The organism is Streptomyces sp. NBC_01288 (genome assembly GCF_035982055.1).
Lineage (GTDB): Bacteria > Actinomycetota > Actinomycetes > Streptomycetales > Streptomycetaceae > Streptomyces.
Genome location: NZ_CP108427.1, coordinates 8,346,576 through 8,402,698, shown reverse-complemented (window position 1 = coordinate 8,402,698; position 56,123 = coordinate 8,346,576). Strand labels below are relative to the sequence as shown.

The 56,123-nt window shown below is 70.7% G+C and carries 52 protein-coding genes (2 of these 52 cut by a window edge); 26 read left to right on the top strand and 26 right to left on the bottom strand.

The window, feature by feature from the left end; all coding sequences use genetic code 11:
• The 4 genes from OG194_RS37800 to OG194_RS37785 all read left to right on the top strand — a co-directional run.
• Positions 1-3,297, top strand: partial view of a Pls/PosA family non-ribosomal peptide synthetase gene (locus OG194_RS37800; RefSeq protein ID WP_327405240.1) — the 3' portion only. 570 nt of this gene lie to the left of the window's left edge; the window shows 3,297 of its 3,867 coding nt (coding positions 571-3,867); its start codon lies beyond the left edge, outside the window; it ends in the stop codon at positions 3,295-3,297.
• An 80-nt stretch (positions 3,298-3,377) separates the two neighbouring features.
• Positions 3,378-4,721: a M1 family metallopeptidase gene (locus tag OG194_RS37795; protein WP_327405239.1), complete on the top strand. Its 1,344-nt coding sequence runs from the start codon at positions 3,378-3,380 to the stop codon at positions 4,719-4,721.
• 64 nt (positions 4,722-4,785) lie between these two features.
• Positions 4,786-5,520: a hypothetical protein gene (locus OG194_RS37790; protein WP_327405238.1), complete on the top strand. Its 735-nt coding sequence runs from the start codon at positions 4,786-4,788 to the stop codon at positions 5,518-5,520.
• An 18-nt stretch (positions 5,521-5,538) separates the two neighbouring features.
• Positions 5,539-5,919 (top strand): YchJ family protein, encoded by a 381-nt coding sequence (locus tag OG194_RS37785; protein WP_327405237.1) that lies wholly within the window; start codon positions 5,539-5,541, stop codon positions 5,917-5,919.
• 14 nt (positions 5,920-5,933) lie between these two features.
• Here OG194_RS37785 and OG194_RS37780 read toward each other — a convergent pair whose 3' ends face one another.
• Positions 5,934-6,635, bottom strand: a complete 702-nt coding sequence (locus OG194_RS37780; RefSeq protein WP_327405236.1) for a FadR/GntR family transcriptional regulator — start codon at positions 6,633-6,635, stop codon at positions 5,934-5,936.
• 130 nt (positions 6,636-6,765) lie between these two features.
• On the opposite strand from OG194_RS37780, the gene OG194_RS37775 reads away from it, so the two are divergent.
• The 4 genes from OG194_RS37775 to OG194_RS37760 all read left to right on the top strand — a co-directional run bounded on the left by OG194_RS37775 (position 6,766) and on the right by OG194_RS37760 (position 10,565).
• Complete coding sequence (locus OG194_RS37775) at positions 6,766-7,284, top strand: gluconokinase (RefSeq protein WP_327405235.1); 519 nt, start codon at positions 6,766-6,768, stop codon at positions 7,282-7,284.
• 65 nt (positions 7,285-7,349) lie between these two features.
• On the top strand, positions 7,350-8,747 hold the full coding sequence (locus OG194_RS37770; protein ID WP_327405234.1) for a GntT/GntP/DsdX family permease: 1,398 nt from the start codon (positions 7,350-7,352) through the stop codon (positions 8,745-8,747).
• Between the two features lie 10 nt (positions 8,748-8,757).
• Positions 8,758-9,516, top strand: a complete 759-nt coding sequence (locus OG194_RS37765; RefSeq protein WP_327405233.1) for an SDR family oxidoreductase — start codon at positions 8,758-8,760, stop codon at positions 9,514-9,516.
• Between the two features lie 23 nt (positions 9,517-9,539).
• A complete protein-coding gene (locus tag OG194_RS37760) occupies positions 9,540-10,565 on the top strand; it encodes an L-idonate 5-dehydrogenase (protein ID WP_327407343.1) in 1,026 nt (341 codons plus the stop codon).
• A gap of 253 nt (positions 10,566-10,818) precedes the next feature.
• On the opposite strand, the gene OG194_RS37755 is transcribed toward OG194_RS37760, so the two are convergent.
• The 4 genes from OG194_RS37755 to OG194_RS37740 form a co-directional block, all read right to left on the bottom strand.
• Positions 10,819-11,454 carry a cytochrome b/b6 domain-containing protein gene (locus tag OG194_RS37755; RefSeq protein WP_327405232.1) on the bottom strand — a complete coding sequence of 212 codons (636 nt, stop codon included), beginning with the start codon at positions 11,452-11,454 and terminating at the stop codon, positions 10,819-10,821.
• Positions 11,438-12,181 carry a molybdopterin-dependent oxidoreductase gene (locus tag OG194_RS37750; protein WP_327405231.1) on the bottom strand — a complete coding sequence of 248 codons (744 nt, stop codon included), beginning with the start codon at positions 12,179-12,181 and terminating at the stop codon, positions 11,438-11,440. Before OG194_RS37750 ends, OG194_RS37755 begins: the two co-directional genes overlap by 17 nt.
• Positions 12,182-12,296: 115 nt before the next feature.
• Positions 12,297-13,844 (bottom strand): APC family permease, encoded by a 1,548-nt coding sequence (locus OG194_RS37745; RefSeq protein ID WP_327405230.1) that lies wholly within the window; start codon positions 13,842-13,844, stop codon positions 12,297-12,299.
• A gap of 116 nt (positions 13,845-13,960) precedes the next feature.
• Positions 13,961-14,911: a hypothetical protein gene (locus OG194_RS37740; protein WP_327405229.1), complete on the bottom strand. Its 951-nt coding sequence runs from the start codon at positions 14,909-14,911 to the stop codon at positions 13,961-13,963.
• A gap of 411 nt (positions 14,912-15,322) precedes the next feature.
• Between OG194_RS37740 and OG194_RS37735 the strand changes: the two genes are divergently transcribed.
• The 7 genes from OG194_RS37735 to OG194_RS37705 all read left to right on the top strand — a co-directional run bounded on the left by OG194_RS37735 (position 15,323) and on the right by OG194_RS37705 (position 20,608).
• The gene (locus OG194_RS37735) at positions 15,323-16,216 is read left to right on the top strand and encodes a DMT family transporter (protein ID WP_327405228.1); all 894 of its coding nucleotides are present in this window, start codon (positions 15,323-15,325) and stop codon (positions 16,214-16,216) included.
• A 43-nt stretch (positions 16,217-16,259) separates the two neighbouring features.
• Complete coding sequence (locus tag OG194_RS37730) at positions 16,260-16,790, top strand: NUDIX hydrolase (protein WP_327405227.1); 531 nt, start codon at positions 16,260-16,262, stop codon at positions 16,788-16,790.
• A 10-nt stretch (positions 16,791-16,800) separates the two neighbouring features.
• Complete coding sequence (locus OG194_RS37725) at positions 16,801-17,193, top strand: YidH family protein (protein WP_327405226.1); 393 nt, start codon at positions 16,801-16,803, stop codon at positions 17,191-17,193.
• The gene (locus tag OG194_RS37720; RefSeq protein WP_327405225.1) at positions 17,190-17,513 is read left to right on the top strand and encodes a DUF202 domain-containing protein; all 324 of its coding nucleotides are present in this window, start codon (positions 17,190-17,192) and stop codon (positions 17,511-17,513) included. The genes OG194_RS37725 and OG194_RS37720 overlap by 4 nt, the downstream gene beginning before the upstream one ends.
• A 377-nt stretch (positions 17,514-17,890) precedes the next feature.
• Positions 17,891-18,187, top strand: coding sequence for a hypothetical protein (locus OG194_RS37715; protein ID WP_327405224.1), 297 nt, complete (start codon positions 17,891-17,893; stop codon positions 18,185-18,187).
• A gap of 177 nt (positions 18,188-18,364) precedes the next feature.
• Complete coding sequence (locus tag OG194_RS37710) at positions 18,365-19,387, top strand: phosphotransferase family protein (protein WP_327405223.1); 1,023 nt, start codon at positions 18,365-18,367, stop codon at positions 19,385-19,387.
• Positions 19,388-19,393: 6 nt separating this feature from the next.
• Positions 19,394-20,608 (top strand): acyl-CoA dehydrogenase, encoded by a 1,215-nt coding sequence (locus tag OG194_RS37705; protein ID WP_327405222.1) that lies wholly within the window; start codon positions 19,394-19,396, stop codon positions 20,606-20,608.
• Positions 20,609-20,670: 62 nt separating this feature from the next.
• Here OG194_RS37705 and OG194_RS37700 read toward each other — a convergent pair whose 3' ends face one another.
• Positions 20,671-21,237 (bottom strand): LGFP repeat-containing protein, encoded by a 567-nt coding sequence (locus tag OG194_RS37700; protein ID WP_327405221.1) that lies wholly within the window; start codon positions 21,235-21,237, stop codon positions 20,671-20,673.
• 186 nt (positions 21,238-21,423) lie between these two features.
• Here OG194_RS37700 and OG194_RS37695 point away from each other — a divergent pair, with 186 nt between their 5' ends.
• Complete coding sequence (locus OG194_RS37695; protein ID WP_327405220.1) at positions 21,424-23,418, top strand: sensor histidine kinase; 1,995 nt, start codon at positions 21,424-21,426, stop codon at positions 23,416-23,418.
• Entirely contained in the window at positions 23,418-24,113 is a 696-nt protein-coding gene (locus tag OG194_RS37690) for a response regulator transcription factor (protein ID WP_327405219.1), read from the top strand. The genes OG194_RS37695 and OG194_RS37690 overlap by 1 nt, the downstream gene beginning before the upstream one ends.
• Positions 24,114-24,120: 7 nt before the next feature.
• Here OG194_RS37690 and OG194_RS37685 read toward each other — a convergent pair whose 3' ends face one another.
• The 3 genes from OG194_RS37685 to OG194_RS37675 are packed head-to-tail and all read right to left on the bottom strand — an operon-like array spanning position 24,121 to position 27,184.
• Positions 24,121-24,714 (bottom strand): TetR/AcrR family transcriptional regulator, encoded by a 594-nt coding sequence (locus OG194_RS37685; RefSeq protein ID WP_327405218.1) that lies wholly within the window; start codon positions 24,712-24,714, stop codon positions 24,121-24,123.
• A 26-nt stretch (positions 24,715-24,740) separates the two neighbouring features.
• Positions 24,741-26,423, bottom strand: coding sequence for a class I adenylate-forming enzyme family protein (locus OG194_RS37680; RefSeq protein WP_327405217.1), 1,683 nt, complete (start codon positions 26,421-26,423; stop codon positions 24,741-24,743).
• Positions 26,420-27,184 carry an SDR family oxidoreductase gene (locus tag OG194_RS37675; RefSeq protein ID WP_327405216.1) on the bottom strand — a complete coding sequence of 255 codons (765 nt, stop codon included), beginning with the start codon at positions 27,182-27,184 and terminating at the stop codon, positions 26,420-26,422. Before OG194_RS37675 ends, OG194_RS37680 begins: the two co-directional genes overlap by 4 nt.
• Positions 27,185-27,342: 158 nt before the next feature.
• Here OG194_RS37675 and OG194_RS37670 point away from each other — a divergent pair, with 158 nt between their 5' ends.
• Together OG194_RS37670 and OG194_RS37665 are read left to right on the top strand one after the other, a co-directional pair.
• A complete protein-coding gene (locus OG194_RS37670; protein WP_327405215.1) occupies positions 27,343-28,563 on the top strand; it encodes an exo-beta-N-acetylmuramidase NamZ family protein in 1,221 nt (406 codons plus the stop codon).
• Positions 28,564-28,644: 81 nt separating this feature from the next.
• On the top strand, positions 28,645-30,006 hold the full coding sequence (locus OG194_RS37665; protein ID WP_327405214.1) for a serine-threonine protein kinase: 1,362 nt from the start codon (positions 28,645-28,647) through the stop codon (positions 30,004-30,006).
• Here OG194_RS37665 and OG194_RS37660 read toward each other — a convergent pair.
• Positions 29,995-32,778: a penicillin acylase family protein gene (locus tag OG194_RS37660; RefSeq protein ID WP_327405213.1), complete on the bottom strand. Its 2,784-nt coding sequence runs from the start codon at positions 32,776-32,778 to the stop codon at positions 29,995-29,997. The two genes, OG194_RS37665 and OG194_RS37660, sit on opposite strands and share 12 nt — an antisense overlap.
• Positions 32,779-33,000: 222 nt before the next feature.
• On the opposite strand from OG194_RS37660, the gene OG194_RS37655 reads away from it, so the two are divergent.
• Positions 33,001-33,603, top strand: coding sequence for a hypothetical protein (locus OG194_RS37655; RefSeq protein ID WP_020684195.1), 603 nt, complete (start codon positions 33,001-33,003; stop codon positions 33,601-33,603).
• A gap of 155 nt (positions 33,604-33,758) precedes the next feature.
• On the opposite strand, the gene OG194_RS37650 is transcribed toward OG194_RS37655, so the two are convergent.
• Positions 33,759-34,565, bottom strand: a complete 807-nt coding sequence (locus OG194_RS37650) for a G1 family glutamic endopeptidase (RefSeq protein WP_327405212.1) — start codon at positions 34,563-34,565, stop codon at positions 33,759-33,761.
• 546 nt (positions 34,566-35,111) lie between these two features.
• Between OG194_RS37650 and OG194_RS37645 the strand changes: the two genes are divergently transcribed.
• Together OG194_RS37645 and OG194_RS37640 are read left to right on the top strand one after the other, a co-directional pair.
• Positions 35,112-36,071: a hypothetical protein gene (locus OG194_RS37645; RefSeq protein ID WP_327405211.1), complete on the top strand. Its 960-nt coding sequence runs from the start codon at positions 35,112-35,114 to the stop codon at positions 36,069-36,071.
• A gap of 50 nt (positions 36,072-36,121) precedes the next feature.
• Entirely contained in the window at positions 36,122-36,850 is a 729-nt protein-coding gene (locus OG194_RS37640) for a 3-keto-5-aminohexanoate cleavage protein (protein WP_327405210.1), read from the top strand.
• Here the strand turns inward: OG194_RS37640 and OG194_RS37635 are convergent.
• On the bottom strand, positions 36,796-37,533 hold the full coding sequence (locus OG194_RS37635) for a hypothetical protein (RefSeq protein ID WP_327405209.1): 738 nt from the start codon (positions 37,531-37,533) through the stop codon (positions 36,796-36,798). The genes OG194_RS37640 and OG194_RS37635 overlap by 55 nt on opposite strands.
• A gap of 100 nt (positions 37,534-37,633) precedes the next feature.
• Between OG194_RS37635 and OG194_RS37630 the strand changes: the two genes are divergently transcribed.
• Positions 37,634-38,719 carry an RNA ligase (ATP) gene (locus OG194_RS37630; RefSeq protein ID WP_327405208.1) on the top strand — a complete coding sequence of 362 codons (1,086 nt, stop codon included), beginning with the start codon at positions 37,634-37,636 and terminating at the stop codon, positions 38,717-38,719.
• A gap of 18 nt (positions 38,720-38,737) precedes the next feature.
• Here the strand turns inward: OG194_RS37630 and soxR are convergent, their stop codons facing one another.
• Positions 38,738-39,247, bottom strand: coding sequence for a redox-sensitive transcriptional activator SoxR (gene soxR, locus OG194_RS37625; protein ID WP_327405207.1), 510 nt, complete (start codon positions 39,245-39,247; stop codon positions 38,738-38,740).
• Positions 39,248-39,370: 123 nt separating this feature from the next.
• On the opposite strand from soxR, the gene OG194_RS37620 reads away from it, so the two are divergent.
• The gene (locus OG194_RS37620; protein WP_019059191.1) at positions 39,371-39,832 is read left to right on the top strand and encodes a MaoC family dehydratase; all 462 of its coding nucleotides are present in this window, start codon (positions 39,371-39,373) and stop codon (positions 39,830-39,832) included.
• Positions 39,833-39,853: 21 nt separating this feature from the next.
• Here OG194_RS37620 and OG194_RS37615 read toward each other — a convergent pair whose 3' ends face one another.
• From OG194_RS37615 to OG194_RS37605, 3 genes are all read right to left on the bottom strand, one after another.
• Positions 39,854-40,477, bottom strand: coding sequence for a TetR/AcrR family transcriptional regulator (locus OG194_RS37615; RefSeq protein WP_327405206.1), 624 nt, complete (start codon positions 40,475-40,477; stop codon positions 39,854-39,856).
• A gap of 73 nt (positions 40,478-40,550) precedes the next feature.
• Positions 40,551-40,796 (bottom strand): YiaA/YiaB family inner membrane protein, encoded by a 246-nt coding sequence (locus OG194_RS37610; protein ID WP_043681457.1) that lies wholly within the window; start codon positions 40,794-40,796, stop codon positions 40,551-40,553.
• Between the two features lie 60 nt (positions 40,797-40,856).
• Positions 40,857-42,008 carry an acyl-CoA dehydrogenase family protein gene (locus OG194_RS37605; protein ID WP_327405205.1) on the bottom strand — a complete coding sequence of 384 codons (1,152 nt, stop codon included), beginning with the start codon at positions 42,006-42,008 and terminating at the stop codon, positions 40,857-40,859.
• 104 nt (positions 42,009-42,112) lie between these two features.
• Between OG194_RS37605 and OG194_RS37600 the strand changes: the two genes are divergently transcribed.
• Positions 42,113-42,754 carry a TetR/AcrR family transcriptional regulator gene (locus OG194_RS37600; RefSeq protein ID WP_327405204.1) on the top strand — a complete coding sequence of 214 codons (642 nt, stop codon included), beginning with the start codon at positions 42,113-42,115 and terminating at the stop codon, positions 42,752-42,754.
• Positions 42,755-42,837: 83 nt separating this feature from the next.
• On the opposite strand, the gene OG194_RS37595 is transcribed toward OG194_RS37600, so the two are convergent.
• The gene (locus OG194_RS37595) at positions 42,838-43,770 is read right to left on the bottom strand and encodes an acetamidase/formamidase family protein (protein WP_327405203.1); all 933 of its coding nucleotides are present in this window, start codon (positions 43,768-43,770) and stop codon (positions 42,838-42,840) included.
• Positions 43,771-44,033: 263 nt separating this feature from the next.
• Here OG194_RS37595 and OG194_RS37590 point away from each other — a divergent pair, with 263 nt between their 5' ends.
• Positions 44,034-45,002, top strand: coding sequence for a DMT family transporter (locus OG194_RS37590; RefSeq protein WP_327405202.1), 969 nt, complete (start codon positions 44,034-44,036; stop codon positions 45,000-45,002).
• 19 nt (positions 45,003-45,021) lie between these two features.
• Here OG194_RS37590 and OG194_RS37585 read toward each other — a convergent pair whose 3' ends face one another.
• The 9 genes from OG194_RS37585 to OG194_RS37545 form a co-directional block, all read right to left on the bottom strand.
• Entirely contained in the window at positions 45,022-46,104 is a 1,083-nt protein-coding gene (locus tag OG194_RS37585) for a Zn-dependent alcohol dehydrogenase (RefSeq protein WP_327405201.1), read from the bottom strand.
• A gap of 29 nt (positions 46,105-46,133) precedes the next feature.
• Positions 46,134-47,522 carry an aldehyde dehydrogenase family protein gene (locus tag OG194_RS37580; protein WP_327405200.1) on the bottom strand — a complete coding sequence of 463 codons (1,389 nt, stop codon included), beginning with the start codon at positions 47,520-47,522 and terminating at the stop codon, positions 46,134-46,136.
• A 120-nt stretch (positions 47,523-47,642) separates the two neighbouring features.
• On the bottom strand, positions 47,643-48,095 hold the full coding sequence (locus OG194_RS37575; protein ID WP_327405199.1) for a DUF3574 domain-containing protein: 453 nt from the start codon (positions 48,093-48,095) through the stop codon (positions 47,643-47,645).
• A gap of 20 nt (positions 48,096-48,115) precedes the next feature.
• The gene (locus OG194_RS37570) at positions 48,116-49,450 is read right to left on the bottom strand and encodes an ABC transporter ATP-binding protein (protein WP_327405198.1); all 1,335 of its coding nucleotides are present in this window, start codon (positions 49,448-49,450) and stop codon (positions 48,116-48,118) included.
• 191 nt (positions 49,451-49,641) lie between these two features.
• Positions 49,642-50,865, bottom strand: a complete 1,224-nt coding sequence (locus OG194_RS37565; protein ID WP_327405197.1) for an MFS transporter — start codon at positions 50,863-50,865, stop codon at positions 49,642-49,644.
• A 53-nt stretch (positions 50,866-50,918) separates the two neighbouring features.
• Complete coding sequence (locus OG194_RS37560; protein ID WP_327405196.1) at positions 50,919-52,322, bottom strand: CitMHS family transporter; 1,404 nt, start codon at positions 52,320-52,322, stop codon at positions 50,919-50,921.
• Between the two features lie 122 nt (positions 52,323-52,444).
• Positions 52,445-54,685: a molybdopterin oxidoreductase family protein gene (locus tag OG194_RS37555; protein WP_327405195.1), complete on the bottom strand. Its 2,241-nt coding sequence runs from the start codon at positions 54,683-54,685 to the stop codon at positions 52,445-52,447.
• A gap of 320 nt (positions 54,686-55,005) precedes the next feature.
• Positions 55,006-55,623, bottom strand: coding sequence for a TetR/AcrR family transcriptional regulator (locus tag OG194_RS37550; protein WP_327405194.1), 618 nt, complete (start codon positions 55,621-55,623; stop codon positions 55,006-55,008).
• 64 nt (positions 55,624-55,687) lie between these two features.
• A protein-coding gene (locus tag OG194_RS37545; protein WP_327405193.1) for a hypothetical protein crosses the window boundary here: on the bottom strand, positions 55,688-56,123 show its 3' portion. 134 nt of this gene lie beyond the right edge of the window; 436 of the gene's 570 nt are visible here — the last part of the coding sequence; its start codon lies beyond the right edge, outside the window — the gene reads right to left on this strand; the stop codon is at positions 55,688-55,690.

Here is a 56,123-nt window from a genome sequence, read left to right as displayed (position 1 = left end):
GACGCCGAGGCGGCGCTGTTCCTCACCGACGACCCCATCGGTCCGGGTGACAGGGTCATGGCGGGGCTGTCCGTCGCGTTCGACGCGTCCTGCGAGGAGATGTGGCTGGCCTGGCGCTACGGCGCCTGTCTGGTGCCGGTGCCGCGCTCCCAGGTGCGCAGCGGTGCCGACCTCGGCCCCTGGCTGGTCGAGCAGGACATCAGCGTCGTCTCGACCGTGCCGACGCTGGCCTCCCTCTGGGAGCCCGAGGCACTGAACGACGTACGCCTGCTGATCTTCGGCGGTGAGGCCTGCCCGCCCGAGCTGGTGCAGCGGCTGGTCACCGAGGGCCGCGAGGTCTGGAACACGTACGGGCCGACCGAGGCGACCGTCGTCGCCTGCGCCTCCCTGATGACCGGCGACGAGCCGATCCGCATCGGACTGCCCCTGAACGGCTGGGAGTTGGCCGTCGTCGACGAGGCCGGAGTGCCCGTACCGATGGGCGGCAGTGGGCAGTTGGTCATCGGCGGGGTCGGTCTCGCCCGCTACCTCGACCCAGAGAAGGACGCGGAGAAGTACGCGCCCCTCGAATCGCTCGGCTGGGAACGGGCGTACCGCAGTGGTGACTTGGTCAAGGCCGAGCCCGAGGGCCTGATCTTCCTGGGCCGGGCCGACGAGCAGATCAAGCTCGGCGGACGCCGGATCGAACTCGGCGAGGTCGACGCGGCCCTCCAGGCACTCCCCGGAGTCGCCGGTGCGGCCGCCGCCGTACGCACCGCGCGCAGCGGCAACCAGCTCCTCGTCGGCTATGTCGTCACCCAGGAGGGCTGGGACCAGGCCGCCGCCGTCGAGAAGCTGCGGGCCGAACTGCCCGCCGCCCTCGTGCCGTTGATCGCGCCGGTCGAGGATCTGCCGACGCGCACATCGGGCAAGGTCGACCGCAACGCGCTGCCCTGGCCGCTCGAAGGCATGGAGACCGCCGGCGCCAAGGAACAGCTCTACGGCACGGAGGCCTGGCTCGCGGAGCAGTGGGCCGAGGTGCTCGGCATCCCCGTGAGCAGCGCGGCCGACGACTTCTTCGCGATCGGCGGAAGCAGCCTGGCCGCCGCGCAGTTGACGACGCGGCTGCGCACCCGTTACCCGAGCGCGGCCGTCCTCGACATCTACCAGCAGCCGACGCTGCGCAAGTTGGCCCGGCACCTGGAGGACTCGGCGCAGGGCGACGGCACCGCGCGGGTGATCGCCCCGGTGCCGACCCGTGCCAAGGTGATCCAACTCCTCGCGCTGATCCCCCTGTTCACCCTGGTCGGCCTGCGCTGGACGGTGGCACTGGCCGCGCTCGGCAACGTACTCAGCGGCTACGCGTGGCTGCCGACCGCCTCGTGGTGGCTGGTCGGCGCCGGTGCACTGCTGCTCTTCAGCCCGCCCGGCCGGCTCGCGATCGCCGCCGGCGGTGCGCGCCTGCTGCTGCGCGGTGTGAAGCCGGGTCGCTACGACCGTGGCGGCAGCGTGCACCTGCGGCTGTGGGCGGCGGAGCGGCTGGCCGAGTTCAGCGGGGCGACCTCGCTGACGGGGTCCTGGCTGGAGCGGTACGCGCGTGCCCTCGGCGCCAAGATCGGCCCGGACGTCGATCTGCACTCCCTCCCGCCGGTCACCGGCATGCTCAAGCTGGGTCGCGGTGCCGCGGTCGAGTCCGAGGTGGACCTGTCCGGCTACTGGCTGGACGGCGACCGCCTGGAGATCGGCCCGGTCAAGGTCGGCGCGCACGCCGTCGTCGGCACGCGCAGCATGCTGTTCCCCGGCGCCCGGGTGGGCAAGCGGGCCGAGGTGGCGCCGGGTTCGGCCGTCACCGGCACCGTCCCGACCGGCCAGCGCTGGGCGGGCGCGCCCGCGGTCAAGCTCGGCAAGGCCAAGCGCAACTGGCCCAAGGACCGCCCGCAGCGGGGCACGTACTGGCGTGTGATGTACGGCGTGACGGGCTTCGCGCTCACCATGCTCCCCGTGGTCTCCGGTGCCGTGGCACTGCTGGTGGCGAGTGCGTTCATGGCGCCCGGTGACGGGCTGGGCGAGGCCCTGCGGGGCGCGGGGATCGCGCTGGTCCCGGCGACGCTCGCCTTCGGGCTGACGTACGCGCTGCTGATCCTGATCGGTGTACGGCTGCTCAGTGTGCGACTGCGCGAGGGCACGCACCCGACGCACAGCCGGATCGGCTGGCAGGCGTGGACGGTCACCCAGCTGATGGACCTCTCCCGCGAGACCCTGTTCCCGCTGTACGCCGGGCTCGTCACGCCGGTGTGGCTGCGGATGCTCGGGATGCGGATCGGGCGCGGCGCCGAGGTGTCGACCGTGCTCGCGCTGCCGAGCCTGACGACCGTCGGCGAGGGTGCGTTCCTGGCCGACGACACGTTGACCGCGCCGTACGAACTCGGTGGTGGCTGGATACACATCGGGCGGGCCGAGATCGGGCGGCGGGCGTTCCTCGGGAACTCCGGGATGACCGCGCCCGGGCGGAGCGTGCCGGACGGCGGGCTCGTCGGGGTGCTGTCGGCGACGCCGAAGAAGGCGAAGAAGGGCACGTCGTACCTGGGGCTGCCGCCGGTGAAGCTGCCGCGCAGCACGAGCGGCGGCGACCAGAGCCTGACGTACGACCCGCCGGCCAAGCTGCTGTGGGCGCGCGGGCTGGTGGAGCTGTGCCGGATCGTGCCGGTGTTCTGCTCGGCCGGGCTTGCCGTGCTGACGGTGGCCGCGCTGTGCGCGCTGGGGGTGTGGGCGCCGCTGTTGTCGGGGCTCGTGCTGCTGGCGGTGGGGGCGCTGGCCGGACTGATCTCGATCGTCGCCAAGTGGACCCTCGTGGGACGGCACCGCGGTGCCGAGCACCCGCTGTGGAGCGGTTACGTGTGGCGCAACGAGCTGGCGGACACCTTCGTCGAGGTCGTGGCGGTGCCGTGGCTGGCCGGTTCCGTGCCGGGTACTCCGGTGCTGACGGCCTGGCTGCGCGGGCTCGGGGCGCACATCGGCAAGGGTGTCTGGGTGGAGAGCTACTGGCTGCCGGAGACCGACCTGGTGACCCTGGAGGACGCGTCCACAGTGAACCGTGGTTGTGTGCTCCAGACCCACCTCTTCCACGACCGGATCTTGCGGACGGATACTGTGGTCCTCCGTGAGGGCGCGACGCTCGGTCCTGGCGGAATCGTCCTGCCCGGCAGCGTGGTCGGGGCCCGTACCACTCTGGGTCCCGCGTCGCTCGTGATGGCGGCGGAGTCCGTCCCGGACGACACCCGCTGGCTGGGCAATCCGATCGAGTCATGGCGCCCCTGAACACAGGTCACGCGGCGTCGGCTTCGGAGGGCGGTGCACGGGTACGAGATACGAGCACAGCGCAGGGAGCAGACGCAGCAGTGACCGTTCAGCAGGCGGCGGGTCCGGACCCGTATTTCCCGGCAAACGGCGATGCCCGCTACCGGGTGCACCGCTATGAACTCGCGCTGGACTACCGTCCCGGCCCCAACCGTCTCTCCGGCACGGCGCGCATCAACGCCATAGCGGGCCGTGCGCCGCTGCCCGAATTCCAGCTGAACCTGGGCGACTTCAAGATCGGCCGGATCCGGGTGGACGGCCGCCAGCCGCACTACACGCACCGCGGCGGCCGACTCCGCGTCCGACCGGCGAAGCCGCTGCGGGCGGGTGCCGCGTTCACCGTGGAGATCCACTGGTCGGGCAACCCCAAGCCGGTCGCCAGCCCCTGGGGCGGCCTCGGCTGGGAGGAGCTGACCGACGGCGCGCTGGTGGCGAGCCAGCCGATCGGGGCGCCGTCCTGGTACCCGTGCAACGACCGCCCCGCGGACAAGGCGTCGTACCAGATCTCGATCACGACACCGTCGGCGTACGCGGTGGTGGCGGGCGGCCGACTCCTCACCCGAACCACCAAGGCTTCTACGACCACTTGGGTGTACGAGCAGTCGGCGCCGACGTCGAGTTACCTGGTCGGGCTGTCGATCGGGAAGTACCAGACGGTGCTGCTGGGCGACCCGGGTCTGGGTGGTGTGCCGCAGCACGGGCACATCCCGTCGGACCTACTCCCGGAGTTCTCAAGGGACTTCGCGCGACAACCCGCGATGATGGAACTGTTCCAGGACCTGTTCGGGCCGTACCCGTTCGACGAGTACGCGGTCGTGGTGACGGAAGAGGAACTCGATGTCCCCGTCGAGGCACAGGGGTTGTCGCTGTTCGGCGCCAACCACGTTGACGGGGCCCGGGGTTCGGAACGGCTAGTCGCCCACGAGCTGGCCCACCAGTGGTTCGGCAACAGCGTCTCCATCGCCGACTGGCGCCACATCTGGCTGAACGAGGGCTTCGCCAAGTACGCGGAGTGGCTCTGGTCCGAGCGCTCGGGCGGCCGCACGGCCCATCAACACGCCGCCGCCGCGCACCGGTTGCTCTCCACCCTGCCGCAGGACCTACGGCTCGCCGACCCCGGCCGCAAGTCCATGTTCGACGACCGCCTCTACGAACGCGGCGGCGTCACCGTCCACGCGGTGCGCTGCGCGCTGGGCGACATCGCGTTCTTCCGGATGCTGCGGGGGTGGGCGAACCTGCACCGGAACGGCACGGTGACCACGGCTACGTTCACGTCGCACGCGTCCCGGTTCACGTCGGAGCCGTTGGACCAGCTTTTCGACGCGTGGGTGTATCGGGGGGCGTTGCCGCCGATGCCTTCGGCTGAGACGGGGATCGCGGTCTGAGTTGTCGGGCCTGTTGCGGGTGGGGAACTGACGGAGTATCAAGTGACTTCACGGGGGTGAGGTCATGGCAGCCGCATGGGGGCGAGGGCGCGCGGAGACGGGTGAGTGGCTGGAGGTCTACGGGGAGACCCGGCCGCGGTCCATCCCGCTGGAGCGGATCCTCACCACGGACGCGGATGAGGCACACCCCTTCACGGCCTATCTGTACGTCTGGACGCTCGGGTACTCGGGGGACGCCCGGCGCACGGAGGTCACCCTGCTGTTCCCGGCCGAGGGCGACTGGCGGGTGAAGGATCTCCAGGCCGTCGTGTACCACCTGCCGCCGGTGCAGGAGGAGCGGGCGTGGCGGGACACGCTGGCCAAGGACTTACAGGTGGCCGGACCCCTGCTACAGGCCGTCGGCACGGTCACGGCCGGCCTGACCGGCTTTCCCGAACTCAACGCGGTGGCATCCGCGGTCGCCCACTTGAACGCGCGCAGCGCGCCCCAGATACAGAACGACGAGTGGTACGTCAGGAGGGTCCACGACACCGTCGACGAGACCCTGTACCAGGGAGTCGAGTGGATCCTCCCGCCGAGCTTCGTGAACCAGATCGGCACCCGGATCACCGGCGCCCTGCTCGTACAGTTCATCGGCGCCGCGCCCGCGCACACAACTCCCGCCGAACTCCCGACACCGCCCCTCCTGGCCCGCGCCGTCCTCACGCACGGAAAAGAGAGCACCAAGCTGCCCGGCCCCGGGGCGGACACCTACGTCGAGTTGCCGCTCCGGGTCACCCCCGAGGAACCGCTCGCCTAGCCCCGGCACAATATGCCCATGACCCCACGCACCACCTGCCCCTGCGGCCTCCCCCAGCCCTACGAAGAGTGCTGCGGCCGCTACCACTCAGGCCCCACCCCCGCCCCCACCGCCGAGGCCCTGATGCGCTCCCGCTACACCGCCTTCGTACGGCTGGACGCGCCCTACCTCCTGCGCACCTGGCACCCACGGACGCGCCCCGCCGACCCCCTCGACCTCGACCCGGGGATGCGCTGGACCGGGCTGGAGATCCTGGAGACGGGGGGCGGGTCGGCGTTCCACTCCGCGGGGACCGTGACGTTTCGGGCGTCCTACAACGGCGGCGCGATCCATGAGCGCAGCCGGTTCGAGCGGGTCGACGAGGCCTGGGTGTACCTCGACGGGGAGTTCCTGGACTAGCGCGACGAGGGCAACTACGGGGCCAGGATGTCCAGTTCCTGAAGCGCGCCCACCGTGATCTCGCGGGTCAGGGTCTCCGCGCGGAGGGCGTCGCCCTCGCGGACCGCCTCCGCGACCTGGACGTGCAGGGTGACGGCGGCCGGGTCGGGGTCCTCGAACATGACCTCGTGGTGGGTGCGGCCGGCGAGGACCTCGGTGACGACGTCGCCGAGGCGGGCGAACATCTCGTTGCCCGAGGCGGCGAGGATCACCCGGTGGAAGGCCACGTCGTGGACGAGGTAGGCCTCCAGTTTGTGGCCGCGGGAGTTGGCGACCATGCCGATCGCGCACTCGGTGAGTTCCGCGCACTGCTCCGCCGTGGCGAATGTGGCGGCCAGGCCGGCCGCGATCGGCTCCACCGCGGAGCGCAGCACCGTGAGTGAGCGCAGTTGCTGGGGGCGGTCGGCGCCGGCCAGGCGCCAGCGGATGACCTGCGGGTCGTAGACGTTCCACTCGGCCTTGGGCCGGACCGTGACGCCGACCCGGCGGCGGGACTCGACCAGGTGCATGGATTCGAGGACGCGGACCGCCTCGCGCATCACGGAGCGGGAGACCTCGAAGTCCTTGGCGAGCTCGTCCGTGCGCAGGACACTGCCCGGCGGGTACTCGCCCGCGGTGATGGCGGGGCCGAGGGAGTCGAGTACGCGGCCGTGCAGGCCGCGGCCCGGAGTGGTCATGCACTCAGCGTACGGGGCACATCACGGAATCAAAAAGTCAGACTTATATGTCACAGACTCTTGAATTCGTCGTACCTAATCGGTTTCAGTGGGATCGACATCAGGTGTCGACGGAGACAGTGAGGCAGCGATGCGTACCCCCCATGTCGTCGTGGTGATGGGCGTAGCGGGCACCGGGAAGACCACCATCGGTCCCCTGCTCGCGGCCCGGCTCGGCGTGCCGTACGCCGAGGGCGACGACTTCCACCCGCAGGCCAACATCGCCAAGATGTCGGCCGGTGTCCCGCTGACCGACGACGACCGGTGGCCCTGGCTGGACGCCATCGGCGACTGGGCCCACGGGCGTGCGGGGCTCGGCGGGGTCGTCAGCAGCTCGGCGCTGAAGCGGTCGTACCGCGACCGGCTGCGGGCCGCCGCTCCCGGGGTCGTCTTCGTGCACCTCACCGGTGACCGCGCCCTCATCGAGGACCGGATGACGCACCGCCACGGGCACTTCATGCCGACCGCACTGCTCGACTCGCAGTTCGCCACGCTCCAGCCGCTGGAGGCGGACGAGGCGGGCGTCGCCGTGGACGTCACCGGCAGCCCGGAGCAGATCACCGAACGGGCCATGACCGCGCTCGCGCGGGTTCCCGAGCCGACCTCCTAGTACCGCCGAGTACCTCCTGGTACCACCCCTCCCCCCCAACTCCCCGTATCCGCAAGGAATCCACCGTGACCAGACTCAGCGTCGAGATGCTGGCAGCGGACCCCGTCGAGCCCATCACCTCGGCCGGCCACGCTCAGCTGGGCATCGCCGTACTGGCGGGCATCGCCGTCATCGTCCTGCTCATCACCCGGTTCAAGATGCACGCCTTCCTGGCGCTGACCATCGGCTCGCTCGCGCTCGGCGCGTTCGCCGGGGCGCCGCTGGACAAGGCCATCACCAGCTTCAGCACCGGCCTCGGCTCCACCGTCGCCGGTGTGGGCGTGCTGATCGCGCTGGGCGCGATCCTCGGCAAGCTGCTCGCCGACTCGGGGGGCGCGGACCAGATCGTCGACACGATCCTCGCGAAGGCGAGTCCCCGGTCGATGCCGTGGGCGATGGTGCTGATCGCCTCGGTGATCGGGCTGCCGCTGTTCTTCGAGGTCGGCATCGTGCTGCTGATCCCGGTCGTGCTGATGGTCGCCAAGCGCGGCAACTACTCGCTCATGCGGATCGGCGTCCCGGCCCTCGCCGGCCTGTCGGTCATGCACGCGCTGATCCCGCCGCACCCCGGCCCGCTGGTCGCCGTGGACGCGGTCAAGGCCAACCTCGGTCTGACGCTGGCGCTGGGTGTCCTCGTCGCCATCCCGACCGTCATCATCGCGGGGCCGCTGTTCTCGAAGGTCGCCGCCCGCTGGGTGGACGTCCAGGCCCCCGAGCGGATGCTCCCGGCCCGCCCGTCCGAGGACCTGAAGAACCGTCCCGGCTTCGGCGCGACCCTCGCCACGATCCTGCTGCCGGTCGTGCTGATGCTCTCCAAAGCGCTGGTCGACATCATCGTCGACGACCCCGCACACACCGTGCAGCGCGTCTTCGACGTGATCGGCTCGCCGCTGATCGCGCTCCTCGCGGCCGTCATCGTCGGCATGTTCACGCTGGGCCGCCCGGCGGGCTTCACCAAGGAGCGGCTGTCCACGACCGTCGAGAAGGGCCTGATGCCGATCGCGGGCATCCTGCTCATCGTCGGCGCGGGCGGCGGCTTCAAGCAGACGCTGATCGACTCCGGTGTCGGTCAGATGATCCTGGACATCTCCAAGGACTGGTCGATCCCGGCGCTGCTGCTGGCCTGGCTGATCGCGGTGGCGATCCGGCTCGCGACCGGTTCGGCGACGGTGGCCACGATCTCGGCGGCCGGTCTGGTCGCCCCGCTGGCCGCCGACATGTCGAGCGCCCACACCGCCCTGCTCGTGCTGGCGATCGGTGCGGGCTCGGTCTTCTTCAGCCATGTCAACGACGCCGGTTTCTGGCTGGTGAAGGAGTACTTCGGCCTGAGCGTCGGCCAGACCTTCAAGACCTGGTCCGTCATGGAGACGATCATCTCGGTCGTCGCCGGCGGACTGGTCCTCCTCCTCTCGCTGATCATCTAGGGGTACGGGAATGAGTCATCCACTTTTCGACATCAGTGGCCGCACGGCCCTGGTCACCGGTTCCAGCCGGGGCATCGGACTCGCCCTCGCCCAGGGCCTGTTGGAGGCCGGCTGCACGGTCGTCCTGAACGGCCGGGACGGCGAACGCCTCACCAAGGCCGCCGCCGAACTGTCCGGCGATGTCCACACGGCCGCCTTCGACGTGACCGACGGTCCGTCAGTAGCCGCCGGAATCAAGGATGTCGAGGAGCGAGTCGGCCCACTCGACATCCTCGTCAACAACGCGGGCATGCAACTGCGGGCCCCGCTCCTGGAGTTCACCGACTCCGACTGGCACCGCATCATCGACACCAACCTCACCAGCGCGTTCCTGGTCGGCCGTGAGGCGGCCCGCCGGATGACGGAACGCGGCCACGGGAAGATCATCAACATCTGCTCGCTCCAGAGCGAGGTGGTCCGCCCCGGCATCGCGCCCTACGCGGCCACCAAGGGCGCCCTGAAGATGCTCACCAAGGGCATGTGCGCCGACTGGGGCCCCTCCGGCGTCCAGGTCAACGGCCTGGGCCCCGGCTACATCGAGACGGAACTCACCCAACCCCTCGTCCAGGACGAGGAGTTCAGCGCCTGGGTGCGCAAGCGGACCCCGGCCGGCCGCTGGGGCCGTACGCAGGACCTGGTGGGCGGGGTGCTGTTCCTGGCGTCGCCCGCCGCGGACTTCGTGAGCGGACAGATCCTGTACGTCGACGGCGGCATGACGAGCGTGCTGTGAAAGGGGACATCATCGTGCCGGACATGCTGGGCTGTGTGATCCACGGTCAGGACGACCTGCGCGTCGAGGAGTTGACGGTCCCGGAGCCCGGCCCCGGCCAGGCCCTGGTCGCCGTACGCTACGGCGGCGTCTGCGGCTCCGACCTCCACTACTGGCGCCACGGCGGCGTCGGCGACTTCCGCCTCAAGGAACCGATGCTGCTCGGTCACGAGGTGGTCGGCACGGTCGTGTCCTACGGCCCCGGGGCCACAGGTCCCGTCCCCGGTACGCCGGTTGCCGTGCACCCGGCGACTCCGTGCGGGGTGTGCCCCGAGTGCGTGGACGGTCGGCGCAACGTGTGCCGGGACACCGCGTACTTGGGCAGCGCGGCCCGCTTCCCGCACGTACAGGGCGGCTTCGCGGCCCAAGTCACCGTCCCCGCCGACCAGTTGAGGGCGATCCCAGCGGGCCTTGAGCTGCGCCGGGCCGCCCTCGCCGAACCGCTCTCCGTCGCCCTGCACGCCGTACGACGGGCCGGGGACGTGCGGGGACGCCATGTGCTGGTCACCGGCGCGGGCCCGATCGGCTGCCTGGTCGTCGCGGCGGCGAAGGCGGCCGGCGCGGCACAGGTGACGGTGACCGACCTGCTTCCGGCGGCACTTCGGTACGCCACGGCGGCCGGCGCCGACACCGTCGTACGGGCCGATGACCTGGACGACTCCGGGTGGCCGTCCGAGGTGGACGTCGCCATCGAGGCGTCCGGAGTGGCGGCCGGACTCGACACCTGTCTGCGGCTCGTGCGGCGGGGCGGGGTCGTCGTGCAGCTCGGGATGCTGCCGCCCGGGCAGAGTCCCTTCGCGGGGAACCTGGTCGTCAGCCGGGAGATCGAGCTGCGGGGTGCGTTCCGCTTCGACGAGGAGTTCAACGACGCGCTCCAACTCCTCGCCGTGGAGCCCGCGTTCGACGCTCTGGTCAGTGCGGTGGTGCCGGTGCGGGAGGCGGAGTCGGCGTTCGCGCTGGCGGCCGACCGAAGCCGGTCGTGCAAGGTGCTGCTGGACTTCGGGGGCTGAGCGGGGTCATTCACCGGGCTGGGCGGCGAAGGTCGCCACCGGGCCCGGCGAAGGCTTGTCTGCCGGAGTTCCCCGCTTCTCTGCCAGGGGCTCTGCCCCGGAGCACCGGCCCTCGCTGCCGCCCTCGGCACGCAGCAGTGGCGGTCCGTCGCCGCACGACCAACCCACGACAACTACCCCTGTCGGCCGCCGGACCCGGCACGGGCAAGCCAAGGCGGCCCGAAGCCCCCGAAGTGACAAGCCCCCATACCCCCTACGGCTTCCACAGCGGATGCTCCCGCTTCGCCCACTCCCTGCTCACCGAGCCCGTGCGCAGGCCCGCCCTGGCCTCCGGGTCGCCCAGCGCCATGCCGATGTGGCCGCCGAGGACGATGCCGATCGTCAGGGCGAGCCAGTCGTGGACGAAGGTCGCGCTGGTGCGCCACATGATCGGGGTGAGGTGGGTGAACCACATCATCAGGCCCGTGCCGAGCATCACCAGGGTGGCGCCGGCGATCCAGTTGGCGTACACCTTCTGGCCGGCGTTGAACTTGCCCGCCGGGCGCGCCGATCGGCGTTTGTCGCGCATCAGGACACCGCGCAGCCAGACGCGGTCGTGCGGGCCGAAGCGGTTGAGGAAGCCGAGGTTGACGCGGAAGCCGCGGGAGAACAGACCGAAGAGGACAGGGACGGGGAGCGCCACTCCGGCCAACTCGTGGATGCGGACCACGAGTTCACGGCGGCCGACCAACTCGGCGAACGTCGGGATGTACAGGCAGGCCGCCGTGGCCACGCAGATGCCCATCAGCAACGCCGTGGTCCGGTGCACCCAGCGCTCGGTGCGGCCGAAGCGGCGGACGCGGGCCGACGGTTCCGTCCGGGGGGCGTGGGTTTCAGGTCGTAGGGTCATCGTCGCGTCCGTTCGACTTGCCGACCCAGGCGTCGACGTCGTAGCCCCGGTCCTCCCAGTAGCCGGGCTTCACATGCTCCGTGACCGTGATGCCGGAGAGCCACTTGGCGGACTTGTAGAAGTACATGGGGGCCACATAGAGGCGGACCGGGCCGCCGTGGTCGTGGCTCAGGGGCTTGTCCTGCATGCGCAGCGCGACCAGGATGTCCGAGCGCCGGGCCTGCTCGATGGTGAGGCTCTCCGTGTAGGCGCCGTCGAAGCAGGTGAAGCGCACCGCCCCGGCCGTTGCACGCACTCCCGCCGCGTCCAGGAGCCGGGACAGGCGCACCCCCTCGAAGGGGGTCCCGGGGACCCGCCAGCCGGTGACGCACTGGACGTCCTTGACCAGCCGGGTCTGCGGCAGGGCGCGCAGGTCGGCGAGGGTGTAGGACGTCGGCTTGTCGACCAGGCCGTCGATGGTCAGCCGGTAGTTCTCGGCGTTCTTGTCCGGCACGGACGCGGTGACCGAGTAGTAGCGGAAGCCGCCGCCGTTCGGGAGCAGTCCGGTCAGCCCGGTGGGGTCCTTGCCGGACACGGCACCGAGGAAGCCCTCCATGGCGTTCTGGAGCGCGGGCGCGGTGACGACGCCGAGGGCGCCCAGGCCGAGGGTGCCCAGGAGGACCCGGCGGCCGAGCGGCCGGCCCTCCGCCTTCTCCGCACCCTCGGACTCGGGTTGTTCAGATTTCACGCAGTCATTCGAACACCCGCGACCCCGGTGCGGCCAGGGATAGCGGGTGCCCGTCAGACTTCCGTAACCACTTCTTACGTGCTTCTCAGAGAGCCGCCCGAAGAACGTCGATTCGCTACGACGCCTCCCCCGCCGCCTTCTCCAGCTGGAACGCCTCGTTGCCGAGCCCGATGCGGGCGTGCGCCTCGGGGTTGCGGGAGCGCAGGAACAGGCCCTGGGCCAGGCCGACGAGCAGCGCGAGGCCGATGATGCCGGGCAGGAGCCAGCTCAGGGACGAGCCGGGGCCCGCGCCGACCAGGACGTCGAAGTCCTTGACCGTGTAGACGGCGATGACGACGAGCGCGATGCCGGAGATCGCGGAGGTGACCAGCCGCCAGGCCTGCGCGCCGGCGGAGCCGCGGCGGGCGAAGAAGACGATCACCGAGAGGGAGGCGGCGGCCATCAGCAGGATCACGCCGAGCGCGCCGATGTTGCCGAACCAGGTGAACAGGTGCAGGACGGGTGCGGTGGGATCGCCGGTGGGCTTGTCGTCGGCGACCGCGAAGGCGATCACGATCACCGCGGAGACGGCGGTCTGGAGCAGCGAGCCGGTGCCGGGAGCGCCGCTGGAGCCCGTCGTACGGCCGAACGCGGACGGCAGCAGGCCCTCGCGGCCCATGGCGAAGGCGTAGCGGGCGACGACGTTGTGGAAGCTGAGCATGGCCGCGAACATGCCGGTGACGAACAGGACGTGGAGCACGTCGGTGAAGGTGCCGCCGAGCCGGGATTCGGTGAGGTAGAAGAGCAGTCCGGCGCTCTGCTTCTGGGAGACGCCGACGACCTGGGAGGGCCCGGTCGCGACGGTGAGCGCCCAGCAGCTGAGCGCGAAGAACACGGCGACGCCACCCACGGCGAGGAACATCACGCGCGGCACCAGGATGTGCGGGCGGCTGGTCTCCTCTGCGTACACCGGGGCCTGTTCGAAGCCGAGGAAGGCGGCGATGCAGAAGCACAGGGCGGTGCCGACACCGGCGCCGCTGAGGGTGTCCGGGTTGAAGGCGTGCAGGGACAGGCCCTCCTTGGCCGGGTCGGCGACGGCCGCGATGTCGAAGATGACGACGAGCGCGACCTCGATGATCAGCAGGACGCCGAGCACGCGCGCGTTGACGTCGATCTTCAGCCAGCCGAGCGCGCCGACGGCGAGCACGGCCACCAACGCCGGTATCCACCAGGCGATTTGGAGGTCGGCGTAGGTGGAGAACAGTCCGGAGACCTCGAAGCCGAAGATGCCGTAGATGCCGACCTGGAGGGCGTTGTACGCGACGAGCGCCACCAGGGCCGCGGCCGCGCCGGCGGTGCCGCCGAGGCCGCGGGAGATGTAGGCGTAGAAGGCGCCCGCGTTGTGGACGTGCCGGCTCATCTCGGCGTAGCCGACGCTGAAGAGGACGAGGACGACACCGAGGAGGACGAAGAGCAGCGGCTGCCCCTCGATGCCCATCACCGCGAATGTGGTGGGCATGACACCCGCGACCACCATGAGGGGCGCGGTCGCGGCGAGCACGGAGAGCAGCAGCCCTCCGGTGCCGAGGCGGTCGGCGCGCAGGGCGCGCTCCTGCCCCCTGAACGTGCTGATGCCGCCGCTGTCCGAGGTGGCGCTGCTCGTACTGGAACTGCCCGTCGTCATGGCGGGGAACGTCCTTTCGGTGTCGCTACGGGGGCGTTGCTACGGTCGCGTTGCTTCGCTACGGCAGCGTTGCTACGGGTGCGTCTCATCGCTGCCGAATCGTTGGTACGGGGGCGTTACGACGTCCCGAGCGCGCAGTCGCGTGCGGCACGGAAGGCGGTGAGCGGGTCGCGGTCCGGGTAGGACCACGGGGCCGGGGTCGGGTGCTCCCCGATGCGGTGGAACAGCGCGGCGGCCTCGGCGCCGCGCCCCTCGCAGGACTTGGCGTGGGCGAGGAAGTTGAGGTCGACCAGGCGGCGCGGGTGGCCTTCGTGCTCCCACTCCAGCCACCAGTCGAAGGCGGCCTTCATGACCTGCCGGGCCCGGCGTCCGGTCCAGTGCCCGGAGGCGGCCGGGTCGGCGGGTTCCAGGCCGGCGGCGGCCAGTACGCGGTAGCGCTCGGCGTGCGCGATGACCGGCAGGATCGCGAGCGGGGAGTCGGCGGGGGCCTGTTCGGCGGCCCAGTAGGCGAAGTCGTAGACCTCGTGCAGGGGGTCGACGCCCGCCTCGGCACGGCGCTCCGCGAGCCGGGCCACCATCAGGTGGTGGGCGTGGTGGTGGTCGGGGTACCGGTGGCGGACCTCATCGAAGAGCTGGACCACGCCCTCGTCGGTGCCGAGGGTGTGCTCCAGGAGGAGCAGTCCGAGCCAGGGCGTCGGATCGGCGGGCAGCCGGGCCGAGGCCGCACGGCAGGCCTCACGGGCGCGGACCGGCTTCTCCTTGCCCGCCAGCGTGCGCTGCACCAGGGCGAGGGCGAGCAGGACGGAGGCGTCGCCGGACTCTGGTTCGGCGAGCAGCCAGTCGCGGGCCCAGGCGGCGGTGTAGGACTCCCGGGCGAGGACGGTGACCCGGTGGGCGCGGGCGTCCCACTCGTCGCCCGTCTGGGCGAGCAGACCACGCGCCGCCTGCCAGCGGCCCTGGGCCAACGCGGCCCGCGCGGCGACGAGTTCAGCGTCGTCGAGCGCGGCGTCGAAGGCCTGGGAGGCGCGCTTGTGGCGGCGTCCGAGGGGTGGCGGGGGTGGGGACACCCGGGAATTCCTCACGATCCTCACGCGACGCTGCGGGACATCGGCCTGCCATCGACCGATCACGCACAGCAAACCCTCCACCAATACTTCACGTCAAGGGCCTGACCCTTGTTACACCTGTCAACTTCCGTTACGGGTGCGGCACTTGTGGCGCTATCCCCTACCCGGGACGGTACGCTGCCAACCGTTCGCGGGTCACCGGTGTGGCGTAGGCCATGGCGCTCGGGCGCGCGGCGGCGGACGATGGCAGCACGGTCCCGCCGCAGCCTCCGATCGTGCCCACGGTCGTCAGAGCATCGTGACCGGAGCAACCGCCCGCTTCCGGGTACTCCCAGGGGCAAGCCGGGCCCTGGGGCGCTACAGTCGCCCAAACGCATCCCGTAGCCCGGCCTGACGATCGAGGTACGCAGCGTGTCCCTTCTGGTTCTGATGCTCGCCGTGAGTGCGGCCTGTTGCCTCGGCTTCGGGTTCGTGCTCCAGCAGAACGTGGCCCAGCAGGCACCCCTGAGCGACTTCCTCTCCCCGAGACTGCTCCTCGACCTGATGCGGGTGCCGCGCTGGCTCGGCGGCATCGGCCTGATGATCGCGGGCATGGTGCTCGGCGCGATCGCGCTCGGCAAGGGCGAGGTCTCCCTCGTGGAACCCCTCCTCGCGACGAACCTCCTCTTCGCGCTCGCCCTCTCCCGCAAGCAGACCAGGCAGCCCCTGGGCCGTCAGGGCTGGGCGGGCCTGGCGCTCCTCGCGGGCGGCGTCACGACCTTCATCGTCGCGGGCGAACCACGCAGCGGAACCCCGGTCACCGACCCCTTCCGCCACTGGCTGATCATCGGCGCGATGGTGGGCCTGGCCCTCCTCCTCACGACGTACGCCAAACGCTCCCGCCTCAGCTCGGGCCCGGTCCTCCTGGCCCTGGCGGCCGGCCTCCTCTACGGCGTCCAGGACGCGCTCACCCGGGTCAGCGGCCAGCGCTTCACCGAGGGCGGCCTCACCGAACTCCTCACGGGCTGGCAGCCGTACGGCGTGCTCGCGCTCGGCGTGACCGGCCTGGTCCTCGTACAGAGCGCGTTCGAGACCGCTCCCCTGCGCATGTCCCTGCCCGCCCTCACCGCGGCCCAGCCCCTCGCCGGGATCATCTGCGGGGTGGGCTTCCTGGGCGACCGACTGCGCGCCGACACGGGCGCGCTGGCCTGGGAGGCGGTGGGCCTCGCCGGAATCGTCGTAGGCATCCTGCTCCTCGGCATGCACCCGGCGATGCCACGCGGCACGACGAGGCCGAAGCCCGCACCGGCCCTCCAGCCGCACTGAGGCCGTCAGCGGCACCGATCGCCGGCCCCTGTTTGATGGGGGCATGAACCCAGCTGACGAGATCCTCGACATCGTCGACGAGAACGACCAGGTCACCGGCCAGTCCCCCCGCGGCGAGGCATACGCACAGGGTCTCCGCCACCGCGCGGTCTTCATCCAGACCCGCGACGCGGCGGGCCGCGTCTTCGTCCACCGCCGCACCCCGACCAAACTCGTCTTCCCCTCCCTCTACGACATGTTCGTCGGCGGAGTGGTGGGCGCGGGCGAGTCCTACGACGACGCGGCACTCCGCGAGGCCGAGGAGGAACTAGGGGTATCGGGCTTGCCCCGCCCCACGTTCCTCTTCAAGTTCCTGTACGACGACGGCGCGGGGCAGACCTGGTGGTCGGCGGTGTACGAGGTGCGCTGCGAACTCCCGGTCAGCCCGCAGGTCGAGGAGGTCGCCTGGCACGACTTCCTGGAGGAGGGGGAGATCGAGCGGCGGCTGAACGACTGGGAGTGGGTGCCGGACGGCGTGGCGGCCTACGCCCGGCTCAAGGCGCACCGGGAAGACCGGAGAGAAACGGCCGGATAGGGTCCGTCCCGTGATCGATTTTGCACGGAACGTCCGGCTGTGGTTCGAGCCCCGGCAGATCAGCGAGGAGGGCGCGACACCCGACTACCGTTTCTCGCTGGCCAACGAACGCACCTTCCTGGCCTGGCTGCGCACCGCCCTCGCGCTGATCGGCGGGGGCTTCGCGGTGGACCAGTTCCTGCCGCACCTGCGCTGGGCCTGGCGAGCCGGTCTCGCCCTGGCGCTGCTCGCGGCGGGCGTCCTGTGCTCCCTCCGCGCGGTCAACCACTGGGTGCGCTGCGAGCGGGCGATGCGCCGGGGCGAGGATCTGCCGGTGTCCCGTTTCCCGGCACTGCTGAGCATCGCCGTGGCGATCGTGGCCCTGGCGATGGTCGTCGTGGTCCTGGCCGGCTGGGCCGGATGACCCGCCCCCCGACCCCGGACCGCGACCCGGGCCTCCAGCCCGAACGCACCCGCCTGGCCTGGCGCCGCACGACCCTGTCCAGCACGGTAGCCGCCGTACTCGCCGCGAAAGCCTCGCTGCACAACGGCGTACACGTCGAGGGCGTCATCGTCTGCGCCCTGTGCTGCACCCTGTGGCTCGCCTTCCTGGCCGTGGCCCACCACCGCATCCGCACCCTCGCGGCAGCCGGCACTCCCCCGCCCCTGGCCCCGCGCCACGCCAGCGCGGCGGTGCTGTGCACGGTGGCGCTGGCGGTGTGTGCGGCGGTGCTTGTGTATTGAGAGGTGGGGGTGAGGGCGGACGGGACTCGCATGCTGGGGCGCCGGGGCGGGTGGCAGGCGGGCGGTACTCGGGTGTGGAGCGCCCCACTCGCCCGCAGCCGCCGACGAACCGGGAGCGGGTCGTGGCGGTGCGGCGCAGCCCGCCGCGTACCCGGCACCAACCCGCCCAACTGCGACAACACCAGAGGGGCCCCACAAGCGGCGGGCTCGCCGTACCGCCACGACCCCGACCCCACCCACCAACCGCGGGCGAACCCACCTCAACCCACCTCCACCTCAACCCACCCCCGGCGCCACGCGCCCGGAATCACCCGATACAGGCGGTACGCGTGGCACCCTGTCCGACGTCACAGCCCGCACTTCCGAAGGTGAGCACCATGACCACCCTTCACCTGGAGCACTCCTCCCACGCCCACACGCACGGCCAGGACTGCGGCCACGCCCCGGTGCCGCACGGCGACCACGTCGACTACGCGCACGACGGCCATCTGCACCGCGAGCACGGCGGCCACTGGGACGAGTGCGAGCCGGGCGGCCACGTCCCCCACCAGGAGCACGCGCACCAGCACGGCCAGGACTGCGGCCACGAGAGCGTGCTGCACGGCGACCACGTCGACTATGTGCACGATGGCCACCGGCACGCCCTGCACGAGGGTCACTGGGACGACCACTGAGCCCAGACCCACGGCCGGGAACGGCCTGGAACCACCGACGCACAGCTCCCCGTCGCCCGGCGCGGGGAGCTGTCGGCTTATCGTGGCCCCGATCACGTTTCGCTCCCCTACTGGACGACATACCGACCGGTCGGCATGATAGGTGGAGACCTGTTCCTCCGTTCGTAGGAGTGATGTATGAGCCCCGACCACCCGCCCGGACTCGATCTCGACCGGCTGCGCGGTCTGCTCGACCGCGAGCGGCCCGGTCTGGTGACCGGCGCCCTGTCCGGCCGGCTGATCGAGGGCGGACGGTCGAACCTCACCTACGCGGTCACGGACTCCACCACGAAGTGGGTCGTACGACGTCCCCCGCTCGGCCATGTACTGGCCACCGCGCACGACATGAAGCGCGAGCACCGCGTGATCAGCGCCCTGCACCCGACGAACGTGCCGGTGCCGAGACCCATCCTGCTGTGCGAGGACGACGAGGTGCTCGGAGCGCCGTTCTACGTCATGGAGTTCGTCGAGGGCACCCCGTACCGCACGGCGGACGACCTCGTCCCGCTCGGCCCCGAGCGCACCCGGGGCGCGGTGCTCGAACTGGTCGACACCCTGGTCGAGTTGCACGCGGTGGACCCCGCGGAAGTGGGCCTCGCGGACTTCGGCCGCCCCGAGGGTTTCCTGGACCGCCAACTGCGGCGCTGGGGCAAGCAGTTGGACGCCTCCCGCAACCGTGACCTGGCAGGCGTCGAGGAGTTGCACGCGGCCCTCGGCCACCGCCTTCCCACCTCCCCCGCGCCGGCGGTCGTGCACGGCGACTACCGCCTGGACAACGTCCTGATCGGCGAGGACGACAAGATCAAGGCGATCCTCGACTGGGAGATGTCCACGCTCGGCGACCCGCTCACCGACCTGGGCCTCCTCGTCATGTACAGCATCCCGTTGGACCTCCCCAACTCCCCCATTTCCACGACCGCTTCGGCCCCCGGCCACCCCACTCCGGCCGAGCTGATCGAGCGGTACGCCGCGCGCTCGGGGCGCGACGTGTCGTCGGTCGCCTGGTACACGGCGTTCGCGTGGTTCAAGCTCGCCGTGATCCTGGAGGGCATCCACTACCGCTACACCCTGGGCCAGACGGTGGGCCGCGGCTTCGACCGCATCGGCGAGCTGGTTCCCGTCTTCATCGAGCACGGCCTGACCACCCTTCAGGAGGGCTGATCCACCATGGACTTCGCGTTCGACGCACACACCGAGGAACTGCGCGCCAAGCTCCTGGCCTTCATGGACGAGTACGTCTACCCGGCCGAGCCCGTAGCCGAGGAGCAGCGCGCCCAGCTCGCGTCCCCCTGGGACACCCCGGCCGTCGTAGGGGAGTTGAAGGCCGAGGCACGCAGGCAGGGCCTGTGGAACCTCTTCCTCCCCGATGCCGAGTACGGCGCCGGGCTCACCAACCTCCAGTACGCCCCCCTCGCCGAAATCACCGGCCGTTCCCCGCACCTGGCGCCCACCGCGCTGAACTGCGCGGCGCCGGACACCGGCAACATGGAGGTGCTGTACCAGTTCGCCGACGAGCAGCAGAAGAAGCAGTGGCTGGAGCCGCTGCTGGCCGGTGAGATCCGCTCGGCGTTCGCGATGACCGAGCCGGAGGTCGCCTCCTCGGACGCCACGAACATCACCACACTCATCGAACGCGACGGCGACGACTACGTCATCACGGGCCGCAAGTGGTACATCTCCGGGGCGATGAACCCCGATTGCAAGATCTTCATCGTGATGGGCAAGACGGACCCGGACGGCGCGGACATCCGCCGCCAGCAGTCCATGATCCTGGTCCCCCGCGACACCCCGGGCGTCACGGTCAAGCGCGCGATGCAGGTCTTCGGCTACGAGGACCACTCCCACGGCGGCCACGCCGAGGTCGTCTTCGACCACGCGCGCGTGCCGGCGACGAACCTGATCGGCGAGGAGGGCGGCGGCTTCGCCATCGCCCAGGCGCGGCTCGGCCCGGGCCGCATCCACCACTGCATGCGGCTGATCGGCATGGCCGAGCGGGCCATCGAGCTGATGTGCCAACGCGCCGTCTCCCGCGTCGCGTTCGGCAAGGCGCTGGCCCAACAGGGCGTCGTCCACAACTGGATCGCGGACGCGCGGGTCGCCGTGGAGCAACTGCGGCTGCTGGTCCTGAAGACGGCCTGGATGATGGACACGGTCGGCAACAAGGGTGCCCACACGGAGATCCAGGCCATCAAGATCGCCACCCCGCGCACGGTCGTCGGCATCCTCGACCGCGCGATCCAGCTGCACGGCGCCGGCGGTGTGAGCCAGGACTTCCCGCTGGCCGAGCTGTACGCGAGCGCCCGCACCCTGATGCTGGCCGACGGCCCGGACGAGGTGCACCAACGGTCGCTGGCGCGCCGGGAGTTGAAGAAGTACCTGTAGCACCACGAGGGGCTGGAAGGGTGGTCGCACCCCTCCAGCCCCCGTTCCCCCGAGATGGATGGTCAGTTGGGCGTGCTCGCCTTCAGCGTCCAGCCCTGCCGGCAGGTGTGGCCGAAGGTGCCGACGTCGCAGCCCTCGACGGTGAAGACGTAGGCGCCGGTGTTCCGCTCCAGCACGCGGATCCGGCCGGACGTCCCGCCGCCGAACTCGCGCTGGGTGCCCCCGGGGTCGGAGGCGCTCGTCCAGCGGACCAGGAACCTGTCGTAGCTGTGCTCCGGGGCCGTCGTGCTCCAGTTGAAGTAGGCGTAGCCGCGGTCCTCCCACGCTGCGACGACCATGTTCGAGCCCTGGCGCGGTGACCAGGTGGCGGTGCCGTAGGTGAAGTACTGGCGCTTCCCGGCGTACACGTTGTTCAGGTAGACGTCCCGGGTGCCGCTGGTCGGGCAGCCCAGCCAGCCGGAGGCTCCGCCGAGCACGTTCCAACGCTGGTTGATGTGGGACTCGTTGACCGGGACGGAGCACGCGGCCCGTGCCGGTGTCTGCGCGGCGGCCGGCACCGCCGCCGTCCCGCCGAGCGCGAGCAGGGAGCCCAGGACAACGCCCGCCAGGCGCCGCTTCGTTGACAGCATGGTGTTTCCCCCGTTGGTTCCTGTCGGTCGGTCCGGCGGTGTACCCGCCGTTCCGCTGCTACGAGCATCACGGCGACTGGGGCCGGGAGTTGAGGGGACGCCCTCGGGCGGCGCCGGGGACCTCTCCCGGGTGGACCGGGAAGCGTTCCCGGGACACCCGGGCGCCGCGCCCCCACGATGGGACGCATGGACGACCGCGACGGGCGCACACCGCTACGCACGGCGGCGGCGTACGCGCTGCTGGGGCTGGCGGCACTCCAAGTGGCCGTCGGGGCGGTCGCGTTGGCGGCTGCCGGGGTCTCCACGGCGGACGTGATCCGCTACGACATGGTCGTCGACCTGGCGGTCGGTCTCGCCTACCCGGTGTGCGGCACGGTGATCGCGCTGCACCGGCCGCGCAATCCCATCGGCTGGCTGCTGATCGCGTACGGTCTTGGCCACGCGTTCACGGGTCTGTCGATCGGGCTGGCCGTGCAGGGGCTACGGCTGGGCTGGTCCCCCGAGTTGCTGCACGCGCTCACCACCATCGGCCGCCACACCTGGATCGCCGGCAGCTCCACGGCGTTCGTCCTCGTGTTCTTCCTGTTCCCCGACGGACGGCTGCCCGACCGCCGCTGGCGCTGGGCCCTGGTCGCCCAACTCCTGTCCTCCCCGCTCGACTTCGCCATCTGGGCACGGGACGACTGGGGGCTGTACCGGGGGACGCCGGCCCAACCGTCCTACCTCCCGGTGCCGGACGGCTGGATGCCCGCGTTGCGCGACATCGAGACCGCCAAGGCCTGTCTGGTGCTGGCAGCCGTGTTCGCGGTCATGTTCGTCCGCTACCGGCGCGGCAACGAACAGGACCGCCGCCGACTCCTGTGGCTGTTCGCGGGAATGCTGCCGCTGGCACTGAGCGTGGCCCTCCAGATCACGGGCTTCCCGGCGGTCTACACCTCGTGCTGCACCCTGTTCCTGCCGACCGCCATCATGATCGCCGTGGTCCGCGAGGAGTTGCTCGACATCCGCCTCGTCGTCTCCCGCAGCCTGCTCTACGGCGCGCTCACGGTCGGCGTGGCCATCACCTACGTCGGCCTCGTCACCTCGGTCCAGGCCCTCCTCAACCCCGACCCCGCGCTGCTCGGCCCGGCGCTGATCGCGGTCACCCTCGCCGCCGCCTTCGAACCCGCCCGCCGCCTCCTCCAACGCACCGTCGACCACGCCCTGTACGGCGACCGGCACGACCCGGTGCGCGCGGTCTCCCGCATCGGCGAACGGCTGGCCGGTACCGGCGTCGGCGCGGTCCCGGAGGCGGTGGGCGAGGCGCTGCGGCTGCCGTACGTGTGCGTGGAGTCGAAGTCCGGGGTGACGGACGGGAGTTGGGGCGAGCCGGGCGAACGCATCCACGCCATACCGCTCGACTACGACGGCCGCACGGTCGGCGCGCTGGTGATCGGCCTGCGCCCCGGCGAACAGCAGCCCGCCACCCCGGACTTGGCGGTCCTGGAGCTGCTCGCCGTACCGCTGGCCGCCGCACTGCACGCCACCGACCTCACCCGCCAGCTCCAGCACTCCCGCGAACGGATCGTCGCCGCACGCGAGGAGGAACGCCGCCGGCTCCGCCGTGATCTGCACGACGGGCTCGGACCCACCCTCGCCGGAGCCGCCTTCCAGGCGGACGCCGTACGCAATCTGCTGACCTTCGATCCCGACCGGGCGGCGGCGCTGCTCACCGAGCTGCGGTCCGAGGTCGGGGGCGCGGTCGCGGAGGTGCGCCGGCTGGTGGATGGTCTACGGCCGCCGGATCTGGACCAGTTGGGGCTGCTGGGCGCGTTGCGGGAGCGTGCGGTGCGGTTGTCCTGGCGGGCGGACGGCACCCCGATCGAGGTGCGGGTCCGGGCGCCGGAGCGGCTGCCCGCACTGCCCGCCGCCGTAGAGGTGGCCGCGTACCGCATCGCGATCGAGGCGCTGACCAACGCGGCCCGGCACGCCCGGGCCTCCCATGTGGACCTGCACATCGAGATCGGCGAGGGGCTGCGTCTGGAGGTGTGCGACGACGGTTCGCCGGTGGACGAGGAGACCGCGTGGACGCCGGGCGTGGGCATCACGTCGATGCAGGAGCGCGCGGCGGAGCTGGGCGGCCGGTGTGTGGCGGGGCAGGGGCGGGTGGTGGCGACGCTGCCGTTGGGGGAGGCGATGTGATGGCAGGAGAACCTGGGAGTGCGGACGACGGGGACGCGCTGCGGGTCGTGCTCGCCGACGACCATCCCGTGGTCCGTACCGGGCTGGCCGCGCTCCTGGAGTCGGTGCGGGACGGCACCCCGCGCGTGCGGGTCGTCGGGGTCGCCGCGAGCGGGCGGGAGGCGGTGCGGGCGGCGGTGACCCTGCGCCCGCACGTGGTGGTGATGGACATCCGGATGCCCGATCTGAACGGCATCGAGGCGACCCGGGAGATCGGCCGGGTGGCGCCCCGGGTGGCCGTGCTGATGCTCACCATGGTCGAGGAGGACGACTCGGTGTTCGCCGCGATGCGGGCGGGCGCCCTGGGCTATGTGCTCAAGGGCGCGGGTCAGGACGAGATCGTCCGGGCGATCCGGGCGGTGGCCGCCGGTGAGGCCATCTTCGGTCCCGGTGTCGCGAGGCGGGTGCTGGGCCAGCTCAGCCGGCCCCCGGACCGGCCCGACCCGTGCCCGACACTCACCCCGCGCGAACGGGACGTCCTCGCCCTGATCGCCGACGGCAGGCCGAACTCGGCGGTGGCCACGCGCCTGGGCCTGTCCCCGAAGACGGTCAGCAACCACATGTCGGCGGTGCTGGCCAAGCTGGGCGTCACCGACCGCGCGCAGGCGGCGGCCTGGGCCCGGGAGGCGGGGCTCACCCACCCACCGGACGCGTGAGGGCGTACTACGGCCGCAGCGCCCGCATCAGCAGGTCCGCCAGGTGGTCGGCGACCTCCTGGGGCGTCAGGGGGCCGCCGGGGCGGTACCAGGTCGACAGGTGGTGGACCGAGCCGAAGTGGTAGTCGACGACGAGGTCGGCCGGGGTCGCCGTGGAGAAGACGCCCGCGCGCTGGCCCTCCTCGACGAGCCCGCGGAAGCGCTCGTGGTAGCGCCGGCGCTCGGCACGCACCTGCTTGTTCTTCTCCGGGCTGAGGTGGTGCATGGACCGGAAGAAGATCGACGCGTCGTCGAGGTTGTCGATCGTCGTCACGACGACGTCGGCGGCGGCGGCCCGCAGCCGTTTCTCGATCGGCTCGTCGGCGTTCGCGAACACCTCAAGGCGCTCCTGCTGGACGCGCAGCACGCGCGCGTACACCTCGTGCAGGAGGTCGTCCTTGGAGCCGAAGTAGTGGTACAGCGCCCCCTTGGTGACGCCCGCGGCCTCGACGATCTCCTGCACCGAGGTGCGGTCGTAGCCCTGCTCGGCGAAAAGCCTGGTGGCGGCGGCGAGGAGCCGCTGCGGGACGGGGGCCCCGTCTCCGTCGGTCGTCCTGGGCACTGCCGCCACCTGCCTTTTCTGGCTGTTCACTCGCTGTCGTGCGACCGGGAACGCAGTTCCCGCCGGAGGATCTTCCCACTTGCCGTCTTCGGCAGGTCGGGCAGGATCTCCACCTGGCGGGGGTACTTGTAGGCGGCCAGTCTCTCCTTGCAGTACACGGCGAATTCATCGGGGTCGGTTTCGGCGCCCGGACGGAGACTGATGTACGCCTTCACGGTCTCGCCGCGATACCCGTCAGGTACGCCGACGACGGCGGCCTCGCGCACCGCCGGGTGGGTGTACAGCACGTCCTCGACCTCGCGCGGCCACACCTTGAAGCCGGACGCGTTGATCATGTCCTTCTTGCGGTCGACGACGTACAGCCAGCCCTGCGGGTCCATGAACCCGATGTCGCCGGTGCGCAGTTCGCCGTCCGGGAAGGTCTCGGCGGTGGCCTCGGGCCGCCGCCAGTACCCGGGCACGACCTGCGGCCCACGCACCACGATCTCGCCCTGCTCGCCGAAGGGCACCTCGGCACCCAGGTCGTCGACGATCCGTACGACGGTGTCGGGCCCCGGCACGCCCACGGCCAGCGTCCCGGACGCCTGGTCGACGGGCGCCTCCAGGTCGGGCGGTACGGAGGCGCAGGGCGCGGTGCACTCGGTGAGGCCGTAGCCGTTGCGGATGTACGGCCCGAAGCCGGCCCGGAACTTCTCCACCAGGGCGGGCGGCACCGGGGCACCGCCGGAGGAGATGTTCCGGAAGGACGCGAAGTGGTCCGGGGTGACGGCCGGGTGCGCGGCGAGCGCCATGAAGGCGGTGGACGGGCCGACCGTGTAGTGCGGCTTGTGCTCGGCGAACGCGTCGAGCACGACCCCGCCCTCGAACCGGTACACCAGCACCAGCGAGCCCCCGCTGACGAGCGAGGCGCCCAACTGGCAGACCATCCCGGTGATGTGGAACAGCGGCGCCATCGCGAAGTAGACGGGCGCGTCCGGCAGTCCGAGCCCGGTGCGCTGCCGTTCGGCGTTGTACAGGATGTTGGCGTGGGTGTTGGTGGCACCCTTCGGGGCACCGCTCGTCCCCGAGGTGTAGCTGATCAACGCGATGTCGGCAGGCGCCGGTTCACGCCCGTCGGGCGCCTTGTGCCCCGCCTCGGCCACGGCCACCAGGTCCTCGGCGTCGGCGGCCTGCGGGAGCCGCTCGAAGGTGAGCACGCGCGCGTCGTTGCGGGTCTGGAAATCCAACTCGCACGCGGTGAGCACGATCCGCACGGGAGACCCGCTCTGCTCGGCCGCCGTGGCCGTCTCGCGCAGATACGACTCCCAGGCCCGGTCGGTACAGATCAGCGCGGCCACCTCACCGTCCCGCAGGACATGGGTGACCTCCCCCGACTTGTACATCGGGTTGACCGGCACGACGATCGCGCCCGCCTTCCAGGCACCGAGCAGCGCGATCACGAAGTGCGGCGAGTTCTGCAGCAGCACGGCGACCCGGTCACCCTGCTCAAGCCCCCGCGCGGCCAGATACCCGGCGACGGAGTCACTCAGCTCGTCGACCTCGCGATAACTGAGCCGCCCGTCGAAATAGGTGAGGTAGGTCCGGTCAGGAGTCTCACCGACCACCCGGCGCAGGGCGTGCACCAGGGAGTCGTCCGGACTGACCGGCCCACGCTGGGCCTCGTTGAGCAGCCCCACCCACGGCTTGGCGGCATACAGGGAGTCGGTCACTCTCCGGCCTCCCACTTCTGCTGAATGTGGTTCATGGTGGTCAGCCAACGATCCGGTTCGGCGGCCCGGGCCTGGTAATAACCCGCGACCTCAGGATGCGGCAGGATCAGGAACCGCTCCTCCTCGATCCCCTTCATCAGAGCATCGGCAACGGCATCGGGCTCAATGGCCGTCGGCTGAAGCACCAGGTCACCCGCGCTACCGGTGGCGGCCAGCATGTCGGTACGCACACCCTGCGGACAGATCGCGTGGACCTTGATCCCCCGGTGCCGGTACGTCAGGGACAGCCACTCGGCGAAGGCGTACGCCCCGTGCTTGGTGACGCTGTAGGGCGCGGCCCCGATCATGGTGAGCAGCCCGGCCGCCGACACGGTGGACACGAACCGCCCGTCGCCCCGCTCCAGCCACCCCGGGATCAACGCCTCGGCGGCCCGCACATGAGCCATGACGTTGACGTCCCAGGCCAGCGCCCAGACGCCCTCCCCGGCCGCCTCAGACCCACCGGAGCCGACCCCGGCGTTGGCACAGTAGATGTCGACGGTCCCACCGAGGGCGTCCCGGGCTTCCCCCACAACAGCGGAGGCATCCCCGGGCACAGCGATCGCCCCGATCTCATCGGCGACGGCTTTCACACGGTCGGCATCCAGGTCGTTCACCACGACCCGGGCCCCTTCGGCAGCGAACCGCCGCGCAAGCGCAGCCCCGATGCCACCCCCAGCCCCCGTGACGACTACCCCGGCACCCTGAACGGCTTCCACCATCGGTCTCCTTCGACTGCGGCTCCACTGCCCAGCCAGACTAACCGGTCGGTATGTAACACCGGAAGAGCAGTTTCCCTTAGGGGCGCGGGGAACTGCGCGACCAGCCACATACGGCGCGCACTCTACGAACTACACGCGGAAGCTCATACCGTGCCCGCATGCCCCTCACAAGACGAACCCTCCTGGCATCGGCACCGGCGGCAACCCTCACCCCCGCACCCACCAAACCCCAGAACCTACGCACCGGCTTCGAACAACTAACCGCAAACGACTACACCCAGCTCAACGGCCAACGCATCGGAATCGTCACCAACCCCACCGGCATCACCAGAGACGCCCACCACATCGTCGACGTGATGCACACCAGCCCCCATGTGAACCTCACCGCAGTCTTCGGCCCAGAACACGGCTTCCGAGGAACAGCTCAAGCCGGCGGCTCCGAGGGCCACTACACCGACCCGGCAACCAAACTCCCGGTCTACGACACGTACTTGAAGAGCGGCCGACCCCTCGCCGACATCTTCAGGACCGCCGCCGTCGACACCGTCGTCTTCGACATCCAGGACGTGGGCGCCCGCTTCTACACCTACATCTGGACCCTCTACGACTGCATGGAGGCGGCCCGACTCGCCGGCAAACGCTTCGTCGTCCTCGACCGCCCCAACCCGGTAACCGGAAGATCGGCCCAAGGCCCGGTCCTGCACAAGGAGTTCGCGACCTTCGTCGGCCGGCAACCCATCGCACAGGCACACGGCATGACGGTCGCCGAGCTGGCCCGCTTGTTCAACGGGGAGTTCCTGACAAAGCCCGTCCCCCTGGAGACCGTACTGATGACGGGCTGGAAGCGTTCGGAGTTCTACGACGCCTGGTCGCTTCCGTGGGTGCCGCCGAGTCCCAACATGCCGACGCCGGACACCGCGCTCGTGTACTCGGGGACATGTCTCTTCGAGGGCACGAACCTGTCCGAGGGCCGCGGCACCACCCGCCCCTTCGAACTGCTCGGCGCGGAAGGGATCGACGGGCGATGGGCGGCCGCGGTGAATCAACTCGGGCTGCCCGGTGTGCACTTCAGGGAGGCGTACTTCGCGCCCACCTTCTCCAAGTTCGAGGGCAGGACCGTCGGCGGGGTCGAGATCCACATCCACGACCGGGCCGCCTACGACCCTGTCCGCACCGGCATCGCGCTGTTGGTGACCGCCAAGAAGGTCTGGAGCGGCTTCGGTTGGCGCTCGGACAACTGGATCGACAAGCTCACCGGGTCCGCGCGGGTGCGTACAGCGATCGACGCGGGGGCCGGCACAGACGAGGTGGTGGCGGGCTGGCAGGAGGAGTTGAGGACCTTCCGACGGGTTCGAACTGAATACCTCCTCTACAAGTGAGTCGTGACGTATGGCCAATCTTCACCGGTAGCGGGACGATGCGCCCACATCGCACCACTTCGGGGAACAAGGAGGCCGGTCATGGCGGATCCGGCGATGAGTGTGAGCCCCTACTGGGAGTTGACCTTCGACGCCGACGGCGACGTCGACCAGGGAGAACGCGACCGGCTGCTGAGCGAGGTGCGGCAGCGCGGGGTCGGTGACCTGATCGTCTTCGCGCACGGGTGGAACAACCAACGCGCCGGCGCGACCCGGCTCTACAGCCGCTTCTTCGCCCCGATTCCGCGCCTCGCACCGAGGGCCGCGATCGGGTACGTGGGCGTGATCTGGCCATCCATGGAGTTCCCGGACCAGCCGATTCCGGATTTTCCGCAATCACCGGCAGCCGTAGCCGAGTTGGCGCGGCCCACCCTCGACGCCGACACCCGGCACGCACTCCTCGACGCCTTCCCGGGCAAGGCGCCGGTGATCGACCAGATCGCCCGGATGCTGGACCAACAGCCGCCGCAGGACGCCGAGTTGGAGGAGTTCGGGCGGCTGGTGCGGACGCTGGTGGAGATGGTGCCGCCGGGGCCGCAGGCGTTGTTCGGCGCGGACACGCTGGCGGAGGGGGTGCCGCAGTGCGAGCCGCGGATGTTCGCGGTCGGGTGTACGGCCGAGGTGTGCGGGCAGTTCGCGCAGGCGCTGGCCCACCTCGCGGCCCCTCGATCCCCGGGCCCGGTAACGGAGTTCGCGCTGCCGAACCCGTGGAATGGTGCGCGGGAGCTGCTGCGGCAGGCGGCGTACTTCGCGATGAAGAGACGCGCGGGCACGGTCGGTGAGCGCGGGCTCGGCCCGGCGATCGGGCGGCTGGCGGCGGTGGCGCCGGAGGTGCGGGTGCATCTCGTGGGGCACAGTTTCGGCGGGCGTCTGGTGTCGTTCGCGCTACGGGGTCTGCCCGAGGGAGTGCACTCGGTCAAGTCGGTGACGCTCCTTCAAGGGGCCTTCTCCCACTACGCGTTCGCGGCCCGGCTGCCGGACGACCCGCGGACCGGAGGTGTCCTTCAGGGCCAGCAGAACCGCGTCGACGGACCCCTCGTGTGCTGCTACTCGCACTGCGACTCGGCGCTCGGCACGATCTATCCGCTGGCCTCCCGGATGGCGGACGACGACTGCTCGTTCGCCGCCGTGGACATCGTCCGGGTGCTGGGCGACAAGTGGGGTGCGATGGGCCACGACGGGGTGCAGGGGGTGCCGGGCACCCGTTCGCTGACCCTCGCCGAGGCTCTCGACTCACCGCTTCCCGCGTCGGGTTGCGTGAACGTCGACACCTGTGCGGTGGTGTGTCACGGCGAGCCTCCGACGGGGGCGCACAGCGACATCGTGCACCCCGAACTCGCCCGGGTGGTGCTGGCGGCGGGCCGGATCGACCGGCCCGCCGCCGCTCAGGCGTCACCGGTGTGACGTGTACTCCACCACTTGCTGGAAGGTGGGCCGGTTCTGCCAACTGATGTTGTAGTGCTTGATGCCGCCGAGCGTCCGCTGGACGATCGAGTCGGCACACCACTGGTCGCCCGCCGAGCACAGGGTGTCCCCGGGGTAGACCGTGGCCGCGGTCGCGCCGGCCGCCGTCTTCAGTGTGCTGATCAGGATGTCCCGGCAGGCGCTGAGGCTGCCGCCGCCGCAGTACTGCTGGGCCAGCGGACCGGACACGGTCTGCCCGAGCACCGACCGGAGGTCCTTGTCGACGTAGCTCCACCAGCCGTACTGGAAGGAGCTTCCGGCATGCGACCCGGTCGGGCCGTGGGCGGCCGACGGGGTCTCGTCGATGTACAGGTTGTTGGTGAGCGCGGTGTACAGGGTGTCACCGAGGCCGGGTTGGAACTCGGCCTTCACCAGTGCGGGCCACCAGGCGTCCAGGATCCGGATGGCGTCGGCGTTGGCGTAGGTCTTGGAGCCTGCCGAGGTCTCGGTGCGTTTGCCGCCGGCGGTCAGCCAGGTCTGGAGCTTGGTGACGGCCGCGGCGGCCGTGGTGTCGGTGACCGCACTGCTGTTGATCACCTTCAGCATGTCGGGCAGGACGTCCTCGGCGCGCAGGTCGGTGAGCGAGGCGTCGGACATCGCCTTCACCAGCGAGGATCTGGTGATCCCGCCGGCCGCGACGAGTTTCTTCACCCGGTCGTCGAGGAGATTGCCGCGATGGACGGACCCGTCACCCCAACTGGCCGTCGTGTAGTTGAGCGCCTGTTTGTTGTTCCAGGAGATGTAGTAGTCCTGGTCGATGGAGTTGGGGTGCGCGGAGGCCGGGGTGTAGTCGGAGGTGTTGGTGGTCGGGTCCCAGTTCTGCCATTCGTAGGCGGCCTGGCCCCAGATCGGGAACTCGGGGTCGACACCGCTGGCCCGCACCGGGTTGTTGCCGCTGTTGTAGTACGCGGTGTGCGAGGAGTCGGCGTAGAACCAGTTGAACGTGAAGTTGATGTGCTGGGCGGCGGTCTGGAAGGTCTGCGGACTCTTCACGTAGTCCGGGTCGTTGAGCATCTGGAAGCCGATGATCGAGTCGGCCTCGTGCATGTAGGACGAGCGCAGGGTGGTGTAGGCGACCTTCTTCCCGCCGACGGTCGCCCGGTACTCGACGGGTCCGTACTCGGTCTTCCACACTCTCATCGTGTACGAGCCCGCGGCGGTGCCGTCGGCCGTGGTGGGCGTCCAGGAGTTCTTCTGCTCGATCTCCTCCATCGGCGTGCAGGTGCCGTGGAAGAGGTAGTGGTAGTCGTCCTGGCAGAGTTCGACGGCGTAGGTGTCGATGATGTCCTGGCCGGAGGTCGTGGCGGACCACGAGTAGTCCTGGCCGCGGCCGAGTTCGACGTACATGCTCAGTCCCGCGAAGGAGGCGCCGCGGGCGCTGATGCCCGGGCCCTGGATCTCCTGGAGCATGAGCAACTGCGGTGCGAAGTAACCGGTTTGGGGTCCGAAGACGGCGATCGGGTGGCCGCTCGCGGTGTATTTGCCGCTCACCACAAGGGCGTTGGACATCCCGCGCTTGGCGGAGCTGAGGGCGGTCGCGGTCGCCGCTGCGGAGGCGGCGGATGCGCTCTGGTTCGCGCCGGTGCCCGTGGCGTCGTAGACGAGCGGCTCGGTCGAGACCGAACCGGCGTCAGGGAGTGCCTCGCCCTGGGCGGTGGTGGGCTTGGTGCCGTACGGGAAGCTCTCGCCGTTGTGGACGGTGAGCACGGCCTCGGGGTCGTTGCGTTCGCGGAAGGACTCCCAGACCTTGGTGCCCTGTTCCACGCCGTACTTCTCCTGGGCGGCCAGCAGGGAGAGGGCGTTGTTGACCTCGCCGCCGCCGCCGGAGCCGAAGAGCGTGCCGATGACGGAGGCCAGCGCGACCAGGTCGGTGATCTTGAAGTGGTCGATCGTGCCGGCGTTGGTGATCGAGTCCTTGTGGCCGGTGAGGACGTACTCGCCGGGGAAGTAACGACCGCTGTCCGAGGCGTCGATGTAGGCGTTGATGCCGGCCAGATAGGCGTTGGCGTCGGCGAGGGCCTGCTGGCCGCGGGCGCCGTTGTTGTTGACGGCGTTGTCGATCTGGGACTGCAACTCGGCCTCGGTGTACGGGGCGTTGCGGTAGAACTCCTGCTCAAGTCCCTGGTTGGAGGCCGCGCCGCCGGCGAAGGTGGTCAACTGACCGCGTCCCACGTGCCGGAAGACGTCCATCAGCCAGAGCCGGTCCTCGCCGGCGGCGTATCCGGCGCCGTACTCGGTGCCGTAGCGCGTGGTGCCTGTGATGTGCGGCACACCGGTCGCCTTGTCGCGGACGATCGTCACGTCGGTGCGGCCGCTGGGGTTCTCGGTCGAGGCGACGTTGGCGGCGGGGACCCCGAACGACGCGTCGTTGAAGAAGGTGTTGATCTTCGCGTCGGTCAGCGTGGAGGCGCCCGTGGCCAGGTTGGCATAGGGGCCGAGCTGGTCCTCCGCATGGCTGGGCTGGGTACCGAAGACCTGGTTGAGAAGGATCTGGGCGAGGGTGGCGTTGCCGTTCTCGCCGGCCGGGAGGATGTCCGAGCACTGGCCGCCGCAGTAGTCGTTCGAGGCGGTCGCCGCCGCGGCCGCCCCCTGGGCAAGGGGGGACAAAAGGGCGGCAATGAGGGCGCATACGGATGCGGCCTTCAGGAACCCGGGGAATCCGCCGGGAGTTCTCAGTCTGTCGAGCAAGTTACGCGGGGTGCGCCGTGGCATCGCAGCTCCTACCGACCGTGGGTGGTGCGGGACGTTACCGCCGGTATCCCCGAGATTGAAGATGAACATGCGTCAAGTTTTGGATCCGGGCAAGTGGCTTATGGAGGCCATCGGAAATCGGATGGAGCCAAATCGCTTGTCGATACGTCTATTCGGCGACGTCCGTTCGACGACGCCGAGGTGACCGAAGTACAGGTGCAGGTGTGACGGAGGTGCAGGGCGATGGCCGGTTTCCGGAGTCTGGCGAGACAGGTGCGAGACCCTCGGTGCGATCTGGCGCTACGGCGCTACTCGCTGCGCAAGTGCCTTGAGCGGTTCGCCCCTTATGGGCACAGGGCGACCTGGGACCACTTGAGCTCCCGGGCCGGGTTCGGACCCGAGGACCGCTCCCCCGACCCGGCGCGGCTCGTGGCCGCACTGGACGAGCTGGAGGAAGCGCGCAAGGTCTGGCTCGCCTATGAGGTCGGGTTCGCCGAACGCCGCAAGAAGGAGAAGCACGACGGGCTCCGCCGCCCGGGCACCGTGGACGACTGGCACCGGCTGACCTGGGGCGGCTTCGGTGTCGCCTGGTGCGACGACCCGCGACTCCACCCCCATGAACCACTGGCCGAGGTGCTGCGACGGCTGATCGCCGCCCTGGAGCGCGAACCGGGTTCCGTGTGCCCGGTGTGCGCCGGGGAACGCCTCCTGTGGAAGTACGACCTGGCCCACGAACCCTCCTCGGGCCCGGTCTGCACGGACTGCGGCATCGTCGTACCGCGTCCGGTGCTCACGCCCGAGGCCCTGGCGTACGCCAGGCGGGGACGGCTGCTCATGTCGGCCTGAACCGGGCGAACCGAAGAAGGGCGCCAGGGGTGCGCCGGGGATGCCGCACCCCCTTTTGACCCGGCCGGTTTGCGCTTGCCGGTGCAACGGCCAGGGCTGCCGACGGCGTTCCGTCGACAGCCCCGAAACGATGCGCGACAGGTGTGCCGCAGGCGTCAGTTGGCCTTCCAGACGTCGGAGAAGCTGCCGCCGGAGATGGAGCCCGGCTGGGCCCGTACGGTCGAGCTGCTGCTCTTCGTCATGACGATCTCGTTCGGCGAGTAGGTGTCCAGGTTGCTGCCGTCGGCCTTGGCGCCGGTGAAGTTCACGGTGCCGAAGTTGGCGAGGCTCGCGACCGAGCCGCCGACCTCGGGGGCCTCGGCGACGACCTCGGCGGAGGCGTTCTTGAAGCCGGACGAGCCGGCGTGCGTGGTCGTCTTCGTCCAGCCCTCGGTGGAGTCGGCGAGGGTCATGGTGAAGGTGGAGCCGGTGTAGGTCACGGTCGCGGTGAACTTGTCGCCACCCTTGACGGTGACGCCGGAGTACGCGCTCTCGGAGGCGGGCAGCACCTCCCACCAGGCGCCGTAGGTCGCCTTGCCGCCGATGCAGTCGGCTTCCGTACCGGTCTGCTCCAGCGCGGAGTTGCTGTACCCGTCGAGGCCGACCCAGAAGGAGGAGTACGTGGTGGCCGAGGAGCAGCTGACGCTCGGCTGGGTCCAGGACGAGGTGACCGAGGTGTACGCGCCGGTCGAGCCGGTGGCGGCGTAGCCGGACCAGTTGGTGGACGAGACGGTGGCGTTGACCTTGCCGGGCTTCGCGAGCCCGTGCAGTGTGTGACTCTCGTGGCTCGCTATGGCCTGGGTGAGCTGGGCCGGGGTGTGCGCGGCGGCGCCCGGGGCGGCCGCGAGCGCGGGCGTCGCGAGGGCGGCGGTGAGGGCGGCGGCGGTGACGAGAACGAACCCGGCGGAAGATCTCGCGGACATGACTCTCCGTCATTCGAGGGGTGGGGGGCTGCCGTGACGGCAGTGCACAGCAGCTTCCGCGAGGCTGCATGGGCATGGCAAGACGGACAAGTTCCTTCAGTCTTGCGGGAATTGGCGGCGCAACACCCGGGAAATCTGACAGGTTCGTTCAAAGTTGATCCATCGCCGGGCAAGACTGACCAAACTTCAGGCCAACGCCCTTCCGCCCCGCGAGGCCCCTGACTTGAGCTGGAGTACGTGACTTCCAGACCGGGGTACGTGCCGCCACTCAGCCCGGAGTACGGGCCGCCTTCCAGACCGGGGCTCGCGCCCTCCGGACCGGAGTACGCGCCGCATCCCGGACCGGGGCTCGCACCGTCCGGAGCGGAGAACGCGGCGTCCGGGCCGGAGAATATGGCGCCCAGACCGGAGAGCACGCCGCCTTCCAGACCGGGATACGCGCGCTCCAGACCGGAGGGCGCACCGCATCCCAGACCGGGGCTCGCGCCCTCCGGACCCGAGAGCGCACCGTCCAGAGCGGAGAGCACGGCGTCCCGGCCGGAGAATATGGCGCCCAGACCGGAGAACGCAGCGTCCAGACCGGACGAACCGGCGTCCGGCACCGGGGCGATGCCGTTCCACGAGGCGTTGCGGGCGGCCATCGCGGCCAGCGGTCTCAGTCTGGACCGGATCCAGGACCGGCTGCTGCGCCGCGGCACCCCGGTGGCGTCGGCCACGCTCAGCTCCTGGCAGTCCGGCCGCTACCAGCCGGAACGGCAACGGTCGTTGGCGGCACTCGCCGTACTGGAAGATGTCCTACGGCTGCCGCCCGGAGCGCTGGCCGGCCTGCTGGGCCCGCCCCGGCCCCGCGGCCGCTGGCTGCCGCCGGACGGCGACCACCCCGACCTCGCCCGGGCCTGGTCGGACCACCACGACCTCACCGCCGCCCTCGCCACGCTGGACACCCGCTGGGACGACAGCCTGACCCGGCTCAGCTGCCACAACCGGGTGGACGTGGACGCCGACCGCCGCGTCCGGTCGATGACCAGCCGGCGCCTGCTGCGCGCCGAGGCGGACGGCGCGGACCGCTGGATCGCCCTGTACCGCCTGGACGCCCCCGGCCCGTTGCCGTACTTCCGCGTGGCCGTACCGGCGCGGCTCGGCACGGTTCTCGAACTCCCCGAAGAGGGCCTGGTGGCGGCGGAGTTGCTCTTCGACAGACGCCTGGCGCGCGGCGAGACCGTGATCGTCGACTACACGGTCGAGCACCGGGACCCCCACCCCTACTCCCAGCGCGCCGAGACCACGATCCACGTCCCGATGCGCGAACACCTCCTGGAGGTCCGTTTCGCGAAGGAGTGCCTGCCGCGCACGTGTTACTCCTTCCGCACGAACGGCCTCGATCCCCGTCCCCGTGCCGGGCGCCCCCGCGAACAACGGCTCCGGGTGGACGCGTCGGGGTCGGTGCACGCGGTGGCGTTGGGGGCGGGGCCCTGCCGGGTGGGGATCAGGTGGGTGTGGGGATGAGGGGGCTGGGATCAGGGGCGGTTGTCAGTGGCGGGTGACACCATCGAGGCATGGTGCAGGTCTGTCTCAACGGGGCCCGTGAGGCCGCCGACGGCTGGATGGTGCCGGTCTCGCCCGGGGCGTTGGCCGACTCCGCGGTGGAGGCGGTCGCGGCGGGGGCCACGGACATCCACCTTCATCCCAAGTCCCCTTGCGGACACGACACGTTGTCACCGCGCGTCCTCGCGGTGACGCTGGACGCGATACGGACGCGGGTGCCCGTGCCGGTCGGCGTGACCACGGGTGCCTGGGCGGAACCGGACCCGGCGGCACGGGTCGAGCGGGTGCGCGGCTGGACGATCCTGCCCGACCACGCCTCGGTCAACTGGCACGAGCCGGGTGCGGAGGAGGTCGCGACGGCGTTGCTCGACCGGGGTGTCGGCGTGGAGGCGGGCATCTGGTCGGGCACGGAGGGCGCCGCCCGGTTCGCCGTGTCACCGCTCCGCGCCAGGGTGCTGCGGGTCCTGGCGGAGGTGACGGACCCGGATGCGGACACGGCGGAGGCGTCGGCGCGGGCGCTGCTCTCCGATCTCGGCAACGCCCACGGGCGCCCTGTACTGCTCCACGGCGAGGACGGCGGCGCCTGGCCGGTGCTCCGGCTCGCGGGGCGGCTGGGGCTGGCGACCCGCATCGGCCTGGAGGACACGTTGCTCCTGCCGGACGGTGAACGGGCCTTGTCCAACGCTCAGTTGGTGGCGGAGGGGTTGGTCCAGTACGGGTGGGCCCAGCGCTCGTCGTAGGGCAGGGCGAGGAGTTCGGCGCGGGTGGCGAGGTCGGGATGGCCGTGGGTGCGGAGGCGTGCGGCGCCGGGACCGACCAGCCACGCGCGCAGGTCTGCCACGCCGGTGTCCTTGCTGTCGTCGTACCACCAGTTGAACGGAGAGGCGTCGGACAGCAGGTCGTCGAGCCAGGTGTCGGTGCAGGCGGCGAGGTGCGTGTCGGCGATCGGACCCTGGACCCATCCGTCCAGGAAGAGGGTCACGGTTCGAGCGATCGTGGCGCAGGTCTCAAAGGTGTCGTCGATGCCGTAGGGCGGCTCGGGCAGGGTGAGGGTGTCCTGCCACCAGGCGTGCAGGAAGGCCTCGATCGCGGTGGCCTGCTCGGCCGGCCAGGAACGCCAGTCCACCCGGCTCAGCCCATGGGCGCCGTAGCCGACCGTTCCCAGGGTGCCCTCCGCCATCGCCCGTGCGGCCTGCGGCAGCAGGCGTCGCATCGCAGCCGGGTGGTCGTCGAAGTGATCGGGCACCTCGAAGAGGTAGTACTGCACCACGTCCAGCGGCACGCGGGTGTACGGCGTGCGCAGATACGCGGTCTCCTCGGGCCCGTGGCAGTGACCACAGCCGGTCTCCCCCGGACTCGCGAAGCCGTTGAAGACCGTGTCGATGTCCGAGAGGGCGACGGTGAGCGCTGGCGACAGGGGCATGGATCCCGAAGCTAGCAGCCGCATAATCGGTCGCTCCACCTCTTTCCGATCAGGACAGTTGAGGGCGATGAAACCCAACTGAGGAACCCGAGGAGTCCCGATGTCGACGCTGCGCGTCACCGCCGAAGTGCTGACCGTCCATGAACACCCGAACGCCGACGCCCTCGAACTGGCCCAGGTCGGCCTGTATCGAGCCGTTGTCGCCAAGGGCGAGTACCGCACCGGTGAGACCGCCGTCTACATCCCCGAGCAGTCCGTGCTTCCGGCCGGGCTCATCGAGGAGTTGGGGCTCACCGGGCGCCTCGCGGGAAGCGACGCGGACCGGGTCAGGGCGGTGCGGCTGCGCGGGGAGCTGTCGCAGGGAATCGTGTGCCGGCCCAAGGCCCTTGCCGACGTCGATCTGGCTCAAGCCGCCCTGGACGGTACCGACTTCGCGGAGCGGCTCGGCATCGTCAAGTGGGTGCCGCCGATCCCGCCCACGATGGACGGTGATGTCGAGCACGCGCCGGATCTGCTGCCCTGGGTCGACATCGAGAACATCCAGCGGTTTCCCGGGATATTCGAACCGGGCGAGGCTGTGGTCCTGACCGAGAAACTGCACGGCTCCGCCTGCCTGTTGACCTACTTCGCCGAGGGCGAGGACGGGGAGGAGGGCGGTCGCGTACAGGTCTCCTCCAAAGGCTTCGGCGCCAAGTCCCTTGCCCTGAAAGAGGATCCGCGCAATCTGTACTGGCGGGCCGTCCGCGGCCACGGCGTCCCCGAGGCCGCCGCCCGACTCGCCGAGCGACTGGGCGCGCGCCGGGTCGGGATCTTCGGCGAGGTGTACGGCGCGGGTGTGCAGGACCTGACGTACGGCGCCGACGGGCGGCGCGAGACGCTCGGGTACGCCGTGTTCGACGTGTCCGCCGAGATCGACGGGGCGGTGCGCTGGCTGGACGCGGCCGAACTGCTGGGCGGCGAGCTGCCGTTGGTGCCCCGGCTGTACGAGGGGCCGTACGACATCGAGCGGGTGCTGGAGGTCGCGAGCGGGCGGGAGACCGTGTCCGGGCGGGGGATGCATCTGCGGGAGGGGGTCGTGATCCGTCCGGCGGCGGAGCGGTACAGCGCGGTGACCGGTGGTCGGGCGATCGCGAAAGCCGTCAGCCCGGCGTATCTGACGCGGAAGGGCGGCACCGAGTACGAGTGACGCCCCACCGCGTCGCCCTCAGTCGCGCGCCTCGGGGCCGGTGTCCGTCCGCCTGCCCCGAGGTCCGCGTTCCCCCGGTTCCGTCATCAGGCGTGAACCCGCGCCCCGTTCGCCGACCACGTCGTCCGGGTTGGACAGGACACAGGCCGACAGGGAGAGACAGCCGCAGCCGATGCAGTCGGTGAGGTGGTCGCGGAGGCGGTTGAGCTGCTTGATGCGCTCGTCGAGTTCGGAGCGCCAGGCCTCGGAGAGCCGGGCCCAGTCCTCGCGGGTCGGGGTGCGCTCCTCGGGGAGTTCGGCGAGCGCCTCGCGGATGGTGGCCAGCGGGATGCCGACGCGCTGGGCGGCCCGCACAAAGGCGACCCGGCGCAGGGTGTCACGGGTGTACCGGCGCTGGTTGCCCGTGGTGCGGCTGCTGCTGATCAGGCCCTTGGCCTCGTAGAAGTGCAGGGCGGAGACGGCGGCTCCGCTGCGTGCGGAGAGTTGGCCGACGGTCAGCTCGTGGATCTTCTCGGGGATCTGAGGCACCTGTCAGAGCCTACCCATCGCGTCACACCCGCGGTCCGTTGACAGCGGCCCCGCATCCGACCATGCTAAGCAGTTGCTTAGGTATGTGATGACGCTGGATGACGTGAGAGGCCGGGACAGGACATGGCAGAGCCGAGGATCTTCACCTCCGTCGACGACCTGCGGGCGGCGGTCGGTGAGCAGTTGGGGCACACCGACTGGCTGGAGATCGACCAGAAGCGGATCGATCTCTTCGCGGACGCGACGGGCGACCACCAGTGGATCCACATCGACCCGGAGAAGGCGGCGGCAGGCCCCTTCAAGACGACCATCGCGCACGGCTACCTCACCCTGTCGCTGCTCCCGCTCTTCGGACCGCAGCTGATCAAGGTCGAGGGCGTGAAGATGGGCGTCAACTACGGGACGAACAAGGTCCGTTTCCCCGCCCCGGTCCCGGTCGACTCCCGGCTGCGCGCCACCGCGAAGATCACCGGCGTCGACGACGTACCGGGCGGCGTCCAGGTGACCGTCGCGTTCACCGTGGAGCGCGAGGGCGGCGACAAGCCGGTGTGCGTGGCCGAGTCGGTGTCCCGCTACTACCTCTGACCAACACCCTTGGCAGGGCTGCTACTTGGACCCCACCATCCGCAGCACGAGGTCGGCGTAGAGCGCGCCGACCTCGTCGGGCGTCCGGGGGCCGTCGAGGCTGAACCAGCGGGCCACGTCGATGCACAGCGACAGGATCGCGAGGGTCGTGCCCTTCACGTCCGCCACGTCGAAGGAGCCGTCCGCCACCCCGTCCTCGACGATCCCGCGCACCTCCGCGTCGACCTGGCGGCGCAGCGCGAGGATCTCGGCGCGGGCGTCCGGGCCGAGCGAGTCCAATTCGTACTGCACGACCCGCGCGGTCGTACGGCCGCCCGCGTGCCAGCGCACGAAGGAGCTGACGGCGTCGGCGAGCCGCTCGGCGGCGCCGCCCTCGCGCCCCGCGGCCGTACGCAGGATGTCGAGGGCCTTCTCGTGGCCGATCCTGCTGATCCGGTGGAGCAGCTCTTCCTTGGTCTTGTAGTGGATGTAGAGCGCGGCCGGGCTCATCCCGGCGCGGCCCGCGATGTCCCGGGTGGTCGTCGCGTGGTAGCCGCGCTCGGCGAAGGCCTCCACGGCGGCGATCAGCAGCCGCCTGGCCGCGTCGGGCGTGACCTCTGCCCAGGCCTGCGGGTCGCCCGCGCCGGTCTCCTCCGCCGTACTCATCGCTCGTGAACCCCTCTCGGTGACAAGGGCTCCACCATACCGCCGAACCTGAGCGAGCGCTTAGTCTGCCCGCTCAGAGCTTTTCGAAGGGGTTGTAGGGGGTACGCGCCGCGTCCTGCCGGTCCCGGATCACCTTGGCGAGGGTGAAGGAGGAGGTGACCAGGTACAGGACGGCGATCGCGAGGAAGGCCCGTACCCAGGCGTCGGCGTGCAGCTTGAAGATGCCGATGGCGGTCGCCGCGATGGCGACGGAGAAGGAGGCGACTGCCTGGCCGTAGAAGGCGGCCGTGTTCTGCGGTTTGCCCGATGCTTCGCTCATGGGTCGAGCGTCGGCGACCACGACCCGTACGACATCCGCACAGATACTCAACTCACGTACTCAGAACGCCGAAACGCCCGTCAGCGCGCGCCCGATGAGCAGTTTCTGGATCTGGCTGGTGCCCTCGTAGAGGGTCATCACGCGGGCGTCGCGCAGCAGCTTGCCCGCGGGGTACTCGTCGATGTAGCCGTAGCCGCCGAAGACCTGGAGCGCGTTGTTGGCGGCGCGGACGGCCGCCTCCGAGGCGAAGAGCTTGGCCTTGGAGGACTCGGTGGCGAAGGGCAGGCCCCGGTCGATCAGGTCGGCGACCCGCCAGGTCAGCAGGCGGGCCGCGTCCACGTCGACGGCGATGTCGCTGATCAGTTCCTGGACGAGCTGGTGCTGGGCGATGGACTTGCCGAACTGCTCGCGCTCACCGGCGTAGCGGACCGCCACGTCAAGCGCGGCCTGGGCGATGCCGACGCAGCCCGCCGCGACCGACATCCGGCCCTTCGCCAGCGCCGACATGGCGACCGAGAAGCCCTTGCCCTCGGGGGCGATCATCGTGGAGGCGGGGACACGGACGTCTTCGAGGACGAGTTCGGCGGTGGCCTGGCCGCGCAGGCCGAGCTTGCCGTGGATCGTGCGGCGGGTCAGACCGGGGGTGCCGGTCGGCACGAGGAAGGCGGAGACGCCCTTGTGGCCGGGGGCGTCGGTCGAGCGTGCGAAGAGGAGTACTACGTCGGCCCAACTGCCGTTCGTGATGAACATCTTGGTGCCGTTGATGACGTAGTCGTCGCCGTCGCGGACCGCGCGGGTGATGAGGTTGCCGGCGTCGGAACCGGTGCCGGGTTCCGTGAGGCCGAAGCAGCCGACGTACTCGCCGGAGGTGAGCCCCGGCAGCCAGCGCCGCTTCTGCTCCTCGTTCCCCCAGGCCGCGATCGATTTGGCCACCAACCCCAGCGACACGGACACGATGCCGCGCACGGAGGAGTCCCCGCGGCCGAGTTCCTCGGTGACGAGGCAGTACGCGAGATGGTCGCCGCCCGAGCCGCCGTACTCCTCGTCGATCGTCAGTCCCAGGAAGCCGACTCCGCCGAGCTTCTTGACGATCGAGCGGTCGACCTCCTCCGCGCGGTCCCAGGCGATCACGTGCGGGGCGATCTCGCGGTCCACGAAGTCCTTGGCGAGCCGCCGTACGGCCTCCTGCTCCTCGCTGAGCTCCAGGTTCATTGCGCGTCACCCCAAGTAGAAGGCAAGTGGAAGGCCGTACATCGACTGCTGCACATTTAAATTAGCACTGCTAGTTTGACTCTCGCAGCCCTACTATGTGCGCCATGGCCCGACCGCGCAAGCCCCTCCTCAGCACCGACCGGATCGTCGAGACGGCGCGTGTGCTGGTGGACGCGGAGGGCCTCGCGGCCGTGTCCACGCGTCGGCTCGCTGCCGAGTTGGGGGTGAGCGGGCCCTCGCTGTACAACCACTTCCGCACGAAGGACCAGATCCTGGAAGCGGTCGCCGACTCGGTGAGCGCGCAGGTCGATCTGTCGATGTTCGAGGACGGGCGGGACTGGCGTACGGCGCTGCGTGACTGGGCCGTGTCGTATCGGTCCGCGCTGCGGGATCATCCGAACATCGTGCCGGTGCTGGCTACCGGGCCGGGGCGGCGGCCGGCTGGGTTGCGGCTTGCGGATGCGGTCTATGGCGCCATGGTCGATGCGGGGTGGCCTGCGGCGCAGGCCACGTCTATCGGGGCGTTGATGCGGTACTTCATCATGGGGTCGGCGTTGGGGTCGTTCGCTGGGGGGTTTGTGGACGACCAGAGTGCGTACGACCCTGCCGACTATCCGCATCTTGGGCAGGCTCATCTTCTTGCCGAGCAGCAGGAGAAGGTGGATGAGCGGGCGTTTGAGGTGGGGCTGGCTGCGCTGCTGGATGGGTTGGCCGGGCAGTTCGAGGGGATGCGGCGGGACGGTTAGGTTCCGTCGTCTGTCTCGTGCCGGCACGTCGTGGCTGGTCGCGCAGTTCCCCGCGCCCCTAAAAAGTAACGCGCCCCTAGTCTTCATCGTGCCCGGAGGATCGCCTTTGGTAGGTGGGCCGTGACTATCCAGTTGGGGGCGTCCACCACCTCTGTGATTCTCAGGTCTACGGCGACGCTGCACAGGACGTAGGCGTCGATCGGGGCGAGGCCGTAGTGGGTGGCCAGGTGGTCGATCATGGCTCGGGTCGCGTCCTGGGCCGCGTGCATGAGGTCGGGGGCTACGCCCATCGTGGCGTAGTGGCCGGCTCGGGCGGTGTCCGCGCGGAGAGGGCCCGTCGTTTCGAATTGGGGGGCCGGGATGCGGCGGCCCTTGTGCAGGCGGATGCGGGCCGCGCCGGACAGGGACGCCTCGATCGCGCTGACGCACAACTCGCCGTCGCCCTGGGCCGCGTGGGGATCGCCGAGGCTGAGGCGGGCGCCGGGGACCTGGACCGGGAGGTAGAGCTTGGTGCCGACGACGAGGTCCTTGCAGTCGACGTTGCCGCCGAAGTGGCCCGGGGGGAGGACGCTTTGGGGTTCGGTGACGTCGGGGCAGACTCCAACTACCCCGCAGAAGGGGCGTATTGGAATGTCGGCCACGTCGAGGAAGTTGGCCGTGTCTCCGGTGGTCAGGTCCCACAGGTGGAGGTGGGCGTCGGGGAAGTCCTCGGTGAGCAGGCCGAGTCCGGGGAGTACGGCCGTCCAACCCCAGTCGACCGACCGCAGTTCCAGGAACTCCACCTCCAGGACGTCCCCCGGTTCCGCGCCCTTGACCATGATCGGGCCGGCGAGCGGGTAGACGCGGTCCCAGTCGAATCCCGCGACCGCGTCGACGGTCGACGTCGGGTCGAACTGTCCGTCCGTGGCCTCGGTGAGGTCGAACGACACGGTGTCGCCGTCCTCGACCTCCAGCACGGGCTCGTGGTCCGGCGACCACAGGCGGTGCACTTGCTTCGGTACGGAGTGGTGGCTCATCGGACCCGTCCTCACCTGTCGGTACGTGGCGGTGCCTGGCGACGCGTGGCGGTGCGTGGCGGCGCGTGGCGGTGCGTGGCGGCGCGTGGCGGCGCGCGTTTCGGACTCTGCCCGTCGGCCGGGCCCGCCGTCAAGCCTCACAGGCAATAAAACTGACCCCATAGGCAGCACGGACTTTCCCCGACGACCGCGTCCGCCTCCCCCGACGACCGCGTCCGATTTCCGCCAGCGGTGCGGTCCTGTCGCCGCCTACTCTCGGACGCATGACCACATCCCCGCGCCGTACCGAACGGGCAGCCGCCACAGCCGCTGTCGTCACCGTCGTGCTGTGGGCCTCCGCGTTCGTGTCCATCCGGAGCGCGGGGTCCGCCTACTCGCCGGGCGCGCTGGCGCTGGGGCGGCTGGCGAGCGGGGCGTTGGCGCTGGGGGTGATCTCTCTCGTACGGCGGGAAGGGGTGCCGCCGCGGTCCGCGTGGCGGGGGATCGCGATCTCCGGCGTGCTGTGGTTCGGGTTCTACATGGTCGTCCTGAACTGGGGCGAGCAGCAGGTCGACGCCGGTACCGCCGCCCTCGTCGTGAACATCGGGCCGATCCTCATCGCCCTGCTCGGCTCGCGGCTGCTCGGTGACGCGATGCCGCCGCGGCTGCTGGCGGGGATGGCGGTGTCGTTCGCCGGTGCGGTGACCGTGGGTCTTTCGATGTCGGGCGGCGGCGGGTCGTCCGTGCTCGGTGTGGTGCTGTGTCTGCTCGCTGCGGTCGCGTACGCCGGCGGGGTCGTCGCCCAGAAGCCGGCCCTGGCGAGGGCGAGCGCGCTCCAGGTGACTACGTTCGGGTGTCTCGTCGGCGCCGTGATGTGTCTGCCGTTCGCCGGGCAGCTTGTCGGGCAGGCCGGCGACGCGCCCCTCTCCGCCACCCTCAACATGGTCTACCTGGGCGTCTTCCCGACCGCCGTCGCCTTCACCACCTGGGCGTACGCCCTCGCCCGGACGACCGCCAGCAAGATGGGCGCGACCACGTACGCGGTGCCCGCGCTGGTCGTCCTGATGTCGTGGCTGGCGCTCGGCGAGGTGCCGGGGCTGCTCACGCTGGGGGGTGGCGTGCTGTGTCTGGCGGGCGTGGCGGTGTCGCGGTCCCGGGCGCGGAAGGCGGGAGCCGGAAGCAGTACGGATGCGGCGGCGGCTCCGGTGATCGCGGTCGAGCCGCCGCCCGAGGAAGCGCCCGTCGGAAAGTGACCGGCGCTCCCGGCAGCCCTCAGAAGATGACCAGGGCCCGTCCGCCCTTCCCCGCCACCATGTTCTCGAACGCCGCCGGGATCCCCTCCAGGGCAATCCGTTCCGTCACCAGCGCTCCCAGGTCCAGGCGTCCGGCGCGGACGTGTTCGGCGAGCACCGGGACGTCCTTGGCCGGGTCGGAGTTGCCGTAGACGCAGCCGCTCAACGTCCGTCCCCAGTGGAAGAGTTCGAGGGCGTTGAAGGTGACCTGCTGGTCCTTGCCGCCGATGCCTACGACTGTCGTACGTCCGCCTCTGCGGGTGGACTCCCAGGCCGTGCGGATGGTGACCGCGCGGCCCACGCACTCCACCGCGACGTCGACGCCCTGTTTTCCGGTGAGGGCGCGGATCTCCCGGGCCGTGTTCTCGGAGGCGACCACGTAGTCCGTCGCCCCGGCCGCGCGCGCCAACTCCTCCTTCTCCGGGGAGACATCGACGGCGACGATCGTCGTGGCACCCGCGATCCGGGCCGACTGGAGGGTCGACAGTCCTACTCCGCCGACGCCGAAGACCGCGACCGTCTCACCCTCCCGGACCCGCGCCGAGTGGTGGATCGCGCCGTAGCCGGTGAGGACCGCGCAGCCGAGGAGGGCCGCGTCGGTGAGGGGGATGCCCTCCGGGAGCGGCAGGACGCAGGACGCCGATACGACCGTCTCCTCGGCGAACGCGGCCACGTTCAGGCCGGGGTGGAGGTCGCTGCCGTCGGAGGTGCGGTGGGCGTAGACGTCGGCGGCGCCGTTGAGGGCGTTGGCGCAGAGCCAGACCTCGCCGAGGGTGCAGGCGTGGCACGTGCCGCAGGACGGGGCCCAGTTGAGGATGACGGGGTCGCCGGGTGAGACGTGGGTGACGCCTTCCCCTACGGCTACGACCGTGCCCGCGCCCTCGTGGCCCAGGACCGCCGGGACCGGCACCCGCATGGTGCCGTCGGAGAGGGACAGGTCGGAGTGGCAGACCCCGGCGGCGGCGAGGCGGATGCGGACCTGGCCGGGACCGGGGTCCGGGAGATCGATCTCCGCGATCTCCAACGGAGCGCCCACGGCGGGCAGTACGGCGGCGCGAACCATGTGAGGCCTCCTGACGGTGCTGGAACTTGCTAGAACTGAAGGGACTTGGTCTGGAGGTACTCGGACAGGCCGTGCGCGCCCAGTTCCCGGCCCACGCCCGACTGCTTGTAACCCCCGAACGGGGCACGGGGGTTGAACCGCCCGCCGTTGATGTCCACCTGCCCGGTCTCCAACCTCCGCGCGAACGCGACCGCTTCCGCCTCGTCACCGGCCCACACCGCGCCCGCGAGGCCGTAGACCGTGCCGTTGGCGATGCGCACGGCGTCGTCCTCGTCGTCGTAGCGGAGGATCGAGAGGACCGGGCCGAAGATCTCCTCCTGCGCGATCGTCATGTCGGGGGTGACGTCGGCGAAGACGGTCGGGCTGATGAAGTAGCCCTGCCCGGAAGGGGATTCGGGGCCGCCGGCCACCAGTCGGGCGCCCTCCGCGACCCCCTTCTCGATGTAACTCCGCACCCTGGCCTGTTGCTTGGCGTTCACGACCGGGCCGATGCGGGAGCCGTACTTGGTGACGGCCGTCGCGGCCAGTTCCACCGCCTCTTCGTACTGGTCGCGGTGGACGAGCATGCGGGTCCAAGCGCTGCATGTCTGGCCGGAGTTGGACATCACGTTGGCGACGCCGACGTTGACGGCCTTGGCGAGGTCGGCGCTCGGGAGGATGACGTTGGCGGACTTGCCGCCGAGTTCGAGGGCGACCTTCTTCACCGCGGCACCCGCCGTCGCGCCGATCTGGCGGCCCACAGCGGTGGAGCCGGTGAAGGAGACCAGGTCGACGCCGGGGTGTTCGGCGAGGGCCTGGCCGGCGATCGGGCCGAGGCCGGTGACGAGGTTGAAGACACCGGCCGGGATGCCCGCCTCGTCGACCGCCTCGGCGAACAACTGGGCGGTGAGCGGGGTGTCCTCGGCGGGCTTGAGCACCACCGTGCAGCCTGCCGCGAGGGCGGGGGCGACCTTGGCGACGATCTGGTGGAGGGGGTAGTTCCAGGGGGTGATCGCGCCGACCACGCCGATGGGCTCCTGGTAGACCGTCGAGTTGCCGACCTTCTCCTCGAAGGCGTGGGTCGCGGCGAGTTCGGCGTACGAACCCGCGACCGCGATCGGCACGCTCGCGTGGACGGCCTGCGAGAAGGCGAGCGGTGAGCCCAGTTCGGCGGTGACCGTCTCGGCGATCTCGTCCTTGCGGGCCGCCAACACGTCCCGCAGCGAGGCGAGTTGGGCGGCGCGTTCGGCGGGCGGGGTCGCGGCCCAGCCCGGGAGGGCGGCACGGGCGGCGCGTACGGCGGCGTCGACGTCGGCGGCGGTGCCGGCCGGGACGCGGTCGATCACCTGCTCGTCGACCGGGTTCACCACGTCGATGGTCTCCCCGCTCGCGGCGGGGCGCCAGGCGCCGTCGATGTACATGCCGTCGTGTGCCTTCATCGTGCTGCCTCCCGGGCGTGACGTCGTCGTCCGCCCCACAAACTAGCGATGTTAGTTTTCCGGCGCCAGAGACCCGGGTCACAGACACGCGGAGACCGTGGCGGCCAGGGTGCGGACACCTCAGAAATCGGCCCGGGTCCGGTCGTCCACCCGGGCCACCGCCTCCTGCCGGAAGGCCTTCTCGTAGGCCCGCCGGACCTCCTCGATCTTCCGGTCGTTCGCACCGGCCGCCGTCACCGGATACAGCAGGATCAGCTCGTACGACCGCTCCTTCTCGATCCTCCCGTTCGCGTCCCGCCACTGCCCGCGCCCGTTCTGCACGGTGAGCCCGTTCGGGAAGTCGGGCGTGACCTCCTTGTCGACGAAGGCCATGAACTGCCGGTCGCTGACGGCCGGTCCGCCGTCCGGCCGCTCGGTTCCGAAGAAGAGCCGCGTCTCGACGTACGGCGTTCCGCGCGTCGGCGCGGGAGCGGTTTCCGCGTCGAGGCTCGCGTAGGCGGTGGGGGCCGCGGCGGCGAGGAGGAGGCCGGCGGTCGCGAGGGCTGCCCGGTTTCGGGTGAAGTGCAGGGTCATGCACCTATCCGTACCGGGGGTCACTCCTCCAGGTCGGGCAGCCGCGCCGGGGCCGGGGAGATCCGTTCGCCGTGCTGGTCGAAGACGAACAGGTGGGCGATGTCGACGAGGAGCGGGACCTGCATGCCGTGCCGGAGTTCGATGTCGGGGGTGGTGCGGACGACGAGGTCGCCGGGGAGGCGGCCCTCGGGCGGTACGGGGTCGGATTCCGGGGCCGCCGAGGGGTCCAGGACCACCACCCGTCCGGCGCGCAGTGCGCCCGCGCGTCCCCGCAGCCGGTTCAGGACACCGCCCTCGCGTCTGCGGCGGCGGACCGGGCGGGCGGGGCGCGGGGCCTCCAACTCCGGTACGACGGCGGGCCGGGAGCCGGTGTTGAAGTGGACGAGGACCTCGTGGCCCTGGAACTCCACGTGCTCGACCAGGCCGCTGATCACCACCTCGCCGGGGCGGGCGGCGGCGGGCTTGGCGATGCGGATGGCCTCGGAGCGCAGACCGACGATCACCTCGCGGCCCTGCTGGACACGGAGCAACTGGTGGTCCAGGCACAGGGGTTCGGGCAGCCGGAGGTACTGCTTGCCGAGGCTGATGGTCATCGCGCCGTCCAACGGGGCCCGGACCAGGCCGCGCAGGAGGTTGATGCGGGGGGTGCCGATGAACGCGGCGACGAAGACGTTGCGGGGCAGGGCGTACACCGAGCGCGGGGTGCCGACCTGCTGGAGGACTCCGCCGCGCAGCACGGCGACCCGGTCGCCGAGCGACATGGCCTCGGCCTGGTCGTGGGTGACGTAGACCGTGGTGACGCCCAACTTGCGGGTGAGGGAGGAGATTTCGGCGCGGAGGTGGTTGCGGAGTTTGGCGTCGAGGTTGGAGAGCGGCTCGTCCATGAGGAACGCGGAGGGGTGGCGGGCGATCGCGCGGCCCATCGCGACGCGCTGGCGTTCGCCGCCGGAGAGCTGGCCGGGAAAGCGTTCCAGGAGGTCCTCGATGCCCAGCATGCGGGCGGTGGCGTCGACGCGGGCTCGCGGGTCCTCGCCGGGCGTCTCGATGCGCAGCGGGAAGCCGATGTTGTCGCGGCTGGTCATGCTCGGGTAGAGGGCGAAGTTCTGGAACACCATCGCCATGTCCCGTTCGGACGGGGCGAGTTCGTTGGAGTACTCGCCGTCGAGCCTCAACTCCCCCTCGGTGATCTGCTCCAAGCCGGCGATCATCCTCAGCACGGTCGACTTGCCGCACCCGGACGGCCCGAGCAGGACGAGGAACTCCCCCGGCGCGATGTCCAGCGACAGCCGGTCCACCACGCGGGGGCCCCGCGCGTAGGCCTTGCTCACGTCGTGCAGGGAGATGGCGCGTGTCATGACGAGTGCCCCCGGGGGCTCACTTGGGCGACGGTGCTCCGCGATCCGGACACCTCGTACGGGTCGTACGAGGCTTGTGAGTCACGGAAGCTAACGGAATGTGCGCACCGGGGGGAAGAGACCGGACGGGATCGGGCGTGTCGGTCCGGGTGGTGAGAAAACGGACGATCGCATTCAGGCCAAGTACCGCTTCACCGAACCCGGTTGCGCGCCTTCGAGGTTTCGCCGGCTACGGCCCCTTCGCGGGGCGTTCGTGCCGGTGAGCGCAGCGCGACCCCCGCCGACAGCACCAGCAGCGCGCCGAGCATCACGAACGGCGCGGCCACGCCCGCGACTCCGGCGACGAGACCGGCGCCGGCGGGCGCGGCGACCTGGCCGAGGCGGTTGCCGGTGAGTCGTAGGGCGAGGGCGGTGGAGCGGGCGTCGTCGGGGGCGGCCTGGACGACCGTCGTCATGGAGAGGGGCTGGCCGACTCCCAGGCAGAAACCCAGGACCGCCAGCATCAGGCCGATGACCCAGACCGGGACCGGCAGGGCGATGCCCGCGCACAGGACGCCCGCCAGGAGGCAGGTCGCCGTCAACAGGGCTGCCCTGCCGAGGAGTTGCAGCAGTGGGGTCAGGACCAGGCGGCACGCGATGGTGGCCGCCGCACGGATGCTCAGCAGGACGCCGATCACGGAGGGCGCGATGCCCCGGTGCTCGCCGACCACCGGGAGGTAGGCGGTGAGGATGTCCGTCGCGGAGAGTACGGAGAGGCTGATGAAGATGCCCGCGGGTACGCCCCGGGCGCCCAGGATGCTGCGCATGGGCACGCGGTCGCCCTGCTCCGTACGGGACTTGACCGTCGTACGGTCCTCGATGCGCCACAGGGACGTGAACGACACGGCGGCGCCCGCGCCCGCGACGAGCAGGGCGAGTGCGCTGGTGCCGGCCATGTCGGAGCCGCCGATCAGGGCGCCCGCGGCGATGGGGCCGATGAGCTGGCCGAGGGAGGCGCCGATCGTGAAGTGGCCGAAGTTGCGGTCCTGTTCGTGCGGGGCGGACTGGCGGGCGACGAGCGACTGGGCGCCGATCACGAAGCAGAGATGGCCCAGGCCCATCACGCCGCTCCACATCGCCATCGCCCAGAGGGAGTTGGCCAGTCCGCTCAGTGCGCAGCCGCCGGAGATCAGGACCACGCCGACGGGCAGCAGGGGTGCGCAGCGGCCGTGGTCGGTGCGGCGGCCCAGCGGTACGGCGGCGAACAGCGGGAGCAGCGCGTACACGCCGGCGATGACGCCGATCGCCCGCTCGTCGGCGCCGAGCGCGAGGGCCCGGTAGGAGACGGCGGGGCGGGCCATCGACACCGCCCCCTGCGTGAAGCTGAAGGCGATGACGAGGCGGAGCAGCCAGCCGCGGTTCCTGCCGGGCGCCATGGCGAAGTCCCTTGTCCCGTGGGGCGGATGATGCCGGGGCGGATGCTGCCGGGTCAGATGATGCCGAAGAGGATTCCTGCCCCGAGGACGACGAGCGATGTCAGGGCCGCCCACTTGACGACGAACCTGGTGTGGTCGCCGAACTCGACCTTGGCCATGCCGACCAGGACGTACACGGCCGGCACCAACGGGCTGGACATGTGCAGCGGTTGGCCGACGAGCGAGGCGCGGGCGATCTCCAGGGTCGAGACGCCGTGGGCGTTGCCGGCCTCGGCGAGCACCGGGACGATGCCGAAGTAGAAGCCGTCGTTCGACATGAAGTACGTGAGCGGGATGCTGAGCACGCCGGTGACGAAGGCCATGTGCGGGCCCATGCCGTCGGGGATGTTGCCGACCAGCCAGGTCGCCATGTGGTCGACCATTCCCGTGCCTTGGAGCACACCGGTGAAGACGGCGGCGGCGAAGACCATGCCGGAGACGTTGAGGACGTTCTCCGCGTGGGCGCCGAGGCGGGCCTTCTGGTCGGGCATGTGGGGGAAGTTGACGGTCAGGGCGAGGGCGGCGCCGAGCAGGAAGAGGACCGGGATCGGCAGCCACTCCATGATCATGGCGGTGAGCAGGGTGACCGTGAGCAGCGCGTTGAACCAGTACAGCTTGGGGCGCAGGGTGGCCCTGTTGGGGTCGAGGCCCTGGAAACCGTCGTCCTCGTCGGGGAGTTCGGCGTCCGCGTCGGCGCCGGAGCCCGAACCACCGCTGCGGGCGCGCTTGTTGTCGTCGCCGCCCGCCGCCACGAGCACCGTCTCGGTCTCCGGCTCCTCCACGAGCACGTCGTCCAGCGTGAGCACGCCGAGGCGCTTGCGCTCGCGGCGGCCGAGGACGTAGGAGAGGACGAGGACCGCCAGCATGCCCACGGCGAGCGCCGGGATCATCGGGACGAAGATGTCGCTGGCGCTGACCTTGAGGGCGGTCGCGGCGCGGGCGGTGGGGCCGCCCCAAGGGAGCGTGTTCATCACGCCGTTGGCCATCGCGGCGACGCCGGTCATCACGACGAGGCTCATCTTCAGGCGTTTGTACAAGGGGTACATCGCCGAGACCGTGATCATGAAGGTGGTCGAGCCGTCGCCGTCCAGGGAGACGATCGCGGCGAGGACCGCCGTACCGACGACGATGCGCAGCGGATCCGCCTTGCAGAACTTGAGGATCCCTCGCACGATCGGGTCGAAGAGACCCACGTCGATCATCACGCCGAAGTAGACGATCGCGAACATGAGCATCGCCGCGGTGGGCGCGAGGCTGGTGACGCCGTCGATGACGTAGTCGCCGAGCTTGCCGCCCTTTCCGACGAAGACGCAGAACAGCGCCGGTATCAGCACGAGCGCCGCGATCGGCGACATCTTCTTCAGCATGATCAGGACCAGGAAGGTCGCGATCATGGTGAACCCGAGGATGGTCAGCATGAGTGGAACACCTAACGTTCGCCTTTGAACTCCCACCAGGGACGGCGGTCCGACGACGTTAGGTCGCGCAAAGCCGCGTTAACAAGATGTTGACGCGCGAGCAATAAGCGCAAAACTCCAGGTCACAGAGGTGCGGTCAGCGCGGCGACCTCCACGGGCACTCCATTGAGCACCGCGTTGCCCGACAGCGGGTCGAGCTGACTGCCGTCGAGCAGCTGGTTCACGTTGACGCCCGGATCGGTGGCGGCGTGGCTGAGCCGGGTGCCGGGACGGTCGTGCCCCCAGCCGTGCGGAAGGCTCACGACGCCCCGGCGCAGGGCGTCCGTGATCTCCGCGGGGGCGGTCACCTCTCCCCCGGCGCCCTTCACCCGGACCGACGCTCCATCGACGACACCCAGCCGCTCCGCGTCGTCGGGGTGGATGTGCAGGGTGCAGCGGTTGGTGCCGCCGGTGAGGGCGGGCACGTTGTGCATCCAGCTGTTGTTGGACCGCAGATGGCGGCGGCCGACGAGGACGAGCCCGTCGGCACGGTCGCTCATCGCTTGCCGGAGCCGGGGCAGGTCGTCGACGATCGGTTGCGGGAGCAGTTCGACCTTGCCGCTGCGGGTCTTGAGCGGCTGCGGCAGGCGGGAGGCGAGCGGGCCGAGGTCGATGCCGTGCGGGTGGGCGAGGAGTTGCTGGAGGGTGAGCCCGTCGGGTCGTACGCCGAAACCGTCGCCGTACGGACCCAGGCGCAGCATCATGTCCAGCCGTCGCTCGGGACCGGTGTCGCCGGTGAGTTGATCGGCGACCTCACGCGGATCGCGGCCGTGGACGGGCGAGTCGGGGTCCTTGACGGCCTTGCCGAGGGTCTGGTCGATGACCATCGCGTCCACGGCGGCGGGGTCGGTGCCGTGCATGCCGCTCGCGGCGAGGATCAACCGGGCCAGGATCTCCGTCTCGGCCATCCGGCCGGGCTCCAGCGGGATCGCGGGGCGGGTGTAGCGGACCTGGTTGCGGACGGCGAGGGTGTTGAACGCGAAGTCGTGGTGCGGGCTTTGGGAGGGCGGGGGCGGCGGCAGCACCACGTCGGCGTGGCGCGCGGTCTCGTTGAGGTACGGGTCGACGCTCACCATGAAGTCCAGCGAGTCGAGGGCCTTGTCGAGGCGGGTGCCGTCCGGTGCGGAGAGCACGGGGTTGGCGGCGACGGCGATGAGGGCGCGGATCGGTTCGCCCTCGGCGGTCGCGGTGTCGATCTCCTCGGCGAGCGCGGACAGCGGCAACTCGCCCTTCGCCTCCGGGTATTGACTCACCCGCGAACGCCAGCGCCCGAGCGCGAACCCTCGGCCTGGTCCGGCGGGCCGGGGTGTCCGGTCGGTGGCGGCCTGCGGGAAGAGGGCACCGCCGGGCCGGTCGAGGTTGCCGGTGAGGATGTTGAGGACGTCGACGAGCCAGCTGGCGAGGGTGCCGTGCGGGACGGTGCAGCTGCCGATACGGCCGTAGACGGCGGCGGTTGGGGCGGCGGCGAGTTCGCGGGCGAGGGCGCGGATCTCGTCGGCGCCCACGTCACAGGCACCGGCGACAGCCTCGGGGGTGAAGTCCTTTACGGCGGAACGGAGTTCCTCAACCCCCTCCACGTGCACAGCCAACTCCCCCATCTCCACAAGGTGTTCGTCGAAGAGGACGTAGGTCATCGCCGCGAGCAGCAGGGCGTCGGTGCCGGGGCGGACCGCGATGTGGCGGTCGGCGAGTTTGGCGGTGCGGGTGCGGCGCGGGTCGATCACGGTGAGGGTGCCGCCGCGGGCCTTGAGTGCCTTGAGCTTGCCGGGGAAGTCGGGGGCGGTGCACAGACTCCCGTTGGACTCAAGGGGGTTGGCGCCGATGAGGAGCAGGTGGTCGGTGTGGTCGAGGTCCGGTACCGGGATCGCGTTGGCGTCGCCGTAGAGCAGACCGCAGGAGACGTGTTTGGGCATCTGGTCGACCGTGGACGCGGTGAAGACGCTGCGGGTGCCGAGGGCGCCGAGCAGGACCGTCGGGTAGAGGGCACCGGCCATCGTGTGAACGTTGGGGTTGCCGAGGACGACGCCGACGGAGTTCGGGCCGTACCGCTCGACGACCGGGCGCAGACCCGCCGCGACCGCGTCGAACGCCTCCTCCCAGGTGGCCTCGCGCAATTCCCCGTCCCGGCGCACGAGGGGGCCGCGCAGCCGGTCGGGGTCATTGTCGACGGCCCCGAAGGAGGCGCCCTTGGGGCAGATGAACCCCCGGCTGAACACGTCGTCGCGATCCCCTCGGGCACCGGTCACCCGGGTGCCCTCGATGGTGAGGGTCAGCCCACAGGTGGCTTCGCACAGGGGGCAGATACGCGGGGCGGTGCGGGACACGGGGCCTCCAGGGGGCTTCGTTGCCTCTTGGCGGCGAGCATACCGAGCGGTATGGGGGGTGGCGAGGGGTACAGGGGGTTGGGTCGGAAACCTGCGGGGGTGGGGCGGGGTCTGTTGGAGGGGCGGATGGGTGCTTGGCCCGGGGGCGGCCGCGAGGCGGGCGAGCCTTCGGGCGCGCGGCCGGAGGCCCGTCCGGTAGCTGCGACGAGCCAGGCGGCACCCGGACCGAAGGTCAAGCCCACACCGGCCGCGCGGGGCAGGCGCGCTGCCCGAGACCCGCCCGGTACCCGCAGAGCGCCACGCCGCCCCCGGACCGCAGGTCAGTCCAACACCCGTGCCAGATACGCCCGCAGCATCTCTCTCGTCTCCCCGATGACCTTCTCGTCGCCCTCCGGCGCGACCCGGAACGCCAGGTGGACGAGGGCGTCGGCGGTTTCCACGGCGATGAGGAAGGTGCGGCGGAGATCCTCGTCGGGCTCGCGGGCGAGGTAGCCGGAGAGGAGGTCGGTGAGGCGGTCGGCGACGCGGATGTTGGGTTCCGCGTGGCCCGAGCCGATGGGGATCTGGTTGCCGAAGTCGACGAGGGAGAAGCCGGGCGCGGTGCGCTTCATCGCGAGGTACTCGTCCAGGACCGCGTCCACGGCCGTCCGCCAGCCCTCCGCGCCCGACTCCTTGAGGCGCTCGGTGACCCGCTCCGTGTACCGCTCCAGGTTGCGCTGGGCCAGCGCGTCGGCCATCGCACGCTTGTTCCCGAAGAAGCGGTAGACCGAGCCGATGGGAACGCCGGCGCGCAGGGCCACCGCCCGGGTGCTCAGCGCGTCGTAGCCGACCTCGTCGAGCAGGTCGGCGCAGGCGTCGAGAATCCTGGTCAGCCGTTCGGCGCTCCGCCGCTGCACGGGCGCACGCCGGAGCGATGTCGTGTGGGGCACGGGCTTCATGATGCCTTTCCGCCGCGGCCAGGTGAAGCGCGTACCCGAGTACGGAATTGGGTGTCCGTAGCACTCATTTCGACCCCTGCGCCGGTGTGGAGCCGGAGCCGGTGGCCTTGCTGCCGTCTGGCGTGGCCTGGGGTGCCGACTCCGTGATGTCCGCCGTACTCTGCACCGGTTTGCCGTGCACGGCCCACACCGTGCCGTCGTCGGCGTAGAGGCGCGCGGTGACGTGGTGGGTGCCGTGCGGGACGAGGTCGGCCGCGAGGTGGTACTCGGGGAGGCGGAGCCGCGCGACGGTGCGGCCGTCGACGAGGAGGCGGACGGTGCCCCGGCCCGCGACCGCGACCGGCTTCGCGCCGGCGGGCGAGAAGCGGAAGTCGTGCACGGTCAGCGTGACGTCCCAGCTGTCGTCCGCGGCATCGGGCTCCACCTCGATACCGACCTCCGGCGCGCCCTTCTTGTCCACTTCGCGGTAGTGCCGGCCCTGCCCGTCCGTCTCGTCGAGC

What these genes read in the sequence shown, in the direction of transcription:
- OG194_RS37790 (WP_327405238.1), top strand. Translation starts at nt 4,786, where the DNA reads ATGGCAGCCGCATGGGGGCGAGGGCGCGCGGAGACGGGTGAGTGGCTG.
- OG194_RS37785 (WP_327405237.1), top strand. Translation starts at nt 5,539, where the DNA reads ATGACCCCACGCACCACCTGCCCCTGCGGCCTCCCCCAGCCCTACGAA.
- OG194_RS37780 (WP_327405236.1), bottom strand. Translation starts at nt 6,635, where the DNA reads ATGACCACTCCGGGCCGCGGCCTGCACGGCCGCGTACTCGACTCCCTC.
- OG194_RS37775 (WP_327405235.1), top strand. Translation starts at nt 6,766, where the DNA reads ATGCGTACCCCCCATGTCGTCGTGGTGATGGGCGTAGCGGGCACCGGG.
- OG194_RS37765 (WP_327405233.1), top strand. Translation starts at nt 8,758, where the DNA reads ATGAGTCATCCACTTTTCGACATCAGTGGCCGCACGGCCCTGGTCACC.
- OG194_RS37760 (WP_327407343.1), top strand. Translation starts at nt 9,540, where the DNA reads ATGCTGGGCTGTGTGATCCACGGTCAGGACGACCTGCGCGTCGAGGAG.
- OG194_RS37755 (WP_327405232.1), bottom strand. Translation starts at nt 11,454, where the DNA reads ATGACCCTACGACCTGAAACCCACGCCCCCCGGACGGAACCGTCGGCC.
- OG194_RS37745 (WP_327405230.1), bottom strand. Translation starts at nt 13,844, where the DNA reads ATGACGACGGGCAGTTCCAGTACGAGCAGCGCCACCTCGGACAGCGGC.
- OG194_RS37730 (WP_327405227.1), top strand. Translation starts at nt 16,260, where the DNA reads ATGAACCCAGCTGACGAGATCCTCGACATCGTCGACGAGAACGACCAG.
- OG194_RS37720 (WP_327405225.1), top strand. Translation starts at nt 17,190, where the DNA reads ATGACCCGCCCCCCGACCCCGGACCGCGACCCGGGCCTCCAGCCCGAA.
- OG194_RS37715 (WP_327405224.1), top strand. Translation starts at nt 17,891, where the DNA reads ATGACCACCCTTCACCTGGAGCACTCCTCCCACGCCCACACGCACGGC.
- OG194_RS37710 (WP_327405223.1), top strand. Translation starts at nt 18,365, where the DNA reads ATGAGCCCCGACCACCCGCCCGGACTCGATCTCGACCGGCTGCGCGGT.
- OG194_RS37705 (WP_327405222.1), top strand. Translation starts at nt 19,394, where the DNA reads ATGGACTTCGCGTTCGACGCACACACCGAGGAACTGCGCGCCAAGCTC.
- OG194_RS37700 (WP_327405221.1), bottom strand. Translation starts at nt 21,237, where the DNA reads ATGCTGTCAACGAAGCGGCGCCTGGCGGGCGTTGTCCTGGGCTCCCTG.
- OG194_RS37695 (WP_327405220.1), top strand. Translation starts at nt 21,424, where the DNA reads ATGGACGACCGCGACGGGCGCACACCGCTACGCACGGCGGCGGCGTAC.
- OG194_RS37690 (WP_327405219.1), top strand. Translation starts at nt 23,418, where the DNA reads ATGGCAGGAGAACCTGGGAGTGCGGACGACGGGGACGCGCTGCGGGTC.
- OG194_RS37675 (WP_327405216.1), bottom strand. Translation starts at nt 27,184, where the DNA reads ATGGTGGAAGCCGTTCAGGGTGCCGGGGTAGTCGTCACGGGGGCTGGG.
- OG194_RS37670 (WP_327405215.1), top strand. Translation starts at nt 27,343, where the DNA reads ATGCCCCTCACAAGACGAACCCTCCTGGCATCGGCACCGGCGGCAACC.
- OG194_RS37665 (WP_327405214.1), top strand. Translation starts at nt 28,645, where the DNA reads ATGGCGGATCCGGCGATGAGTGTGAGCCCCTACTGGGAGTTGACCTTC.
- OG194_RS37660 (WP_327405213.1), bottom strand. Translation starts at nt 32,778, where the DNA reads ATGCCACGGCGCACCCCGCGTAACTTGCTCGACAGACTGAGAACTCCC.
- OG194_RS37655 (WP_020684195.1), top strand. Translation starts at nt 33,001, where the DNA reads ATGGCCGGTTTCCGGAGTCTGGCGAGACAGGTGCGAGACCCTCGGTGC.
- OG194_RS37650 (WP_327405212.1), bottom strand. Translation starts at nt 34,565, where the DNA reads ATGTCCGCGAGATCTTCCGCCGGGTTCGTTCTCGTCACCGCCGCCGCC.
- OG194_RS37645 (WP_327405211.1), top strand. Translation starts at nt 35,112, where the DNA reads ATGGCGCCCAGACCGGAGAACGCAGCGTCCAGACCGGACGAACCGGCG.
- OG194_RS37640 (WP_327405210.1), top strand. Translation starts at nt 36,122, where the DNA reads ATGGTGCAGGTCTGTCTCAACGGGGCCCGTGAGGCCGCCGACGGCTGG.
- OG194_RS37635 (WP_327405209.1), bottom strand. Translation starts at nt 37,533, where the DNA reads ATGCCCCTGTCGCCAGCGCTCACCGTCGCCCTCTCGGACATCGACACG.
- OG194_RS37630 (WP_327405208.1), top strand. Translation starts at nt 37,634, where the DNA reads ATGTCGACGCTGCGCGTCACCGCCGAAGTGCTGACCGTCCATGAACAC.
- OG194_RS37620 (WP_019059191.1), top strand. Translation starts at nt 39,371, where the DNA reads ATGGCAGAGCCGAGGATCTTCACCTCCGTCGACGACCTGCGGGCGGCG.
- OG194_RS37615 (WP_327405206.1), bottom strand. Translation starts at nt 40,477, where the DNA reads ATGAGTACGGCGGAGGAGACCGGCGCGGGCGACCCGCAGGCCTGGGCA.
- OG194_RS37610 (WP_043681457.1), bottom strand. Translation starts at nt 40,796, where the DNA reads ATGAGCGAAGCATCGGGCAAACCGCAGAACACGGCCGCCTTCTACGGC.
- OG194_RS37605 (WP_327405205.1), bottom strand. Translation starts at nt 42,008, where the DNA reads ATGAACCTGGAGCTCAGCGAGGAGCAGGAGGCCGTACGGCGGCTCGCC.
- OG194_RS37600 (WP_327405204.1), top strand. Translation starts at nt 42,113, where the DNA reads ATGGCCCGACCGCGCAAGCCCCTCCTCAGCACCGACCGGATCGTCGAG.
- OG194_RS37595 (WP_327405203.1), bottom strand. Translation starts at nt 43,770, where the DNA reads ATGAGCCACCACTCCGTACCGAAGCAAGTGCACCGCCTGTGGTCGCCG.
- OG194_RS37590 (WP_327405202.1), top strand. Translation starts at nt 44,034, where the DNA reads ATGACCACATCCCCGCGCCGTACCGAACGGGCAGCCGCCACAGCCGCT.
- OG194_RS37585 (WP_327405201.1), bottom strand. Translation starts at nt 46,104, where the DNA reads ATGGTTCGCGCCGCCGTACTGCCCGCCGTGGGCGCTCCGTTGGAGATC.
- OG194_RS37580 (WP_327405200.1), bottom strand. Translation starts at nt 47,522, where the DNA reads ATGAAGGCACACGACGGCATGTACATCGACGGCGCCTGGCGCCCCGCC.
- OG194_RS37575 (WP_327405199.1), bottom strand. Translation starts at nt 48,095, where the DNA reads ATGACCCTGCACTTCACCCGAAACCGGGCAGCCCTCGCGACCGCCGGC.
- OG194_RS37570 (WP_327405198.1), bottom strand. Translation starts at nt 49,450, where the DNA reads ATGACACGCGCCATCTCCCTGCACGACGTGAGCAAGGCCTACGCGCGG.
- OG194_RS37565 (WP_327405197.1), bottom strand. Translation starts at nt 50,865, where the DNA reads ATGGCGCCCGGCAGGAACCGCGGCTGGCTGCTCCGCCTCGTCATCGCC.
- OG194_RS37560 (WP_327405196.1), bottom strand. Translation starts at nt 52,322, where the DNA reads ATGCTGACCATCCTCGGGTTCACCATGATCGCGACCTTCCTGGTCCTG.
- OG194_RS37550 (WP_327405194.1), bottom strand. Translation starts at nt 55,623, where the DNA reads ATGAAGCCCGTGCCCCACACGACATCGCTCCGGCGTGCGCCCGTGCAG.